General features: G+C 65.7%; 40 protein-coding genes and 1 pseudogene (1 of these 41 running past the window's edge). 27 read left to right on the top strand and 14 right to left on the bottom strand.

Annotated elements, in window-relative coordinates:
- Positions 1-233 (bottom strand): sugar phosphate nucleotidyltransferase (locus QX128_RS08515; RefSeq protein WP_316237203.1); only part of this gene is annotated, 233 nt, incomplete at its 3' end.
- Positions 230-763 (bottom strand): hypothetical protein, encoded by a 534-nt coding sequence (locus tag QX128_RS08510; protein ID WP_315804660.1) that lies wholly within the window; start codon positions 761-763, stop codon positions 230-232. The genes QX128_RS08515 and QX128_RS08510, both read right to left, overlap by 4 nt.
- 1,260 nt (positions 764-2,023) lie before the next feature.
- Between QX128_RS08510 and QX128_RS08505 the strand changes: the two genes are divergently transcribed.
- Together QX128_RS08505 and QX128_RS08500 are read left to right on the top strand one after the other, a co-directional pair.
- Positions 2,024-2,305, top strand: a complete 282-nt coding sequence (locus QX128_RS08505) for a type II toxin-antitoxin system RelE/ParE family toxin (RefSeq protein WP_316237202.1) — start codon at positions 2,024-2,026, stop codon at positions 2,303-2,305.
- Positions 2,306-2,316: 11 nt separating this feature from the next.
- Positions 2,317-2,622, top strand: coding sequence for a HigA family addiction module antitoxin (locus QX128_RS08500; RefSeq protein ID WP_316237201.1), 306 nt, complete (start codon positions 2,317-2,319; stop codon positions 2,620-2,622).
- Positions 2,623-2,805: 183 nt separating this feature from the next.
- On the opposite strand, the gene QX128_RS08495 is transcribed toward QX128_RS08500, so the two are convergent.
- Positions 2,806-5,043 (bottom strand): P-loop NTPase fold protein, encoded by a 2,238-nt coding sequence (locus tag QX128_RS08495; protein ID WP_316237200.1) that lies wholly within the window; start codon positions 5,041-5,043, stop codon positions 2,806-2,808.
- An 879-nt stretch (positions 5,044-5,922) separates the two neighbouring features.
- Here QX128_RS08495 and aqpZ point away from each other — a divergent pair.
- Both aqpZ and QX128_RS08485 read left to right on the top strand, forming a co-directional pair.
- Positions 5,923-6,675 (top strand): aquaporin Z, encoded by a 753-nt coding sequence (aqpZ, locus tag QX128_RS08490; RefSeq protein ID WP_316237199.1) that lies wholly within the window; start codon positions 5,923-5,925, stop codon positions 6,673-6,675.
- Positions 6,676-6,808: 133 nt separating this feature from the next.
- Positions 6,809-7,495, top strand: a complete 687-nt coding sequence (locus tag QX128_RS08485) for a hypothetical protein (RefSeq protein ID WP_316237198.1) — start codon at positions 6,809-6,811, stop codon at positions 7,493-7,495.
- A 45-nt stretch (positions 7,496-7,540) separates the two neighbouring features.
- On the opposite strand, the gene QX128_RS08480 is transcribed toward QX128_RS08485, so the two are convergent.
- Complete coding sequence (locus QX128_RS08480; protein WP_316237197.1) at positions 7,541-7,951, bottom strand: flagellar basal body rod protein FlgC; 411 nt, start codon at positions 7,949-7,951, stop codon at positions 7,541-7,543.
- 116 nt (positions 7,952-8,067) lie between these two features.
- Positions 8,068-8,391, bottom strand: coding sequence for a hypothetical protein (locus tag QX128_RS08475; RefSeq protein ID WP_316181055.1), 324 nt, complete (start codon positions 8,389-8,391; stop codon positions 8,068-8,070).
- A 286-nt stretch (positions 8,392-8,677) separates the two neighbouring features.
- On the opposite strand from QX128_RS08475, the gene QX128_RS08470 reads away from it, so the two are divergent.
- From QX128_RS08470 to glgA, 10 genes are all read left to right on the top strand, one after another.
- Positions 8,678-9,625 carry a sugar-binding transcriptional regulator gene (locus QX128_RS08470; protein ID WP_316181057.1) on the top strand — a complete coding sequence of 316 codons (948 nt, stop codon included), beginning with the start codon at positions 8,678-8,680 and terminating at the stop codon, positions 9,623-9,625.
- A 200-nt stretch (positions 9,626-9,825) separates the two neighbouring features.
- Entirely contained in the window at positions 9,826-11,115 is a 1,290-nt protein-coding gene (locus tag QX128_RS08465) for a sugar ABC transporter substrate-binding protein (protein ID WP_316237211.1), read from the top strand.
- A 352-nt stretch (positions 11,116-11,467) separates the two neighbouring features.
- Positions 11,468-12,340, top strand: a complete 873-nt coding sequence (locus QX128_RS08460; protein ID WP_315804652.1) for a sugar ABC transporter permease — start codon at positions 11,468-11,470, stop codon at positions 12,338-12,340.
- A gap of 4 nt (positions 12,341-12,344) precedes the next feature.
- The gene (locus tag QX128_RS08455; RefSeq protein ID WP_316218065.1) at positions 12,345-13,175 is read left to right on the top strand and encodes a carbohydrate ABC transporter permease; all 831 of its coding nucleotides are present in this window, start codon (positions 12,345-12,347) and stop codon (positions 13,173-13,175) included.
- Between the two features lie 15 nt (positions 13,176-13,190).
- Positions 13,191-14,198: an ABC transporter ATP-binding protein gene (locus QX128_RS08450; protein WP_316237196.1), complete on the top strand. Its 1,008-nt coding sequence runs from the start codon at positions 13,191-13,193 to the stop codon at positions 14,196-14,198.
- Positions 14,199-14,245: 47 nt separating this feature from the next.
- Positions 14,246-15,019: an SDR family NAD(P)-dependent oxidoreductase gene (locus QX128_RS08445; RefSeq protein WP_316181062.1), complete on the top strand. Its 774-nt coding sequence runs from the start codon at positions 14,246-14,248 to the stop codon at positions 15,017-15,019.
- Between the two features lie 28 nt (positions 15,020-15,047).
- The gene (locus QX128_RS08440; RefSeq protein ID WP_316237195.1) at positions 15,048-16,691 is read left to right on the top strand and encodes an FGGY-family carbohydrate kinase; all 1,644 of its coding nucleotides are present in this window, start codon (positions 15,048-15,050) and stop codon (positions 16,689-16,691) included.
- Positions 16,692-16,693: 2 nt separating this feature from the next.
- On the top strand, positions 16,694-17,641 hold the full coding sequence (locus tag QX128_RS08435) for a carbohydrate kinase (protein WP_316237194.1): 948 nt from the start codon (positions 16,694-16,696) through the stop codon (positions 17,639-17,641).
- A 144-nt stretch (positions 17,642-17,785) separates the two neighbouring features.
- Positions 17,786-19,051 carry a glucose-1-phosphate adenylyltransferase gene (gene glgC, locus QX128_RS08430; protein ID WP_315804646.1) on the top strand — a complete coding sequence of 422 codons (1,266 nt, stop codon included), beginning with the start codon at positions 17,786-17,788 and terminating at the stop codon, positions 19,049-19,051.
- Positions 19,048-20,514, top strand: coding sequence for a glycogen synthase GlgA (gene glgA, locus QX128_RS08425; protein ID WP_315804645.1), 1,467 nt, complete (start codon positions 19,048-19,050; stop codon positions 20,512-20,514). The genes glgC and glgA overlap by 4 nt, the downstream gene beginning before the upstream one ends.
- A 26-nt stretch (positions 20,515-20,540) precedes the next feature.
- On the opposite strand, the gene QX128_RS08420 is transcribed toward glgA, so the two are convergent.
- Positions 20,541-21,578, bottom strand: a complete 1,038-nt coding sequence (locus QX128_RS08420) for a zinc-dependent alcohol dehydrogenase family protein (RefSeq protein WP_316181071.1) — start codon at positions 21,576-21,578, stop codon at positions 20,541-20,543.
- A gap of 256 nt (positions 21,579-21,834) precedes the next feature.
- On the opposite strand from QX128_RS08420, the gene QX128_RS08415 reads away from it, so the two are divergent.
- On the top strand, positions 21,835-23,307 hold the full coding sequence (locus QX128_RS08415) for a D-aminoacylase (RefSeq protein ID WP_316181072.1): 1,473 nt from the start codon (positions 21,835-21,837) through the stop codon (positions 23,305-23,307).
- Position 23,308: 1 nt separating this feature from the next.
- Here QX128_RS08415 and QX128_RS08410 read toward each other — a convergent pair whose 3' ends face one another.
- Genes QX128_RS08410 through QX128_RS08400 form a run of 3 tightly spaced genes read right to left on the bottom strand, consistent with a single transcriptional unit; the run spans position 23,309 to position 25,986 of the window.
- On the bottom strand, positions 23,309-24,052 hold the full coding sequence (locus tag QX128_RS08410) for a CoA transferase (RefSeq protein WP_316181074.1): 744 nt from the start codon (positions 24,050-24,052) through the stop codon (positions 23,309-23,311).
- Complete coding sequence (locus tag QX128_RS08405) at positions 24,049-24,867, bottom strand: CoA transferase (protein ID WP_316237193.1); 819 nt, start codon at positions 24,865-24,867, stop codon at positions 24,049-24,051. The genes QX128_RS08410 and QX128_RS08405 overlap by 4 nt, the downstream gene beginning before the upstream one ends.
- A gap of 57 nt (positions 24,868-24,924) precedes the next feature.
- A complete protein-coding gene (locus tag QX128_RS08400) occupies positions 24,925-25,986 on the bottom strand; it encodes a LacI family DNA-binding transcriptional regulator (protein ID WP_316237192.1) in 1,062 nt (353 codons plus the stop codon).
- 122 nt (positions 25,987-26,108) lie between these two features.
- On the opposite strand from QX128_RS08400, the gene QX128_RS08395 reads away from it, so the two are divergent.
- Both QX128_RS08395 and QX128_RS08390 read left to right on the top strand, forming a co-directional pair.
- Positions 26,109-27,410, top strand: a complete 1,302-nt coding sequence (locus tag QX128_RS08395) for a Xaa-Pro peptidase family protein (RefSeq protein ID WP_315758877.1) — start codon at positions 26,109-26,111, stop codon at positions 27,408-27,410.
- A gap of 187 nt (positions 27,411-27,597) precedes the next feature.
- Positions 27,598-28,563 (top strand): NAD(P)-dependent oxidoreductase, encoded by a 966-nt coding sequence (locus QX128_RS08390; protein ID WP_316181080.1) that lies wholly within the window; start codon positions 27,598-27,600, stop codon positions 28,561-28,563.
- On the opposite strand, the gene QX128_RS08385 is transcribed toward QX128_RS08390, so the two are convergent.
- The 3 genes and pseudogenes from QX128_RS08385 to QX128_RS08375 form a co-directional block, all read right to left on the bottom strand.
- The gene (locus QX128_RS08385; protein ID WP_316237191.1) at positions 28,560-29,882 is read right to left on the bottom strand and encodes a tetratricopeptide repeat protein; all 1,323 of its coding nucleotides are present in this window, start codon (positions 29,880-29,882) and stop codon (positions 28,560-28,562) included. The two genes, QX128_RS08390 and QX128_RS08385, sit on opposite strands and share 4 nt — an antisense overlap.
- Position 29,883: 1 nt before the next feature.
- A pseudogene (locus tag QX128_RS08380) lies at positions 29,884-30,894 on the bottom strand (aldo/keto reductase).
- Between the two features lie 232 nt (positions 30,895-31,126).
- Positions 31,127-31,549 (bottom strand): PaaI family thioesterase, encoded by a 423-nt coding sequence (locus tag QX128_RS08375; protein WP_315804635.1) that lies wholly within the window; start codon positions 31,547-31,549, stop codon positions 31,127-31,129.
- Between the two features lie 81 nt (positions 31,550-31,630).
- On the opposite strand from QX128_RS08375, the gene QX128_RS08370 reads away from it, so the two are divergent.
- Together QX128_RS08370 and QX128_RS08365 are read left to right on the top strand one after the other, a co-directional pair.
- Positions 31,631-32,260 carry a CoA pyrophosphatase gene (locus QX128_RS08370; protein WP_316181086.1) on the top strand — a complete coding sequence of 210 codons (630 nt, stop codon included), beginning with the start codon at positions 31,631-31,633 and terminating at the stop codon, positions 32,258-32,260.
- A gap of 25 nt (positions 32,261-32,285) precedes the next feature.
- Complete coding sequence (locus QX128_RS08365; protein WP_316237190.1) at positions 32,286-33,467, top strand: hypothetical protein; 1,182 nt, start codon at positions 32,286-32,288, stop codon at positions 33,465-33,467.
- An 18-nt stretch (positions 33,468-33,485) separates the two neighbouring features.
- Here QX128_RS08365 and QX128_RS08360 read toward each other — a convergent pair whose 3' ends face one another.
- Positions 33,486-33,788 carry a hypothetical protein gene (locus QX128_RS08360; protein ID WP_315804632.1) on the bottom strand — a complete coding sequence of 101 codons (303 nt, stop codon included), beginning with the start codon at positions 33,786-33,788 and terminating at the stop codon, positions 33,486-33,488.
- A gap of 169 nt (positions 33,789-33,957) precedes the next feature.
- Here QX128_RS08360 and QX128_RS08355 point away from each other — a divergent pair, with 169 nt between their 5' ends.
- The 5 genes from QX128_RS08355 to QX128_RS08335 all read left to right on the top strand — a co-directional run bounded on the left by QX128_RS08355 (position 33,958) and on the right by QX128_RS08335 (position 39,051).
- Positions 33,958-34,434, top strand: a complete 477-nt coding sequence (locus QX128_RS08355) for a hypothetical protein (RefSeq protein WP_315804631.1) — start codon at positions 33,958-33,960, stop codon at positions 34,432-34,434.
- Positions 34,435-34,643: 209 nt separating this feature from the next.
- The gene (locus QX128_RS08350; RefSeq protein WP_315804630.1) at positions 34,644-35,606 is read left to right on the top strand and encodes a TAXI family TRAP transporter solute-binding subunit; all 963 of its coding nucleotides are present in this window, start codon (positions 34,644-34,646) and stop codon (positions 35,604-35,606) included.
- A 156-nt stretch (positions 35,607-35,762) separates the two neighbouring features.
- Positions 35,763-37,856 (top strand): TRAP transporter permease, encoded by a 2,094-nt coding sequence (locus QX128_RS08345; RefSeq protein ID WP_316237210.1) that lies wholly within the window; start codon positions 35,763-35,765, stop codon positions 37,854-37,856.
- Complete coding sequence (locus QX128_RS08340) at positions 37,853-38,227, top strand: DUF1850 domain-containing protein (protein ID WP_315804629.1); 375 nt, start codon at positions 37,853-37,855, stop codon at positions 38,225-38,227. The genes QX128_RS08345 and QX128_RS08340 overlap by 4 nt, the downstream gene beginning before the upstream one ends.
- Positions 38,228-38,250: 23 nt before the next feature.
- On the top strand, positions 38,251-39,051 hold the full coding sequence (locus QX128_RS08335; protein ID WP_316237189.1) for an SDR family oxidoreductase: 801 nt from the start codon (positions 38,251-38,253) through the stop codon (positions 39,049-39,051).
- A gap of 107 nt (positions 39,052-39,158) precedes the next feature.
- Here QX128_RS08335 and QX128_RS08330 read toward each other — a convergent pair whose 3' ends face one another.
- Positions 39,159-39,929 (bottom strand): hypothetical protein, encoded by a 771-nt coding sequence (locus tag QX128_RS08330; protein WP_316237188.1) that lies wholly within the window; start codon positions 39,927-39,929, stop codon positions 39,159-39,161.
- 34 nt (positions 39,930-39,963) lie between these two features.
- On the opposite strand from QX128_RS08330, the gene QX128_RS08325 reads away from it, so the two are divergent.
- The 3 genes from QX128_RS08325 to QX128_RS08315 form a co-directional block, all read left to right on the top strand.
- Entirely contained in the window at positions 39,964-40,134 is a 171-nt protein-coding gene (locus QX128_RS08325; RefSeq protein ID WP_315804626.1) for a hypothetical protein, read from the top strand.
- Between the two features lie 118 nt (positions 40,135-40,252).
- Positions 40,253-41,002 carry a tetratricopeptide repeat protein gene (locus tag QX128_RS08320; protein WP_315804685.1) on the top strand — a complete coding sequence of 250 codons (750 nt, stop codon included), beginning with the start codon at positions 40,253-40,255 and terminating at the stop codon, positions 41,000-41,002.
- A gap of 98 nt (positions 41,003-41,100) precedes the next feature.
- Positions 41,101-42,349: the 5' portion of a tetratricopeptide repeat protein gene (locus QX128_RS08315; RefSeq protein ID WP_316237187.1), read on the top strand. It continues 134 nt past the right edge of the window; only the first 1,249 of its 1,383 coding nucleotides appear in the window; its start codon is at positions 41,101-41,103; its stop codon lies off the right edge, out of view.

Genomic DNA, 42,349 nt, shown 5'->3' with positions numbered 1-42,349 from the left:
TCGATGCCGATCTCGGCCAGTTGCTCCAGCACCATGAAGCGATAGGCCAGGTTGGTGATGATGATCGGCCGCTCGAAAAGATCGGCATCGGAGACGCGCAGCAGCGTGTCCTGGAATGTGGAATGGGCGCCGAACAGCGGCAGGAACTGCTTCGGCCTGACCTCGCGCGAGGCCGGCCAGAGCCGGGTCCCGGCGCCGCCGCACATGATGAGAGGAATGATGCGTCCGGTCATGAAATCAACCCGTCAAATCCGATGGTAGTCGCGGTACCATTTTGCAAAATGTCCTTTATCGTCGGCGATCGAGGTTGCCGGCCGGAAGCCGATGTCGCGCTCGAGATCGCTGACATCAGCATAGTTGGTCTCGACGTCTCCGGCTGCATCGGCAACATCTTCATGATGCGCGGACGGCCGATCTCCTTCTCAAGCGCCTTCCCGAGGGCTCGCGTGGCCGGGAGCATCGAGCCCAGATCGGCTTGGTGGGCACTGTCGATCGGAACGGTGACGAAGACGCAAGCAGCCGCGGCCGTCTCGCTCGGATCGGCGGCCGTCTCGCTCGGATCGCTGGTGAAGTGCAAGTCCGGCCGATTCAGAGCGGCCGACGGGATCTCATAGCTGCTGTCCCTACCGTCTTCTAGCTTGGCCATTTGGACGACGTCGATGTCAAATCCGATCGCGGGCTGGCCGGCTTGCACGAACGCTGCCGCGACCGGCGAGCCGGCATAAGCACCGCCTATCGCTGCGATCATCAGTCCATGGGACATAAACTGGTGTTCCGGTTGTTTGCGAGGCCATTGACGCCACCCGCGGCTGTTTAGCCACTGGGGCGTCAGTACCGCAAGGGGGCGGTCTCCGCCGCGGCATCGCCTTAAGTCCGGCCCGCTATGAGGGGAGTTGCGCGTCGCGCACTCGACCTCGGAACCTTAAGAGCCAAAGTCGCCCTCGTGGGGGTGCATTCTGACTCCCCTCTTTGGATCGCGGCTCGCTCGCGTCTTTTTGGGCCAGTGAGCTCGAATTCGCAGGACGCATCATGGCCAGCGCGAGAACATTCTCTCGGCGCGTACTGGCGGGGGCCTTCATCGATCAGCCAGCGGAGATTCTCCACGTAGCTCAGGCCAGAGCGGGGGGTAAACTGTGGCGGAGGAGAGATGATCGTCGGGTACACTGGCAGGTACACGATGCCTTTGGCGCGCGAAAAACATCATATTAATCATGCTGATACAGAAATTTTCGATTCCGCCCCTGGGCACCACGCTTCGCCCTTCGGGCTACGCGTGGCGCAGCCGCGCTAGTGCCCGAAGAGCGAAGCGTGCCCGGCGTAGCCTTTTGGCGAAGCCGGGCGTTTGAGCCCCCAGCTCTCTCTTGAGCCACGCTCCCTGATCTCCAATCAACTCTGTCAAACAGCCCGCCGCTCGTCGCAGTCTTGCTGACGCCCATGCCGCCGCGGCCTCGCGGCCGGATCGGCCCGAGCTCTGCTGCAGTTGGCGTCCTCATCAATTGAGAGGGCGCAGGGAAGACCGAGTGCCGACTGGCACCCATGGCCCCCGTGCGAAAGAAGTGCACGGGGCAGGAACCACAGGCTCAGCCGGAATCAACCCGGCCTTCCCTGCGCAATGGTTTGAACGGCTGCTCCGTGCTCTCCCAGGGGACCGGGCTTGTTGCCCCCGTCATCGGGATGTCGCCGACCAAGACACCAGCATCGGGGTGTCGGGACCACACGGCTTGACCGTCCACACGACGACGTTCGTCCGCACCCCCAAGGAGATGCTGCGTCGCCCCGCGGCCACCGCTCCCCGCCGCAACGTCCCGTGACGATCGCGATACGCCCCTCTCAGTGCGGGCGGGATGGCCGGAAATGTGGAGGTGATTTGCCCGACGGCGCAAGGGGAATCAGCACGACGGGCTGTTTGTGCGGAGCTGAGATGCTCAGGCCGACGACATGTGCGTTGGTAGAAGCAGCGCGGACAACTCAGAGAACTCGACATCGTTTGACCTATGTATCATTAGGTGATACATAGGTCGGCATGATCAGAAGCTTCCGGGACAAGATCACCGAAGCTGTCTTCGACGGCGAGAACCCGAAGGGCTTTCCGTCCGACTTGCTGAAAGTGGCCCGCCGGAAGCTGCGCTATCTCAACGCCGCAGCAGACCTCGGCGACTTGCGATCGCCGCCCGGCAACCGGCTGGAGGCGCTGACGGGAGATCGTCAAGGGCAGCATTCGATCCGCATCAACGGCCAATTCCGGGTATGTTTCATCTGGACGGCAGACGGTCCGGCGAACGTCGAAATCGTCGACTATCACTGAAAGGCGCTGCAATGACCAAGAAGTTGAAGCCGATGCATCCCGGTGAAGTTCTACGCGAAGAGTTTCTCACTCCGCTCGGAATGTCCGCCGGCGCGCTCGCCAAGGTGTGCGGCCTGCCGCGAACGCGGATCGAGCGGATCGCCAGCGAGCAGACCGGCATCACCGCCGACACCGCGCTCCGGCTCGCCAAAGCACTCGATACGACGCCCGAGCTCTGGCTCACCCTGCAGACGGACTACGATGTCCAGATCGCGAAACGCAGCCTCGGCAAGACGCTCGACCGGATCGAGACGGTGAACAAGCCGCGGGCGGCGTGATGGGTGGGAGTCCGAATGTTCGCGGGCGGGGCTGAAGATTTCATGCCCCGTCACCGCAATCTTCCCAGCGCCCGCTCGCGGATATCGCCCGAATACGATCGCCATCCATGCTGGCCTCCGCACCCCAGCATCTCCCTTGCGAATCCGATTCCGAACAAAGAAGACCATTCTAGCTCGCAACCACTAAGACCTTGCTTTTTCCCAGGCCGCCATGAGAGCCGAGGCTTGGTCGCGGATAGCGCGATTCCGACTCCTCTCACCGCAAAGGTACGTGAGCCTTGTGAACGTCTCCTCCAAATCTAGGAAGTTTTCGATCGTCTGCGCGCGCAGAGGATAGGTCACCCCAGTTTCCGAGCTATTTTGCCAACCCCGCATCGCCTCCAGTGCACCCAGGAACACGGCGTCGTCTTGGACTGCTGTGGCTATGTGCTCCCTAGCACGATCTTTGTCTCCAAGCTGTATCCAACAAAAGAGTACCTCTGAAGGATAAATCAGCTTGAAAATTCTCTTCGCTCCCATCTTCTCGTATCGAGCGGTAATGACAGCAATCGAATCATCCAGTTCGTTTCTGTTTAGCCATTGGCGCTCGGGATAGCTGCGGTTGCCGGCTGGCAACCCGTGGGCGAAACCTTGGTCTCTGATCACATGCGACAGCCAACTCACAGCCTTCGCTTTGCCGACGACCTCTACAAACTGAGATGGTTTGCTTCTGTGCAAGAGCCTAGCTGACTTGCGCCAAATCTCGCTATCTCCGTACAGTTTGAAGGACTTGGTTTCACGTGCTAAGTCGTCCATAGTCAGCGCGAATGTCGCAAGCATGCCGTTGGCTTCCGCTTGAGGATATGAGTCTGCAGGCAAATCGAGAAGTCTGTCCAGCAACAGATCAACGAAATGCCCGCGGCGCTCGTGCTTGCGTTCCAATAGGCTCCACAGCACGGTTCTAGCTTTGCCCACGCCTGCGGAGCAAGCAGCGAGAAACTCCGTCACGTCACTGTCTCGAATCGCGTAAGATGGCGCCTCGAAGGCGAAGTATTGCCGCCAGTGGCTCGGACTTCCCAACCTTCTCTTGGCCTCAAATTCTCCCAGCTCCGCCCGCGTGAAGTCGAAAACTTTCTGCTTGCTCTCGTCGTCAAACACGAATGAAGCAATGCCGGGAAGGAAACTATTGATGCCAGAAATGTAGGGACGGCTGTCCCAGCCGTATATCTTCATCAGATTTTTTAGACGCTTCGCCATCTCTCCCGGCAAAGTGTCTCCGGCGCGGCCGCCATCGCGATAAGCGCCAACGCTCTGTAGGTACTCGCGGGTCCACACGTACAGGTCATGCGACTTGTGTTTTACAAGCTGAAGCCAAAGGAAATCCCAAAAATCTGAGCGGGGCGGGAGCAGCGGCCAGTTCAGCACAACGGAGTCAAAGAGCCGAGCAACGTCGCGAGGGGTCGCGAGGAACTGCCCTGCCCAGACATCGAACAGAATATGAAATCTATACTCGACGTCTCGATCAAACTGAACTCCCGTGAATTCTTTGGGAAAAGCTCGCTGCAATTTTGCCTTCAACGCACGACGGAGCGCAAAAGGCTCCTGTGGTGGAATATGGATCACCTCTTGCAAGATCTTTTCGGTGTAGCCGCGGCCATCTTTGACAAGGAGTCTACGCCTGACCTGTTCGGACAAGACGTTGGAGTCATAGCAAATGAGGTAAGTTATACACGGCAGGTCAGCTACCTTTTGAACCATCCTTAGTATCTCGACGGCGTCATCCGGCGGCAGCCGATCGACGTCGTCAATGATCACATCGAACCTTAGGTCTGCGCGATCTTTCTTTAGTCCGTTCAGCCCCGCAATGATTTCTGCTTTGAGTTGCTCAAGAGCCATCGGAGCCCCGAAAAACTTGGATATCGGACCTGTTGCGGCGAGCCCAACCGCGGCGGCGCCAATAAGGCCACTCGGATCAATAGAGGCAGCTTTGCCTAGCGGGCCTGCTAGCGCTGCGACGTACGTTCCATACTTGCGTATGGAAGAGGAGAGCTTCCTTCTTGCTCGCCTGAGTTGCCATCGTGTGAACGACGATCCGAACTCGGAAGACCCTTCGATTCTGTCGATCTCAAATGCCAATTGGCCGAAGAACGAGGCGATGAGCATGCTTTTGTCGCCCACCAGCCATGGCTCGAATCGTAGAACGTGCTGACCGGCGATCTTCTGTAGCTCGTCGGCAATGAAATTTACGAAGGTTGACTTCCCGCTGCCCCAAGGCCCGTCGATGCCGATCGCATAGCCGTCGCCACGGATTCTAGTAGCGAGAGCATCTGCTAGCTTTGTGACTACTTCGTTCAGGCCAAACTCATCGTCAGTTATGGCCGATAGTGCTTTGTCGCCAGTCAGTGACAGCTGCAATGGCTGAGGTTCACCGGTTACGCTCATCGAGGCTCCTGCGTTCAACAGGTGTCTAGCTCGGCCCATAACGAAGCGATGGAGCGCTTCTCAGATTTAAGGCTCGGAAGTCAAGCCATGATCGGCTCTAATGAATGCTGTCCTAGCGCCAATAGCGCAAGCAATGGTTGTGGTTCTCCACACTTTGGCGATACGTCACCGCAAATGTGGATCCGCGCATCCGGTTAGATGTCGATGTGACCTCTCTCACGGTCCGCCGCGCGATTGCGCGTCAAAGTATTCCCATGTGGTCCTGGCACGTCGAACAAGGGAGGTGACGACATGCGCTGGAGTGACTCAGCCAAGGGATTTGCGGTCGTCCTGGTGGTGACCGTCGCCGGAGTTCTGTCCACGACCTATGTCGACCATCGATTTGCCGCGCTCGAAGCATCCACGGACGCGACAGCCGCCCCGTCACCGACAGCCTCCGCTTGCGTCGGCGACGATGGGCGTTGGCACAATTGGCCGTGGGCGAACGTGCCGATGCTTTCGCCGGCGTGCCGGCAAGATCGATAGCGCGTCGGGCGGGGATGAGCGGAGCGTGATCCGCCATGCGGGATCATCGACGTCGGCTTTGGACCGCCGGCCGCAAGCTCGACGAGTAATCCCTCGGCAATCGAGCTGGTTCGCGGCAGGAACGAGCTTCCTCCAGGAAGGAGCGCCGACGACTGTTGGCAAGCATCGTAAGCCGGCGGATGACGCTGCGCTCATCCGCCCTACGAACTAAGCTGACTGTTGCGGACTCGAAGTTTCAGGCATCCCACGGCCACCGCGAATCCGGCTTTGACTCCAGGTTGCCGAAGTGATCATCTTCTCCATCGACGGGAGAGGCAGGGCTCCAGCCAATCACACGCACCCAGGGAGGCGATGATGAACGGCACCAACAACAAGCTCGTGGCGGAGGCGATCGGGACGTTCTGGCTCACCTTCGGCGGTTGCGGCAGTGCGGTGATCGCGGCCGGGGTGCCCGATGTCGGGATCGGCATGCTCGGCGTGGCGCTGGCGTTCGGGCTCACGGTGGTGACCATGGCCTATGCGATCGGGCACATCTCGGGCTGTCATCTCAATCCGGCCGTGACGGTCGGGCTGGCGTGCGGCGGGCGGTTCCCGACCGGCCTGATCGTGCCCTACATCATCGCGCAGGTGGTCGGCGCCATCGTCGGCGCGGCCGTGCTGTATGCGATCGCCAGCGGGGCGCCGGACTTCAGCACGGCGGGCGGCTTTGCCGCCAATGGCTATGCGGAGCATTCGCCCGGCAAATATGGGCTCGGGGCCTGCCTGCTCAGCGAGTTCGTGCTGACGATGATGTTCCTGTTCGTGATCATGGGCGCGACCCATGGCAAGGCGCCGGCCGGATTTGCGCCGCTGGCGATCGGGCTGGCGCTGACGCTCATTCATCTGATCAGCATCCACGTCACCAACACCTCGGTGAACCCGGCGCGCAGCACCGGGCCGGCGCTGTTCGTCGGCGGCTGGGCGCTGGCGCAGCTCTGGCTGTTCTGGGTAGCGCCGCTGCTCGGCGGCGCGGCCGGCGGCTTCATCTATCGCTGGCTCAGCCCGGAGCCGGCCGGCGAGGTGACGGGCGAGCGCGCCGGGCAGGGCGTGGTCGCGAAGAGCGCGTAAGGACGTCTCCTCGCGTGGTCGGATCGGGCCATGTCGCCGCATGGCCCGATGGGCGTCGCGCGGCGCTTGATCGCCGCCGGCTCCGTCGGATAATGCGTGCCTTGTCAGCGTTCAATTTCTGCAAGGTGCGGCGATGAGCCGAAGGAACAACGAGCCGCTGTCCGATCGGGTCGCCAGGGCGGCCGAGGCGGTGCTGGCCGAGCAGCATTATGTCAGCGTCGCCGACGTGTTCTGCGGCCTCGGCTGGCTCGATGCGTCGCTACTGCAGCAGTGGCGGCGCGGGCAGGCCGGCACGCTCGAGGAGGTCATACGCTCCAGCCTCCCCCGCATCAGCGAGGCGATGACGCATGTTCGCACCTGGGCGCTCGCCAAGGGGCTGACCCCGAGCGAGGCCGCCTATGTCGCGCAGACGCCGCGCCGGCAGCCGCTGCAGTTCAGCCGCGGCAATGATCCGGCACGCGAGGCGCTGTTTCGGACGCATTGGGTCTCGTCGGAGCTCTCCGCGAAGAAGCGCAAGCGTGTGGCGGAGAAGGCGAGCCGGGCGCCGGAGCTGGTGGCGATCGTGCCGACGCGGGACGGCTGGAGCTGTCATCGCTGCGGCGGAACGGGCGATCTGCTCATGATGGAGGATGGCGGTCCGGCGTGTCTCTCATGCGTCGGTCTCGGCGATCTCGTCTTTCTGCCGGCGGGCAACGCGCTGCTGTCGCGGCGGGCCAAGGCGAAGAGCAAGCGTCATGCGGTGGTGATGCGTTTCAGCCGGACGCGCGGGCGCTATGAGCGGCAGGGGCTGCTGGTCGAGCCGCAGGTGCTGGCCGAATGAGGTGACGCCGCTGGATGAGCGGCCGGATCCACCGGCCGGTCGGGCTCATACCTTCATGTCGATCACGGTCTTGCTCATCTCGTCGCTCGCCTTCAGCACTTTCGCGTTCGCGGCGAAGCTGTATTTGGCGACGAGCTGGCTGATCATCTCCTGCGCGAGATCGACGTTGGGCGCGGCGACCAGGCCGTCCTTGTTGGCGAACGGCGCGGAGGGATCGTAGCTCGCGGACGTGCCCGAGCTCGACCGCGTGATGGTCGTCTGCGTGCCGCCGCCGGCGACATCGCTCTGCACCAGCTCGAGCGGGTCGTAGGCCTTCGGCGCGCCGGCCGGCAGCGTGCCGTCGGCGTTGGGCAGCGCGCCCGTGCTCCGGGCATTGGCGACGTTCGAGGCGGACACCTCGAGCCGGCGCGAGGCGGCTTGCATGCCGGAGACTGCGATGGTGGCGGTGGGACTCATGGCGGCGCTTGCTGGTGACGTGATGCGCCAGCTAAGCCCGCGGCGCACCAAGCAAGTGTCAAGACCGCCGATGAGACTCGAGCGTCCGGCGTAAGGTCCTGTTCACCATCACGATCTCAACCCGGCCTGTTCGGATCATCGCGCAGCAGCGCCAAGGCGCTGGGCACGTCCTTGGCTGCGGAGACGAGTACATATTCGCCACGCGCCGCGCGGACGCCGCCGGTGACCACGACCGCCCGCTTCGGGCACAGGCCGAAGCAGCTCGTCATGACGATGCGCGCCGGCTTCTCGCCTGCGCCGTGACCAGAGCTGTCGTGGGATTTCAGCGCGTGCTTGATGGCCTTCCTGATTTCCTTGGGGTCATCGCTGCGCTTCAGGCATTTGCGGCAGACGAGCACCGGAGCGGCGCGGCGGGGGCGGACGAGAGCTGGGAGGGCCATGCCTCCGAGCTAAGCGGCCGGCCGAGGCGCCGCATCCCTCGCGGATGCGCAGCCGTCGTGCGGCGAGCGAGGTTCCGGGGCTTGGGTTGCAACCTTCCGAGCCTGGGCTATTGCCCATGATCGGGGCATATGATCTGGTCTGAATGACCCGGCCGCGTCCGGCTGGGGATGGTGGCGGGCTTCGGTTCCCGGCGCCGTGGCGGCCATGCCATAGTGCCGGCCGATCACCGTCGCGCCCCTGCTCGGCCGGGGGACGACGTGTCTGAGAAGGAGACCGCTCTGCGTCATGGCAGGCGACAGCGAAAAATCCCGGCTCGACGACGCCGCCCGCGCCGGCTGGCTGTATTTCATCGCCGGCCACACCCAGGACGAGATCGCCCGGATGCTGCAGGTGTCGCGCGCCTCGGCGCAGCGGCTGGTGTCGCTGTGCCTCGCCGAGCGGCTGATCACCTTCCGGCTCGAACACCCGATCGCGTCCTGCATGGCGCTCGCGGCGCAGCTCAGGGAGCGGTTCGCGCTGGTGCATTGCGAGGTGGTACCGACCGATCCGGCCGCCCCGGCGGGCGCCGCGGGGATCGCCGAGCGCTGCGCCAACCTGCTGGAGACGACCTTGCGCGCCGAGACGCCGGTCATCATTGCGCTCGGAACGGGGCGGGCGGTGCGCGCCGCGGTCGAGCGCGTCTCGCCGATCGATCGCCCGGAGCATCAGATCGTCTCGCTGGTCGGCAACATCCTGGCGGACGGCTCGGCGAGCTTCTTCGACACCGTCGGCCGCCTCGCCGACCGCACCGGCGCGCGGCATTATCCGATGCCGCTGCCGTTCCTGATGGGCAGCGAGGACGAGCGCGACCGCATGGTCCGGCTGGATGCCATCGCCAAGGTCAAGGCGGTCGCCGACAAGGCCGATCTCAAGCTGGTCGGCATCGGCCAGATGGACCAGAAGGCGCAGATGCATGTCGACGGCTTCGTCACGCGCGACGAACTCACCGAGATGATGCGGCTCGGCGCCATCGGCGAGATCACCGGCTGGGCCTATGACGCCGGCGGCAAGGTGATCGCTGGCGGCACCAACCGCCGGCTCACCAGCATTCCGCCCGAGGTGCCGGCCCGCGCCATGACCATCGCGGCGGCGCTGGGGCCGGCGAAGATCCCGGCGATCCGCGCCGCACTGACCGGTCGTCTCATCAATGGCCTGATCACCGACGAGGCCACGGCGCGCGCCGTCCTGGGGTGAATGCCCGCGGCGCTGCGCTTCCTTCTATCAAAGTCCGATCTCTGTCGCGCCGCACAACCTGTGGGCGCCGGCGCATGCTTGACAAAGCCCGACCAGTGTTGTGAACATCAGCTCAGCCCGTGAGCATATATTCAAAAGACACGGGAAGGGAGGAGACCGTGAAGACCATCTTCACTCGGACGAGCACGCTTGCCGCCCTGATGGGCGCCGCCACGCTGCTGACAGTTACGCCCGCACTGGCGGAGACGAGCCTGACCATCGCCACCGTCAACAACGGCGACATGATCCGGATGCAGGGCCTCACCAGCGAATTCACCAAGGCCAATCCCGACATCTCCGTGAAATGGGTGACCCTGGAAGAGAACGTGCTGCGCCAGCGCGTCACCACCGACATCGCCACCAAGGGCGGCCAGTTCGACATCCTCACCATCGGCACCTACGAGGTGCCGATCTGGGCCAAGAAGAACTGGCTGGTGCCGCTCGACGAGCTCGGCGCCGACTACGACGCGAACGACATCCTGCCCAAGATCAAGGACGCCGTGTCGGTCGACGGCAAGCTCTACGCCGCGCCGTTCTACGGCGAGAGCTCGATGGTGATGTATCGCACCGACCTGTTCGACAAGGCCGGGCTGAAGATGCCGGAGAGCCCGACCTGGGACTTCGTCATCGACGCCGCCAAGAAGCTCACCGACAAGCAGGCCGGCGTGTTCGGCGTCTGCCTGCGCGGCAAGGCCGGCTGGGGCGAGAACATGGCGTTCCTGACCGCGATGTCGAACTCGTTCGGCGCGCGCTGGTTCGACGAGAAATGGCAGCCGCAGTTCAATACGCCGGAATGGAAGAAGACGCTGTCGACCTATGTCGAGCTGATGAAGGAGGCGGGACCTCCCGGCGCCAGCTCGAACGGCTTCAACGAAAATCTCGCGCTGTTCAATTCCGGTAAATGCGCGATGTGGATCGACGCCACGGTCGCGGCCTCGTTCGTGACCAACCCGAAGGACTCCAAGGTCGCCGACAAGGTCGGCTTCGCGCTGGCGCCCAATGCCGGGCTCGGCAAGAACGCCAACTGGCTGTGGGCCTGGAGCCTCGCGGTGCCCGCCGGCTCCAAGAAGGTCGAGGCGGCGGAGAAGTTCATCGCCTGGGCGACCAGCAAGGACTATCTCAAGCTCGTCGCCTCGAAGGACGGCTGGGCCAACGTGCCGCCGGGGACGCGCACCTCGCTCTACAAGAACGAGGAGTACCTGAAGGTCGCGCCGTTCGCCAAGCTGACCTTGGCTTCGATCGACGCCGCCGATCCGAACCATCCGACGGTGAAGCCGGTGCCTTATGTCGGCGTGCAATACGCCGCCATTCCTGAATTCCAGGGCATCGGCACCGCGGTCGGGCAGCAGTTTTCGGCCGCGCTCGCCGGATCGATGACAGTGGATGCGGCGCTCGCGGCGGCACAGTCCGCCACCGAACGTGAGATGAAACGCGCCGGCTACATCAAATAGGCGCGCCAAGTCTATCAGCTCGACACGAAACTCCTCCCGAGCTGATCACTGGCGGCCATCCCTCCCCACAGGGATGGCCGCATTTTCTCTCCGATGCGGATGGGACCTGCGAGCATTCGTAGGGTGGGCAAAGCGAAGCGTGCCCACCGCGTCACGACAACGGTTAAGATGGTGGGCACGGCGCTTTCGCGCCTTTGCCCACCCTACGGGAAGCCCCGGACTCCGTCATTGCGAGGAGCGAAGCGACGAAGCAATCCAGAGTCACGCCCGCGACCCTGGATTGCTTCGCTTCGCTCGCAACGACGGCGGTTTTTACCGAGCAAGCAGTTCATCGAGCAGACGGACAGCAGCAATGGCCACCAGACAGACGCAACTGCTCGCCCGGGCGCTGATGTCGCCGGCGGTGATTCTGCTGTTCATCTGGATGATCGTGCCGCTGGCGCTGACGATCTACTTCTCGACCTTGCATTACAGCCTGCTCGATCCCGGCTCGGAAAGCTTCGTCGGCTTCGAGAACTTCACCTACTTCCTCACCGATCCGGCCTTCCTCGCCTCGCTGCAGAATACGCTGGTGCTGGTCGGCTCGGTGCTGCTGCTGACCATCGGCCTCGGCATTCCCCTTGCGATCCTGCTCGACCAGCCCGTGATCGGCCGCAACATCATCCGCCTGATGGTGATCGCGCCGTTCTTCGTGATGCCGACGGTCAGCGCGCTGGTGTGGAAGAACCTGCTGATGCACCCGGTGTCCGGCCTGTTCGCGTGGATCGCGACCTCGCTCGGAATGACACCGGTCGACTGGTTCACCGACGCGCCGCTGCTCGCGGTCATCTTCATCGTGGCCTGGCAGTGGCTGCCGTTCGCCACGCTCATCCTGCTGACCGCGCTGCAGTCGCTCGACGAGGAGCAGAAGGAGGCCGCCGAGATGGACGGCGCCAGCGCGCTGTCGCGCTTCATCTACCTGACTGTGCCGCATCTGGCGCGCCCGATCACGGTGGTGATCCTGATCGAGACCATCTTCCTGCTCACGGTGTTTGCCGAGATCTTCGTCACAACCGGCGGCGGGCCGGGGCTGCAGACCACCAACATCGCCTTCCTGGTCTATTCGCAGGCGCTGATCCAGTTCGACGTCGGCACCGCCTCGGCCGGCGGCCTCGTCGCGGTGGTCATCGCCAACATCGTCGCCTTCTTCCTGGTCCGCATCGTCGGCCGTAACCTCGAGGCGTAACACCATGGCGCGCAAGGTCACCGGACGTCATGTCGCGATCTCGACCGTGGCCGCGTGGCTGGCGGGGTTCGTGATCTTCTTCCCGATCCTGTGGATGGTGCTGGCGAGCTTCAAGACCGAGCTGGAGGCGTTCGCGACGCCGCCCTCGTTCCTGTTCTTCCACTGGACCACCGAGAACTACGTCACCGTGCAGGAGCGCAGCGACTATCTGCACCACGCGCTGAACTCGCTGATCGTCGCCGGCGGCTCGACCCTGATCGCGATGCTGATCGCCATTCCGGCGGCGTGGTCGATGGCGTTTGCGCCGACCAGGCGCACCAAGGACATCCTGCTCTGGATGCTCTCGACCAAGATGATGCCGCCGGTCGGCGTGCTCGTTCCGATCTATCTGATCTACAAGAACATGGGGCTGCTCGATACGCGGACTGGGCTGGTCTTCATCCTGTGCCTCGGCAATCTGCCGATCGTGATCTGGATGCTGTTCACCTACTTCAAGGAGATCCCCAAGGACATTCTCGAGGCAGCGCGAATGGACGGCGCCACGATCGGGCGCGAGCTGATCTACGTGCTGACGCCGATGGCGATCCCGGGCCTCGCCTCGACCCTGCTGCTCAACCTGATACTGGCCTGGAACGAGGCGTTCTGGACCTTGAACCTGTCGACCCTGGAGGCGGCGCCGCTGACGACCTTCATCGCCTCCTATTCGAGCCCCGAAGGCCTGTTCTGGGCGCGGCTGTCGGCGGCTTCGACGCTCGCGATCGCGCCGATCCTGATCATCGGCTGGTTCAGCCAGAAGCAGCTCGTGCGCGGGCTGACCTTCGGCGCAGTGAAGTAATAAAGGGGCTGAATCATGGGACGGATCACGCTTGAGGGTGTGCAGAAATCGTTCGGGCCGGTCCACATCATCAAGGGCGCCGACCTCGACATTCCCGACGGTGCCTTCGTGGTGTTCGTCGGCCCCTCCGGCTGCGGCAAGACCACGCTGCTGCGCCTGATCGCAGGGCTGGAAGATGTCTCCGGCGGCCGCATCCTGATCGACGGCAACAATGTCGTCGACGTGCCGCCGGCCAAGCGCGGCCTGTCGATGGTGTTCCAGTCCTATGCGCTGTATCCGCACATGAGCGTGCGCGGCAACATCGCCTTCGGCCTGAAGATGGCCGGGCTGCCAAAGGCCGAGATCAACAGCAAGGTCGAGGCCGCCGCGGCGACCTTGAACCTCACGCCCTATCTCGACCGCAAGCCGCGCGAGCTCTCCGGCGGCCAGCGCCAGCGCGTCGCGATCGGCCGCGCCATCGTGCGCGAGCCGAAAGCGTTCCTGTTCGACGAGCCGCTATCCAATCTCGATGCCGCGCTGCGGGTGCAGATGCGGCTCGAGGTGACGCGGCTGCAGAAGCAGCTCGGGACCACGGCGATCTACGTCACGCACGACCAGGTCGAGGCCATGACCATGGCCGACAAGATCGTGGTGCTGAACGCCGGCCGCATCGAGCAATATGGCTCGCCGATCGAGCTCTATCAGCGCCCCGCCAATCTCTTCGTCGCCGGCTTCATCGGCTCGCCGAAGATGAACTTCATCACCGGCGCGGAAGCGGACAAGCACCATGCGACCACGATCGGCGTGCGGCCCGAGCATGTCGCGGTCGTCGATGAGGGCGGCGGGGGCTGGCTCGGCAAGGTCGTGATCGCCGAGCATCTCGGCAGCGACACCTTTCTCTACGTCGACGCCGGCGCGCTGGGCACGCTGACAGTGCGCGTCGTCGGCGAGAAACGGCTCAGTGCCGGCGACGCTGTAACGCTGCGGCCCGAGCCCAGCCGCATCTACCGCTTCGACCAGAGCGGCAATTCGATCTTCGCATGAGAGGTGACGTCCCCTCCGGGCGTCAACGACAACAACGGACCACGACGATGTATCTCGAAAAATTCAAACTGAACGGCAAGACCGCGTTGGTCACCGGCGGCGGGCAGGGCATCGGCCTGGCCTGCGTCGAGGCGCTGGCGGAGGCGGGCGCGCATGTGGTGATCGCCGATCGGGATGCGAAGGCGGCCGCGGACGCACAGGCGGCGATGAAGGCCAAGGGCTTCACCACCGAGACCGCGCTGATGGACGTGACCAATTCGGCGCAGGTTACGGCGGTCGCCGACGATCTGGTGGCGCGCTACGGCAAGGTGGACATCCTCGTCAACAATGCCGGCATCGCGCGCAGCGAGACACCGGCCGAGACCGTCACCGACGAGCACTGGCTCAACGTGCTCGATGTCAACCTCAACGGCACCTTCTGGTGCTGCCGCGCCTTCGGCCAGCACATGCTGGCGGCCAAGAGCGGCAGCATCGTCAATATCGGCTCGATGTCCGGCTTCATCGTCAACAAGCCGCAGGAGCAGTGCTTCTACAATGCGTCCAAGGCCGCGGTGCACCATCTGACCAAGTCGCTGGCGGCCGAGTGGGGGGCGCGCGGCATCCGCGTCAACGCGGTGGCGCCGACCTATATCGAGACGCCGCTCAACGCCTTCGTGAAGAGCAATCCGCGCATGTACGACGCCTGGATCGGCGGAACCCCAATGGGCCGCATGGGTCAGGTCGAGGAGATCGCCTCGGTGGTGCTGTTCCTGGCCTCCGAGGCGGCAAGTTTGATGACCGGCAGCGTCGTCGTTGTCGATGGCGGCTACACTTGCTGGTAAGCTCTCGTCAAATTGACGGGAGCGGAACATGCAGGCCTTTGTCGGTGTCGATGTCGGCACGACCAGCACGCGCGCCGGAATTTTCGACAGTCACGGTCGGCTGCTTGCCGCGGCGCGGCATCCGATCCAGACCTGGCATGAGGCCGGCGATGTCGTCGAGCAATCGTCCGACGACATCTGGCGCGCGTGCTGCGCGTCGGTCAAAGCCGCGCTGGCGGAAGCGGGGATCGCGCCGGATCTGATCAGGGGCATCGGCTTCGATGCGACCTGCTCGCTGGTGGCGCTCGATCCCACGGGCGCGCCGGTCACGGTCAGCAGCTCCGGCGACGCCCGCCGCAACGTCATCGTCTGGATGGATCATCGCGCGCTGACGGAGGCACGCGACATCAATGCGACCGGGGACGACGTGCTGCGCTATGTCGGCGGCTCGATCTCGCCGGAAATGGAGATGCCCAAGCTCTTGTGGCTGAAGCGGCATCTCCGCAAGAGCTTCGACGCCGCCGGCCACTTCTTCGATCTGGCCGACTTCCTGACCTGGCGCGCGTCAGGCTCGCTGGCGCGCTCGATGTGCACGGTCACCTGCAAATGGAATTATCTCGCCCACGAGACGCGCTGGAGCGCAGCCTATTTCCGGCGCATCGGGCTGGACGATTTCGTCGCAGACGATTACGCGCGGATCGGCACCGAGATCGTCGCACCGGGCACGCCGCTCGGCCACGGGCTGTCCCGCGTCGCAGCCGAAGAGCTCGGGCTGGCCCCGGGCACGCCGGTCGGCGCCGCGCTGATTGATGCCCATGCCGGCGGCATCGGCGCCATCGGTGGCCGAGCGGCTGACGGCGGTGAGGTGAATGTCTGCGACCGCCTCGCCTACATCATGGGGACCTCGGCCTGCATCATGGCGACGACGCAGGCGCCGTCCTTCGTGCCCGGCGTATGGGGACCTTATTATCAAGGCATGGTGCCTGGGTCCTGGCTCAACGAGGGTGGCCAGTCCGCCGCGGGCGCGGCGATCGACCATCTGCTGCGCTCGCACCCGGCCTCTGTCGAGGCGACCGCTGCGGCGCGCGCGGAAGGGCTCGACCTGATCAGCCTGCTCGAAAAACGGATCATGGCGCGGGTGCCCAATGCCGGCAGTGCGGCGCTGCTGGCCCGTGATCTCCACATTCTTCCGGAATTTCTCGGCAACCGCTCGCCCTATGCCGATCCGGATTCGCGCGCCGTCATTGCTGGCCTCGATCTAGATGCCGATATCGCGGCGCTGGAGCGGCTGTTCGTGGCGGGGTTGTGCGGGCTCGCCTATGGCCTGGCCGACGTGATCGATGCCTTCGCCGCCAATGGCGTCACCAGCCGCACGCTGGTGATGGCCGGCGGCGCCTCGCGCAGCCCACTGGTGCGCCAGATCATGGCCGATACGACCGGGTTGACGGTGGCGCTGCCGGGGACCCAGGAGCCGGTGCTGCTCGGGGCGGCCATGCTGGGCGCGGTCGCCAGCGGCGCCTTCCGCTCGATCGTCGACACGATGGCCTCGATGTCCACGCTGGGGCGTCTCAGCGACCCGACCGATCCGAACATCGCGGCCTTCCATCGCCGCAAGCGGCGCATCCACGGCATGCTACGGACGCTTGATCGCGAGAGCCGTTCCGTGATGCATGGGGGCCACGGGGAGGCATGACCATGATCCTGAGCTGCGGTGATGCGCTGATCGATTTCGTCCCGGCCAGATTGCCCGACGGGCGCGATGCCTTGCGGCCCGTGGTCGGCGGCTCGTGCCTGAACGTCGCCGTCGGTGTGGCCCGGCTCGGTGCGCCCACGGGCTTCGTCGGTGGCATCTCGACCGACCTGTTCGGCAGCATGATCGCGGCGCATGCGGAAGGCTCGGACGTCGATCTCGGCTATGCCACGCGCAGCGCCGACCAGACCACGTTGGCCTTCGTGCGCCATGTCGGCAACGAGGCGCAATACGCCTTCTACGACGCCGAGACCGCGGCCCGGAAATGGACCTTCCGGCCCGGCGCGATCCCCTTTGCAGAGATCAACGCCATCCATGTCGGCTCGACCACGCTGATCCACGAGCAGGGCGCCCGAGAGACCCGTGCGCTGATCGCCGCGACGCAAGGCGGGGTGACGATCTCGTTCGACCCGAACTGCCGGCCGAATCTCGTGACCGACAAGGCCGCCTATTGCGCCGGCATGGATGGATTTGCCGCGAGCGCCGACCTGATCAAGATGTCGGATGTGGATTTCGACTATCTGCATGGCCACGACGATTACGCCGCACGGGCCGACGCGCTGCTTTCGCGCGGCACCAGCCTGGTCGTCGTCACCCGCGGCCCCAACGGGGCGCTCGGCTGGCATGCGCAGGCCGGCGCGGTCGAGGTCTCGGTCCCCCAGGTCGAGGTGGTCGATACGATCGGCGCCGGCGATACGTTCCAGGCGGGGCTCCTGTTCGCGTTGCGCAAGCTCGGCCGCATCGGCCGGGAGGCCCTGAAGGCGTTGAGCCAGACTGAAATGCGCAAGGCGCTCGCCTTTGCCGGGGCGTGTGCGGCCGTCACCTGCACCCGCGAGGGCGCCGACCCGCCGCGCTGGGACGACATGGCTGCAACCTGGGATCGCCTGGGCTGAAGCACCCCATTGCACTCGTCATTCGGAACTGGTTGGCTGTTCCCCCGTCATATGTGAGGTCCGGACAGCGGAGCGCGATCGCGAAGCGTCCTTGTCGGGGCCGCCGAAATCATGACGCGACAACGAGTTGCAGGGAGGAGAACTATGGCAGTCGCCGCCAGGACCGAGCCGCTGTCCCGTCACGCGCTGGCCTTCGTGCTGGCGGGCGGCCGCGGCAGCCGCCTGCTCGAACTCACCGACCGGCGTGCCAAGCCGGCGGTCTATTTCGGCGGCAAGTCGCGCATCATCGATTTCGCGCTGTCGAACGCCGTCAATTCCGGCATCCGGCGCATCGCCGTGGCGACACAGTACAAGGCGCACAGTCTGATCCGGCATCTGCAGATGGGCTGGAACTTCTTCCGTCCCGAGCGCAACGAGAGCTTCGACATCCTTCCGGCGAGCCAGCGCGTCTCCGAGACCATGTGGTACGTCGGCACGGCCGACGCCGTGTACCAGAACATCGACATCCTCGAGACCTACAACACGAAATACATCGTCGTGCTGGCCGGCGACCACATCTACAAGATGGACTACGAGCTGATGCTGCAGCAGCATGTCGACCAGCGCGCCGACGTCACCGTGGGCTGCCTGGAGATGCCGCGTGAGGAATCCTCAGGCTTCGGCATCATGCACATCAACGATGACGACACGATCCGCGACTTCATCGAGAAGCCGGCCGATCCGCCGCCGATGCCGGGCAAGCCCGACAAGTCGCTCGCCAGCATGGGCATCTATGTGTTCGACGCCAAGTTCCTGTTCGAGGAGCTGAAGCGCGATGCTGCCGACCCGAACTCGAACCATGATTTCGGACGTGACGTCATTCCCCACATCGTCAGGAACGGCCGCGCCGTCGCCCATCAGTTCTCGCGCTCCTGCGTTCGTGCCGATCACGATCCGCGCAGCTACTGGCGTGACGTCGGAACCGTCGACGCCTATTGGGCCGCCAATCTCGACCTGACGGACGTCGTGCCGGAGCTCGATCTCTACGACCGCTCCTGGCCGATCTGGACCTATTCGGAGATCACGCCGCCGGCTAAATTCGTTCACGACACGGATGGCCGCCGTGGCGAGGCGACCTGCTCGCTGGTCTCCGGCGGCTGCATCGTCTCCGGCGCACAGGTGCAGCGCTCGCTGCTGTTCACCGGGGCGCACCTGCATTCCTACGCCAGAGTGCAGAACGCGGTGCTGCTGCCCTACGTCAACGTCGCCCGCCACGCCCGCCTGACCAACGTCGTGGTCGACCGCGGCGTGCAGATTCCGGAAGGGCTGGTTGTCGGCGAGGATCCGGAGTTCGACGCCAAGCGGTTCAGGACCACGGAGAACGGCGTGACCTTGATTACCCAGCCGATGATCGATGGGCTCAATTCATGACGCCGCTGCGCGTTCTGTCGGTTGCCTCCGAGGTCTATCCCATCGTCAAGACAGGCGGTCTCGCCGACGTCGTCGGCGCGCTGCCCTGGGCGCTGCTGGCCGAGGACGTCGAGGTCCGCACGCTGATTCCCGGCTATCCCGCCGTGATGAAGGCGCTGGAGCAGGCCAGCGAGATCAGCTCATTGCCGAACTTCTTCGGCGGCAACGCCCGGCTGCTCGGCGGCAGCCATGGTGCGCTCGATCTGTTCGTGCTCGATGCGCCGCATCTCTACGACCGCGAGGGCAACCCCTATCTGGGGCCCGACGGCAAGGATTGGCCAGACAATGCGTTCCGCTTTGCCGCGCTGGCCCGCGCGGCGTCCTATATCGGGCTCGGCGCGGTGCCGGCCTTCGTCCCCGACATCGTCCACGGTCACGACTGGCAGGCCGGGCTGGTGCCGGCCTATCTGCTCTACAGCCACCGGCCGCATCCGGGCACGGTCATGACGGTGCACAATCTGGCGTTCCAGGGCCGCTTCCCCCGTCATTTCCTGCCGCCGCTCGGACTGCCGCCGGAATCGTTCTCGATCTACGGCCTCGAATATTACGGCGACATCAGCTTCCTCAAGGCGGGGTTGCAGTTCGCCGACAAGATCACGACGGTGTCGCCGACCTATGCGCGGGAGATCCAGAGCGACGAGCACGGCATGGGCCTCGGCGGCCTGCTGCGGCAGCGATCGTCCGACCTCGTTGGCATCCTCAACGGGATCGACACGGCGGTGTGGGATCCCGGCAGCGATCCGGCGATCGCCTCTCATTTCGGCATCGACCGGATCGAGGCGCGGGCGCCCAACAAGGCTGCGCTGCAGACGCGCATGGGCCTGCAGGTGGCGCCGGAGACGTTCCTGCTCGGCGTCGTCAGCCGGTTGACCTCGCAGAAGGGGCTCGACCTGCTGCTGTCCTGCCTGCCGACCTTGACCAGTAGCGGCATCCAGCTGGCCCTGCTCGGCGACGGCGAGGCCGAGCTGCGCGACGCGTTCCGCGCCGCGGCCGCGAACGATCCCGGAAAGATCGGCGTCGTCATCGGCTACGACGAGGGCTTGGCGCATCTCATCCAGGCCGGCTGCGACGCGCTGGTCGTGCCGTCGCGGTTCGAGCCGTGCGGGCTGACACAGCTCTGCGCGTTGCGTTATGGCGCGCTGCCGATCGTCACTGCGGTGGGCGGTCTCGCCGACACCGTCATTGACGAGACGGAGGCCGGCGTCGCCGCGACCGGGTTCAAGTGCGCGTCCGTGACAGCGGAGGCGCTCGACCAGACCCTGCGCCGCGCCGCTGCGGCCTTCTACGCCGCGCGCAGCAACGCCTCGAATTGGACCCGCATGCAGCTCAACGCGATGCTGACCGACGTCTCCTGGCGCCACCGCGCCGGTCGTTATGCCGAACTCTACCGGCAGATCGTCGCGCAGCGGCGTCCGGCAGGCTGAGCGCCGCGGCGTGCGGGTCAGGACGCCTATGTCTCGATGAGAACCTTCAACGCATGGGTCTTGGCCGCGGCGCCGAACGTCTCGTAGGCATCGAGGATCTGATCAAGCCTGAAGCGGTGGGTGATCAGCCGCTTCGGCTCGAGCTTGCGCGACTGCACGGTCTTCAGCAGCATCGGCGTCGTCACCGTATCGACCAGCCGTGTCGTGATCGCGATGTTGCGGTCCCACAGCTTCTCCAGATGCAGATCGGCCTTGACCCCGTGCACGCCGACATTGGCAATCACACCGCCGGGGGCGATGATGTCTTCGCAGGTGACGAACGTCGCGGGCACGCCGACCGCCTCGATCGCCGTGTCGACGCCGCGGCCGTTCGTCAGGGCCATGACCTTGTCGACCGCCTTGCCGTCGGTGTTGTTGATGACGCTGGTGGCGCCGAAGCGGGTGGCGACCTCGAGCCGGTTGTCGTCGAGGTCGATCATGATGATCTCGGCCGGCGAATAGAATTGTGCCGTCAGCAGCGCCGCCAATCCAATCGGACCGGTGCCGACGATCGCCACCGTCGAACCCGGCTCGACCTTGCCGTTGAGCACGCCGCATTCGAAACCGGTCGGGAGGATGTCGCTCAACATCACCAGCGCGTCCTCCTCGGTGCCCGCGGGCACGTGGTAGAGGCTGGTGTCGGCGTGAGGCGTCCGCACATACTCCGCCTGGGTGCCGTCGATCTTGTTGCCGAGGATCCAGCCGCCGTGGCGGCAGTGCGAATACATGCCGCGCCGGCAATAGTCGCACGTTCCACAGGCCGAAATGCAGGAAACGATGACGTGGTCGCCCGGCTTGAACGCGCGCACGGCGCTGCCGACCGCATCGACCACACCGACACCCTCGTGACCGAGAATGCGGCCCGGCGTACATGTCGGCACGTCACCCTTGAGAATATGAAGGTCGGTCCCGCAGATCGTCGTCTTCAGGATTTTGACCACCGCGTCGCCCGGCTCGATGACGGTCGGCTTCGGGCGCTCGTCCAGGGATTTCTTGCCGGGACCATGATAGACCAGGGCTTTCATGACTTACCTCCGCAGGTTTCTGCCCGGAGGATGGATGGCGCAAGAGAGGTCGCGCGCCGTTGAGGCGTATCAATCCTGACCAGAGTCCCTATCACTATCGTGTGTCCCGGGTGGCCAGGGCGAGATGCGGACGGCGGACGCGCGTCGCGCCTCCAATGCAGTCCAGCCCGGCTCAGATCACATGCGCATCGCTCTGGACGCATCGGCGCGGCTCGCGGATAGTCTCCCGGCTTCCTACCATTCCGCGTGAGATTTCATGACCGACAGCCAGCCTTCGTCCGTGTCCTTCGACCTGATCATCCGCGGCGGCACCGTCATCGACGGCACGCGTGCGCCACGCTTCGAGGCTGATATCGGCATCAAGGATGGCCGCATCGTCGCCATCGGCGGGTTTGACGGCCGGAAGGCCACGCGCGTGATCGACGCCACCGGCCTCATCGTTGCGCCGGGCTTCATCGACTCCCACACCCATGACGACAGCGCCGTGCTGGTCGATCCCGACATGACCTGCAAGGTCTCGCAGGGCGTGACCTCCGTCGTGACCGGCAATTGCGGCGTCAGCATCGCGCCGCTGAAGCCAGGCTCGCCGCGGCCGATGCCGCTCGGCTTGCTATCGCCAAGCGAGGGACAGGTGGTCGAGTATGCCGCGTTCGCCGACTACGTCGCCGCGTTGCGCGCGGCGCCGGCTGCGGTCAACGTCGCGCCGATGGTCGGCCACACCGCGCTGCGCGCCTCGGTCGTGAGCGATCTCGGCCGGGCCGCGACGGCAGACGAGATCGCCGAGATGCGCGCCCACGTGCAGGAGGCGCTCGATGCCGGCGCCATCGGCGTCTCGACAGGGACGTTCTATCCGCCGGCGGAGGCGGCGCCGACCGAGGAGATCATCGAGGTCTGCCGTCCGCTCACCGGCAGCGGCGGCGTGTACGCGACGCATATGCGCAACGAGGCGAACGAGGTCATCCAATCGCTGGAGGAAAGCTTCGCCATCGGCAAGGCGCTCGACGTCCAGGTCGTGATCTCGCATCACAAGGTGGTGGGCCCTGCCAATTTCGGCCGCACCAGGGAGACGCTGCCGCTGATCACCAAGGCGATGAGCTGCCAGTGCGTCGCGCTCGACTGCTATCCCTACAACGCCTCCTCGACCATGCTGCACACCGACCCGGCCAAGCTGCAGGTCAAGGTCGTCGTCGCGGCCTCCGGACCCCATCCGGAAGTGGCGGGGCGCGATCTCGCCGACATCGCCGCCGATTGGGGCGTCGACCGGCTCGAAGCCGCGAAGCGGCTGCAGCCGGCGTCGGCGATCTACTTCGCGATGGACGAGGCCGACGTGCAGACCATCCTCGCCTTCGAGCCGACCATGATCGGCTCCGACGGCCTGCCGTTCGGCGAGCGTCCGCATCCGCGGCTCTGGGGCACATTCCCGCGTGTGCTCGGCTACTACTGCCGCGAGCTCGAGCTGTTCCCGCTGGAAACCGCGGTGTGGAAGATGAGCGGGCTGACGGCGCGGAATTTCGGCATCAAGGGACGGGGCACGCTCGCGGTCGGCAACCATGCCGACATCACGGTGTTCGATGCCGCCAGCGTGCGCGACGGCGCGACCTATGATGCCCCCTGCGTGCCGGCCGCCGGCATCGAGGCCGTCATCGTCAATGGCGCGCTGACCTGGTGGCAGGGCGCGCATCAGAAGGCGCATGCGGGGCAGGTGATCACCCGCGGTACGCTGCAGTGAGCTACGCGGCCATCGCGCGCGCGAATTCCGGGTAGCATTCCGCGAGCTCGTCGCGGATCCGGCCGCGGATCAGCTCGACCGTGGCGCGATCAGGGCCGGCCGTCGGCGGTACCATTTCCGGGGAAGCGTAGTCGAACCCGGTTCGGTCGCGGACGTCCTCGGCCGTGTAGCCGGGATGCACCGAGCGCAGCCGGAAGCCGCCGCGCTCGCGGTCGAAATCGAACAGCGCCAGGTTGGTCAGCAGCGCATGCGGGCCGCCGCGCCGCTTCACCTCCGGCGTGGTCGCGGCGGCGCTGACGAAGTCCACCTTCGGCACCAGCACGCGCGGCGAATGCTCCTCGCGAAACAGGATCACCCGCGGGATCAGATGATAGAGATAGGCCGAGCCGAACGAGCCCGGCCAGCGCACGTCCATCCGCGGATAGTCGCCGGTGCCGACCAGGTTGATATTCCCGGCACCGTCGATCTGGCCGCCGCCGAGAAAGAACGCGTCGACGCGGCCCTGCGCGGCGCAGTCGAACAGCTCGACGCCGCCATTGGTGAAGAAATTGTGCCGGCTGGAGCCGAGGATCGAGATGCGGACCGGCGGCTTGCCCCTTTGCGCGTTGCGTGCGCGCAGCAGCATCGCGCCGGCCGCCGGGATCGGCGACGAGGCGCCGACGGCGACGTGGCGGACGCCGTCGAGCAGGTCGGCGATGACGGTGATCAGCAGTTCCTTGCGCGCGCGCTCGTCGTGCATGGTCATGCCACCTCCTTGCTGCGGCTCAGGAAGGCGGAAAGATAGGTGCGAAAGCCTTCGTCCGTACGCGCCATCGCGGCGTAGCGCGAAAGCTCCGCGCCATCGGTCTCGTATTCGTCCCACAGCGGCAGCGGCCAGGCGCCGTTCTCGGCGACCGCGATGGCATCGACATAGAGCGCCGGCAGTACGCCGGCGGCCGAGTCTTCGGTCGCCATCAGATCGCGATCGACGATGCGCTCGACGGTGACCAGCGTGCGCTTCGCCGCATAGGCCATGGTCGCCAGCTCACGGTAGCGGCCGATGCGGACGTTGCCGAAGCGGTCCGCCTCGGGCGCGTGGAACAGTGCCACGTCGGGCGTGATCGCCGGCACCACGACGACCTTGCCGGGCTCGCCGATTGGACTGTCGATCACCTTCCAGTCGGGGCGGACCCGCAACAGGTCGCTGCCGATGATGCCGGCGATCGGCATGAACGGCACGCCCTTCTGCCCGGCCAGCAGGCCGGCATGGATCGCAGGGCAGGTGGCATCGCGCAAGGTGATGCTGCCGTCGCGCACGGCCGCGACAAAGCGCGGTGCGCCGCCGGCCTCGCCGAGCGAGACGGCGCTGGTTTCCACCACCGTCGCCACGCCGGCGCCGATCAGCAGATCGGCCTGCAGGCCTGATATCGGTACGCAGACGAGATGCAGCCCGGTGAGGCCGGCCTCGATCATGGCCGCTGTTGCCGCCATCGAGACGCCGGCACGGTCGACCGGGATCGCGATCGATTGCCCCGGTGCGATTGATGCGACGAGCGCCTCCAGGCCGACCATCTCCGTCATCGGCTTATCCTCCCGTTGTTGCTTGGCCGCCGAGTGTAGCGATGGGCCGCGGGTCTGTCAGTGCTCGTATGCGATCGTCGAGCCGCGGATGATGAGCTCCGGCGCCAGTACGATGTGGTCGGTCGCTGCCTCGCGCCCGGCAAGGCGGTCGAGCAGCAGCCGCGCCGCGGCTTCGCCCATGTCGCGCTGGGCGATGCGCACCGTGGTCAGCGGTGGCGCGACCATGTCGACGAACGGCATGTCGTTGTGGCCGACCACGGAGACATCGCCGGGGCAGGCGAGGCCGCGCGCGGCGAGCGCGTCATAGACGCCGAGTGCCAGCAGGTCATTGGCGGCGACGATGGCGGTTGGGCGCGTCCGCCGCGCGAGCAGGCGCAGCGCAGCCTCGCGACCCGCAGCCCGCGTATAGGCCTCGACGGCTTCGACCGGCGCATGGCTGGCGGACAGTCCAGCGGCCCTGATGCTGGCCTCGAAGCCGGCGCGCCGGCGTGCGCCGGTCGAAATGTGCTGCGGGCCCGCGACGTGACCGATGCGGCGATGGCCGAGCGCGACGAGATGCTGGACGGCGAGACGCATGCCGGCGGCATCGTCGCTGGCGGCCGACGGCAGCAGTCCGGCGGCATCGACGCGATTGACCAGCACAACAGGGAGCGCCGCGTCCAGGCAGTGCTTCACGACATCGTCGCGCAGGCTCACCGTCGCCAGCACCAGACCGTCGACGCCGCGGGCAATCAGCCGGTCGACCAGATCCTGCTCCGAGCCCTTGCTGCCGACGTCGACGACGATCGTCGCATATCCCTCGGCGTTGAGATGATCGGCGATGCCGGACAGCACGGGCGGGAAGCCGGGATCGGCGATATCGGGCGCGAGCACACCGATCAGGCCGCTGCGCCCGGTGCGCAGGCCCTTGGCGGCCATGTTCAGCCGATAGCCGAGCGCGTTGGCGGCGGCCTGGATCCGCTCCACGACATCGCCCGCCACCAGATGCTTCATGGCCGGGCTGAGCGCGCGCGACACCGTGGAGGGATGCACGTCGCAGCGCGCCGCGACATCCTTGATCGTCGGACGTGAGGACGCCGCTGCGCGCGGGCTCCTTGTCGATGGCGACGTCCTTTTCATCTCCGCTCCCTGATGCCGCAGCGCAACGACGTTTTGATCGCGCGGTACCTTGACACATTTTGCGTGCATGCAATAAACCCGGCTCTGCAATCGATTGCAATAGCACAATGGGAAACGCCCACATGACAGCCAGCGCGTTGAAGCCGCATCTGGTCAGCCCGGAGCATCTCGATCCGCATTGGCGCTGGGGGCGGGCGATTCCATCGCATGGCCATGTCTCGGTGGATTTCGAGCGCCGCGTCGATTTCGACAGGTTGCGGCGCTACCGGCTGGCGCGGGCGCGCGCGGCGCTGAAGGCGTCGGGCTATGGTGCGCTGCTGCTGTTCGACGTCAACAACATTCGCTACGTGTCCGGCACCAAGATCGGCGAATGGGAGCGCGACAAGCTGTGCCGTTTCGCGCTGCTGGCCGGCGACGGCGAGCCGATCGTGTGGGATTTCGGTTCGGCAGCCGTCCATCATCGTCTGTTCTGCGACTGGCTGGCGCCGGAGAACTGCCGGGCCGGCATGCTCGGCATGCGCGGCACCGTGCCGCCGGCGGTCGGGCTGATGAAGGCGCATGCCGAGGAAGTGATGAGCCTTTTGCGCGCAGCCGGCGTTGCCGACATGCCGGTCGGCGTCGACCTCGCCGAGACCGCGATGTTCTTCGAGTTGCAGAAGGCCGGCATGAAGGTGGTCGACGGCCAGCAGGTCATGCTGGACGCGCGCGAGATCAAGAACATCGACGAGATCATGCTGTTGAATCAGGCCGCGGCCATGGTCGACGGTGTCTATCATTCGATCTACGAGCACCTGAAGCCGGGCGTGCGCGAGAACGACATCGTCGCGCTCGCCAACAAGATGCTCTACGAGATGGGCTCCGACGACGTCGAGGCGATCAATGCCATCTCCGGCGAGCGCTGCAATCCGCATCCGCACAATTTCACCGACCGCATCCTGCGTCCGGGCGACCAGGCGTTCTTCGACATCCTGCAGTCCTATCAGGGCTACCGGACCTGCTACTACCGCACCTTCAACGTCGGCCGCGCCACGCCGGCGCAGCACGATGCCTACAAGCAGTGCCGCGAATGGCTCGACAATGCGATCGCGCTGATCAAGCCGGGCGTCTCGACCGACACCGTCGCCAAGGTCTGGCCAAAGGCCGAGGAGTTCGGCTTTCCCTCGGAGATGGCGGCCTTCGGCTTGCAGTTCGGCCATGGACTTGGACTTGCGCTGCATGAGCGTCCGATCATCTCCCGGCTGGTCTCGCTGGACAATCCGATGGAGATCAAGACCGGCATGGTGTTCGCGCTCGAGACCTACTGTCCGGCGACCGACGGCTTCTCGGCTGCGCGGATCGAGGAGGAGGTCGTGGTCACCGACAAGGGCTGCCAGGTGATCACGCTGTTTCCTGCGGAAGAGCTGCCGATCGCCAACCGCTACTGAGCTGATGGGCAATGCGCCCAATAGAGCGATCTTTGTGATTTTCGTCATTGCGAGCGAAGCGACGTGTCCGCCGTAGCTCGAAGAGCGAAGGCGGAAGCAATCCAGGGCGGGAGTCGTGACTCTGGATTGCTTCGTCGCTTCGCTCCTCGCAATGACGAAGACTGTGATCAATAACGAGGAGAGGACGATGACCGCGACGCATTCGCTCGGCTGGATCGGCATGGGGCGCATGGGCTATCCGATGGCTGAGCGCCTGCTCAAGGCCGGCCACAAGGTGTCGATCTACAATCGCACCCGCGCCAAGGCCGAGCCGCTGGCGGCGAAAGGCGGCGTCATCGTCGATCATCCCCGCGATCTCGCCGCGTGCGACATCGTGTTCACGATGGTGTCGACCGGCAAGGATCTCGAGCAGGTGTATTTCGGCGACCACGGCCTGGTGGCCGCAAGTTCTGGATCGCGTCCCCAGATCCTGGTGGACTGCTCCTCGATCGGTATCGAGCAGTCGGAGGCGATCGCCGCCAAGCTGAATCAGCTCGGTTGCGAGTTCGTTCGCGCGCCGGTGTCCGGCAATGGCAAATGCGTCAAGGCCGGCAAGCTGTCGTCGGTCGTCTCCGGCCCCAAGGCCGCGTTCGATACGATCGAGCCGTATCTCGCCAAGATCGCCGTCTCCGGCGTGTCCTATGTCGGCGAGGGCGAGCTCGCGCGCATCTGCAAGATCGCGCACAACGTGTTCCTCGGCGTCGTGATCCAGAACCTCGCCGAGATCACCATCCTGGCGCAGAAGGCCGGCGTGCCGCGCCATGCCTTTCTCAACTTCATGAATGCCAGCGTGATGGGCTCGACCTTCACGAAGTACAAGAGCAACGCGCTGGTCAATCTCGATTGGACCACGACCTTCACGCCGCCGCTCTTGCGCAAGGATCTCGATCTCGGCCTGTCGGCGGCGCGCCAGCTCGACGTCGCCATGCCGGTGACGGCGGCGACGCGCGAGGCGCTGCAGGCCCATGTCGGCGCCGCCTCGCTGCAATCGGACCCGGCCGCTTATCTGGAGAAGGATTTTGCGGCGCTGCTGGAGACGGTGGCGCTCGCCGCCGGTCTCAAGCTGCAGCCGGAAAACGTGCCGATGCCGACCGGGCTGGAAACCGAGGGCTAAGCAGGCGCAGGGGTCGTGAGGGCCCGCCAGCGCGTGTCGCGCGCCGACGGCCGGCGGTGCAGGCGGGTGTCGAGCACCTCGCGGGCCTGGGTCAGCGCGCCGCTGCGGATCAGGGACAGGATGTAGGTGTCCTCGATCACCTCGCGCTGGGCGTGGCTGCCGCCGATGCGGGCGAGGTCGCCGATGACAGGGGTGAGCTCACGCGCGCAGGCGCGCCAATTCTCTTCGGCGAAGGCGCGCAGCGCCCGCAGCATGTGCGGCACGATGCGGCCCGCCGGCAGCGTGCCTTCGGTCTGCCGCCGCTCGATCGCGGCGAGACGGCCCTTGAGCGCCGCGGTATCATCGGTGGCCGCAGCGATCATCACCAGGTGCATCTCGATGAAGGCGAGCGTCGAGCCCGTGAAACGGGGGCTGGCATAGGCCGCCACCTCGGCCCAAGCGCCACCCGGCACGGTGTAGTTCTCCGCCAGCAGTCGCCACAGCAGCGAGGCGCAGTCCGACAGCGTGTTGAGCGGCGGCGCGGTGTCCATCGTCGGGACCAGCACGTCGGTGTAGACTTTGAGTGCCCCGGCGGCATCGCCGCGGTCCAGGGCGCCGAGCGCCTGGTGCCAGCAGATATGACCGTGCAGCATCCCGGTGCGATCGTAGTCGCCGATCCACCCCTCGACGAGCGCATCGGCCTCGTCCAGCGCACCAGCCTCGAACATCGCATGAAGCAGCGCATGCACGGCATAAGCGTTGTGCCGGCGCAACGCGAAGCTGCGCTCGGTGACGGCGCGTCCCTGCGCGATATCACCGGCCTCGGTGAGCGCCCAGCCGTGGTTCGATAGGAACCACCAGTCCTCGCCATAGGCGGCGGCAAACCGGTCGCACAGCTCGCGTCGGGCGGCGTCGTGATCTCTGCGACCGGAAAAGGCCAGCAGGCCGAAGGCGCCGAGCGGCAGCGCCATGATCATGGCGTCACGCGGCCAGCTTTCCAGATGGGCCAAGGTCGCGTCGAGCGCGTCGGTGCCGCGGCCCTCGATGGCGAGCACCAGGGTCGCGACATGGCTCTGCTCGCGCGGCGTGCCGCGCCTGGCGACGAGGTCGCGGGCGCGCTTGATGGTCTGCAGCGCCGCCTCGCGCTGCATATAGATGGCATGAATGCGCGCGCGGGCGGCGTGCGCCAGCGCGAAATCCGGATCGAGCATGATCGCCCGCTCGAACGCATCTGCCGCGCTGGGCCAGAAGGCGAGCAGCAGGTCGACGCCCTCGCGATAGGCCGCGGCCGCATCAGTGGAGGCGGTCGACAGGGGCAGGCCGTAGCGATCCTCCTCCATCTCAGCCCACCCGCGGCCTGCGGCCCTCGATCGGATAGGCCGGATCGTTGTAGCCGGGCGTCGAAGCGTGACCGGTCACGACCAGCCGGTCGATCAGCGCCTCGTCGTCGGCGGCGAAGGGATAGTCGAGCGCGCGGATGTAGTCGTCCCATTGCGCCTCGGTGCGCGGACCCGCGATCACCGAGCTGATGAAGGCGGAGTTGAGCACCCAGGACACGGCGAACTGCCCCGGCGTGAAGCCCTTCGTCTCGGCGTGGCGCTTGATCTCCTGCGCCAGCTTCAGCGATTCGGGCCGCCACTCGGTCTGCATCATCCTGGTGTCGTTGCGGCCGGCGCGGGTCTCCTTGTCCGGCGGCGCATCGGGGCTGTACTTGCCGGTGAGCACGCCGCGCGCCAGCGGGCTGTAAGGCACGACGCCGAGGCCGTAATAGCCGCAGGCCGGCAAGTGCTCGACCTCGGGCATCCGGTTCATCGCGTTGTAGTAGGGCTGGCTGACGACAGGACGGTCAATGCCCATGCCGTCGCAGAGATTGCAGATCTCGGCGAGCCGTCAGGCGCGGTAGTTGGAGACGCCGAAATACCGGATCTTGCCGGCGCGCATGAGGTCGCCAACGGCGCGCACGGTCTCCTCCAGCGGCGTCGCGTGGTCCTCCTTGTGCAAATAGTAGATGTCGATATGCCCGGTGCCGAGCCGCCGCAGGCTTTCGTCCGCGGCCTGCATTACCCAGCGCCGCGACAGGCCGGCGCGGTTCGGATCGTCGCCCATCGGGTTGGCGAGCTTGGTGGCGACGATCCAGCGGTCGCGCTCGCGCGCGATGGTGCGGCCGACCACCTCCTCCGACGCGCCCTTGTTGTAGGCATCCGCAGTGTCGATGAAGTTGACGCCGGCGTCACGCGCCTTGGCGATGATGCGGGCCGATGTCGGCTCGTCGGTGGGACCTCCGAACATCATCGTGCCCAGGCAGATCGGCGACACTTTCAGGCCGGAACGGCCGAGCTGGCGATATTGCATTCTTGCCTCATTTCCAAACCATCACCGCCCGCGGACGGAGTGGATACGATAGCTCTCTCTGCGCGTCATTGCGAGCCACCGGGTCCGCGCGGATGCGCGGCCCGATGACAGGCTCCGCGAAGCAATCCAGAGCCGGGGCGGGACTCTGGATTGCTTCCGCCTTCGCCCGATCGGCTTCGGCGGACGCGTCGTCGCTGCGCTCCTCGCAATGACGGCGGAGAGAGTAGGGCTCTCACTCGCTTTTCAGGATCTTGAACACGCCCGACGCCATCGCGATCACGCGATGCCCGGCCGTCACCTCGGTGGTGATGAACACCAGGCTGCGGGTGATCCGCACCACATGCGGCCGCGACACCAGGGTCTCGCCGATCTTGCCGGACTCGACGAAATGCGTGTCGAACTGGATCGTCGCCATGTGCTCCTTGCCCGCGGCATGGCGGGCCATCATGCCGCAACTGCGGTCCGCCAGCGTCATGATCACGCCGCCCTGGACCAGGCCGCGGCGGTTGTGATGCTTGTCCTCGGTGACGATGGCGTATTCATGGGCGCCGTCGACGACGCGCTGCCACAGCGGGCCGATCAGGTGCAGGAAGCCCGAGGTGTCGACGATCTCCCAGCCGTCGGACGTCATCCTGGCCGCGGCTGATTTCGTCATCGCTGAAGACCTTTCCTGTCGCGCCCGAAATCCGGCTCGCAGATCGTTTCATCCGTCGCTGGCCTGGTGTAGTCAAGCTGCATGCCCATGCCGTTCGACGATGCCACGAGGCGGAAAATCGCAGGCTGCTGTGCCGGTTTCGTGCGGCTGGAGGCGACTGCGGGGGCGGCCTCGCTGAAGCGCGCGGCGGTGGTGATCGCGCTGGCGCCCCACCACGAGACCGGCAACACGGCGCTGCTGCTCACGCTGCGTGCTGCAGGGCTGCGCAGCCATGGCGGGCAATGGGCGCTGCCGGGCGGACGCTGCGATGCCGGCGAGACGACGGTCGAGGCCGCCCTCCGCGAGCTCGCGGAAGAGCTTGGGCTGAGCCTGGCGCCGGATGCGGTGCTGGGCATGCTCGACGACTATCCGACACGGTCGGGCTATCTGATTACCCCCGTCGTCGTATGGGCGGCCAATGGCCGCACGCTGCGGCCGAATCCGGACGAGGTCGCGTCGGTGCACCGGATCGGCCTCGACGCGATCACGGCGGATGACGCGTTCGATTTCACCGCGATCCCCGAGAGCACGCGGCGCGTCATCCGGTTTCACGCCCGCGAGGGCCTCATTCACGCACCCACCGCGGCGCTGATCTATCAGTTCCGGGAGGTGCTGTCCGGCCGCGACACCCGGGTGCATGAGCTGGAACAGCCGGTGTTTGCCTGGAAGTAGCCGCCGTTTCGGCTACAAGGGCGGCATGCTTCATCAGCCGATTCGCACGCTTGTCCTGATTGTCGCCTGCGCCGGGTCCGGCGCGCCGCCTCTGCTGGCCGCGGAACCCGGCGCACCGGTCGCCCCGCGCGAAGCTTTGGCGCAGATGGCATCGCCCGCCGCGATTGCGGAGTATCGGCGCAAACTCGCCGAATATCAGCAGGCGCGCGCGGAGTTCGACCAGGAGGCGGGCGCCTATTGGAAGGCGATCGCCGACAAGCGCCGGGCGCGCAATGCCAAGCGCCGCGATCGTCAGCCGATCGGGCTCGACGACTATGTGCTGGAGCAGCCGCCGGTCTACACCGGGCCGAAGCGGCCGGTGAATCCCGAGCCGGAACCTGAGGGCGAGCCGCGCGAGCGCAAATACATCCCGGTGGTCGCCGACCTCGTGAAGGCGGCACAGGAGCATTTCCAATGGTCGCCGCAGCGCCCCGCCAGCGACATCGATTTCAAGCGCGCCTATGCGCGCTTCGCCGCGGCGTCGGGACTGACTCGCGAGCAGGCGGTGCGCGTCTATGCCTTCGAGACCGGCGGCAACGGCAAGCACGATTCGCAATCGGGCTTCAAGGGCAACCGCGCGATCTCGACGGCGATCGGCTACAATCAGCTCTTGACCACCAACAGCGTCGAGCTGCTGGCCGAGCAGGGCCCGCTGTTCATCCGCCTGCTCGGTGAACGCGTGGCGCGGACGTCCGGGCCGGCACGCGGCGCGATGGAGCACAAGCTCGCGGTCCTGAAGAAGATGGTCGCAATCGCGCGCTCCGTACCGGACGACTGGTCGGCGCATGAGAAGATCGGCAACACGCCGCAGGGCTGGGCCATGCACGCGATGGTGCTCGACATCGACGTCGGGCCGATGCTGCAGACGCACAAGCTCCTGACGTCGGTGCTGTTCGCACGCGCCAAGGGCTACACGAGGCCGCTTTCGGCCGCCGAGCTCGAAATGATGAATCTCACCGGCGACGGCACGGGCTTCGACATGGTGACGATGCCGCTCGAGATGCGCGATCAGGTTCCGACCGCCAACTTCTTCCAGCGCGGCGGCTATGAGCGCAATCCGGTCGCCGTTCGCTACAACACCGTGGCGAAGCTGCTTGCGGTGACGGATTCCAGGATGGACTCGCTCAGCAGCCTGCCCGGCGCCAAGGAGCTGGCGGCCGCGTTCTGAGGCTGCGCGCGCTCGCCTCTACTCATCCGCGCCGAACGAGAAGCTGCCGTCGCCGTCGAGATAGGGGGCGGTCCGCATGTAGAGCTGACCGTTCTGGCCGACGAAGAACAGCGTGCCCTTCGGCACCTTCTTGGCACCCTTGAGCAGCATGTCGGCGTTCTTGGTGCCCATCTTGTAGGCGAGCGTCTTGCCGTCCTTGCCATAGGCGTAACCCATGTCGGGCTTCAGCTCCCACGGCTCCGGCGGTGCGGCGCAGCTCACGCTGGTCAGTGCGCCGAGCGCCCCCAGGGCGATCAGGGCTTTCAGAAACGGGCTCTTCATGTCCTCCTCCAATCGATGTCGCCTCGAACAAATCGCGAACGCGTTGGCATCATCGTGGCCCCGTCGCAGCGCGGTGATCGTTGGCGGATTTTCCATTCGCCGATCTCGCGATTATCCTGCAGCGTGGTTTAGAAACATAGGCCAAGAAAACACTTTGGGGATGATTCGGATGAGCCTCGTCACGAAGATCGGTTGGGTTGCGGCGTTGTCGCTGGTGACGTTGGCATCCGCCCGGGCCGACGACTTCAAGCTGTCCAACAACCAGCGCATCGCCTGCAGCCGCGGTCTCTCCGCCGGCAAGCTCAATACGGCCGTTTGCAAGTCCTACGCCTACCTCTTCAACGTGAAGACCTCGGAATATTTCCGCTGCCAGGTCTCACTGTCGCTGACCCGGGACAACAAGGAGGTCATCAACGTCCAGACCGACGGCGGCTGCACCAGGAAGCCGCGCGTGTTCGATACCGATTCCAAATACGAGTTCGATGCCACCGAGACCGAGCCGGCGAACACCAACTCCTTCTTCGGCAATGGCGGCTATTCGATCTGGGTGGCGGATACGACCCAGCAGAAAGTGCGCGGCTGCATGACGATCTCGTCCGGGCTCGGCTCGGACATCTCCAAGTGCGTCGACATGACGTTCCAATGAGCGGCGGCCTTGCGAGGGAGGCAGCCCGCCGCTCTGGGCTGCACCTGCGGTTCAAGCTGGTGTTACTGTCAATGTAAGATTGAACGCGGGGGCGCATCGGTCCCGGCCTCGCGCCGTGGGAGCGGGAGAGGCTGGTGCGCCCGTCTTTCGGATGGGTTGACCCCGCGCCCGCAGCCGTCCAATTTGCGGCAAAATCAATGGGAGGATCCATGCGTTTCTCGAAAATCTCTGGCACTGCAACCGGTTTCATTCTGGCGGCCGCCTGCATGCTCGCGGCGCCGGCGGCGCAGGCACAGAGCTTCATCAACGTGCTCACCGGCGGCACGTCGGGCGTCTACTATCCGCTCGGCGTCGCCATCGGGAAGATCTACGGCGACAAGATCCCCAATGTGAAAACCCAGGTGCAGGCGACCAAGGCCTCGGTCGAGAACCTGATCCTGCTGCAGCAGGGACGCGGCGAGCTCGCCTTCGCGCTCGGCGACTCCCTGAAGGCCGCCTGGAACGGCGAGGAGGAGGCCGGTTTCAAGACCAAGCTGGACAAGCTGCGCACCATCGGCGCGATCTATCCGAACTACATCCAGATCGTCGCGACGGCCGAATCCGGCATCAAGACGCTGGCGGACCTCAAGGGCAAGAGCCTGTCGGTCGGCGCGCCGAAGTCCGGCACCGAGCTCAACTCGCGCGCGATCCTCGCCGCTGCCGGCATGAGCTACAAGGATCTCGGCAAGGTGGAGTATCTGCCCTTCGCTGAATCCGTCGACCTGATGAAGAACCGGCAGCTCGGCGCCACCTTGCAGTCGGCTGGCCTCGGCGTCGCATCGTTGAAGGATCTGTCGACCTCGTCGCCGATCACCGTGGTGTCGGTGCCGAAGGAGGTCGTCGACAAGATCGGGCCCCCGTTCGTCGCGGCGACCATCCCGGCCAACACCTATACCGGCCAGGACAAGGACGTGCCGACCGCGGCCGTGATCAACTATCTCGTCACCAGCTCGGCGGTATCAGACGATCTCGCCTATCAGATGACCAAGCTGATCTTCGAGTCGCTGCCGGAGCTCGCCAATGCGCACGCCGCCGGCAAGGAGATCAAGCTGGAGACGGCGGCGCAGGACAGCCCGGTGCCGCTGCACCCGGGCGCGATCCGCTACTACAAGGAAAAGGGCATCCTGAAATAAGGACGCTGCTCGCCCGGCGTGCCTTGCAGGCCGGGTCATTCGCAACCGGCTGCGCGGGAAACCTTCCGCGCAGTCTTGTCGTTCAGGTGATTGCGGCCATGGTCAGCAGCGCCTGATGGGCGCGTTGGGGGGATCATGACGATCGAAGCCGTGAACATGGAAACGCCGGTCAAGGTCGAGTTCGACAATTTCGAGCACGGCTTTCCGGAGGGCTTCGGTCCCGGCCGCTGGGGCTATCTGGCCTACGGCATCGGTCTCGCGTTCGCCCTGTTCCAGCTTTATGTCGCCGCCTTCAACTATCTGCCGAGCCAGGTCGTGCGCGGCGTCCATGTCGGCTTCCTGCTGCTGCTCACCTTCGGCCTGATCGGCAACTTCACCGCCAGGACCGATGCGGGACGGATCGCGGGCTGGACCGTCGGCGCCATCGGTTTCCTTTGCGGCCTCTATCAGTGGATCTTCTACGCCGACCTGATCGCGCGCGATGGCGATCCGACCCGCGTCGATCTCGTGGTCGGAACCCTGCTGGCGGTCCTGATCTTCGAGGGCACGCGCCGGCTGATGGGACTCGCGCTGCCGCTGATGTGCGGCGCCTGCCTGTTGTACTGGTTCTTCGGCCAGTATCTGCCGGCGCCGCTCAACCATCGCGGTTATGATTTCGATCAGATCGTCACGCATCTGTCGTTTGGCACCGAGGGCTTCTACGGCGTGCCGATCTACGTCTCGGCGACCTACATCTTCCTGTTCATCCTGTTCGGCTCGTTCCTCGAGCATGCCGGCATGATCCAGCTGTTCACCGACGTCTCGCTCGGCCTGTTCGGTCGCACCCGCGGCGGTCCGGCCAAGGTCGCGGTATTCGCCTCGGGCATGATGGGCACGATCTCGGGCTCGGGCGTCGCCAATGTCGTCACCGTCGGCCAGTTCACGATTCCGCTGATGATCCGGTTCGGCTACCGCCGCGCCTTTGCGGCCGGCGTCGAAGCCACCGCGTCGATGGGCGGCCAGATCATGCCGCCCGTGATGGGCGCGGTCGCCTTCATCATGGCCGAGACGCTGGGCGTCGATTACTCGGTGGTGGTCAAGGCCGCCGTGATCCCGGCGATCCTGTATTTCGCCTCGGCGTTCTGGATGGTGCACCTGGAGGCCGGCAAGCACGGCCTGACCGGCATGAAGACGTCGGAGATCCCGAGCGCCTGGAAGGCGCTGGTGGCGCGCTGGTATCTCGTGCTGCCGCTCGCCGCGCTGGTCTACATGCTGTTCGAGGGCTTCACGCCGCTGTATGCGGGCTCGATGGGACTCGCGCTGACGGTGGCGCTGATCCTGGGCACCTCGATCACCATGGGCTTCTCCAACCAGGTGCTGCGCTACGTATTCTGGATCGGGCTCGCGCTCGTCGTCGGCGCGCTGTCGCGCAATGGCCTGCAGATCATTCCCGTCGCCTCCGTCGTCGTCGCGCTCATCGTCATCACCGGCTTCGTGCGCGGCGGCATGGGCACCTTGCACGCCTGCCGCGATTCTCTGGCGGAAAGTGCGAAGTCGGCGCTGACCGTCGGCATGGCCTGCGCCATCGTCGGCGTCATCATCGGCATGATGACCCAGACCGGCGTCGGCTCGATCTTCGGCAGCTGGGTGATCGGCCTCGGCAAGACCAGCCTGTTCGCGGCGCTGATCATGACCATGCTGCTGTCGATCCTGCTCGGCACCGGCATCCCGACCATCCCGACCTACATCATCACCGCAGCGCTCGCAGCCCCCGCGCTCGCCAAGCTGGGCGTGCCGCTGATCGCGAGCCACATGTTCGCGTTCTACTACGGCATCATGGCCGATCTTTCACCACCGGTCGCGCTGGCCGCGCTGGCCGCCGCCCCGATCGCCAGGGAGAATCCCGACAAGATCGGGTGGGAGGCGATGCGGATCGCGCTCGCCGGCTATGTCATTCCGTTTCTGTTCGTCTACTCGCCCGCGCTGATGCTGCAGCCAGGCGACCCGATGGAGGCGCAACTCGGCTTCATCGGCGCGGTCGCCTATGCCTCCGTCAAGGCGCTGATCTCGATCGGCTTGTTCGGCATGGTGGCGATCGGCTTCCTGTACGTGCGCATGACCCTGGTCGAGCGCCTGCTGGCGTTTGTCGCGTCGGTCTGCCTGCTTGGCGAATTTCCCTACAGCGACATGCTGGGATTTGCACTGGCGGTGGTGATCGTGGCGTGGCAGTGGCGGCAGCGGCCGCCGGCTGCCGTGGCGGCCTCCGCTTGAGCCTCTGCCTCGCGTCATCGGGTGTGGTGAAGGCGCTGGCCCTCGCCGGCTTCACCTTGGCCTGGACCCACTCGGTCGAGAAGACCGCGTGGCAGGAGGACTGGCGCGTCACGCCTGACGGTCTCGAACTGGTGCAGGCCCGCGTCAAGGGCTCCGGCGCCGGCATGGAGCCGCCGCCGGAGGCACGGCTGGTCGATGGCTGGTTCCAATGGCAGGCCCAGCGGGGTCCGCTGTCGCGGATCGTGCTCGCCAATTCCGGCGCGGCCGGCGAGTGGCGCATCTGCGCGGACGGGCAATGCCGGACGCTGTCGGACATCTTCGGCCATGACATCGGCGCCGCGACGATCACGATGAGCGCCTGTACCGAATAACGAACAAACGACGGGAGAACGCGATGGATCGTCTCAGGGGCAAGGTGGCGCTGGTGGTCGGTGCGGGCTCGATCGGGCCGGGCTGGGGCAACGGCAAGGCCACGGCCGTGACCTTTGCGCGGCAGGGCGCCAAGGTGTTCTGCGTCGACCGCAACAAGGACGCCGCCGCGGAGACGGCCTCGATCATTTCAGGCGAAGGCGGGCAGGCCGAGGCGTTCACCGCCGATGTCTCGAAGGCCGTCGAGGTCGAGGCGATGGTGAAGGCTTGCGTTGCCGCCTATGGCCGCATCGACGTGCTCGACAACAATGTCGGCATTGCCGAGATGGGCAGCGTGGTCGATGTCGATGAAGCGGAATGGGACCGCGTGTTCGCGGTCAACCTGAAGAGCGCCTATCTCGCCATGAAGCACGTCATTCCGGTGATGATCGGGCAGGGCGGCGGCTCCATCATCAACATCTCCTCAGTGGCCTCGATCCGCCACGTCGGCATTTCCTATGTCAGCTATGGCGCCAGCAAGGCGGCGATGAACCAGATGACACGCACGACCGCGGTCGAGTTCGCGCCGAAGCACGTCCGCGTCAATGCGATCCTGCCCGGGCTGATGAAGACGCCGATGGTCGAGCACTCCGCGGGGCTGGCCGCGAGCTACGCCAAGGGCGATGTCGAGGAGATGTGGAAGAAGCGGGATGCGCAGGTGCCGATGGGACATATGGGCGACGCCTTCGACGTCGCCAATGCCGCCTTGTTCCTCGCCTCCGACGAGTCGCGCTATGTCACCGGCACCATGCTTGTGGTGGATGGCGGGTTGACCTGCAGGAGCTAACTCTCTCTGCGTCATTGCGAGCGAAGCAATCCAGGGCCGAGCAAGGACTCTGGATTGCTTCGTCGCCTGCGGCTCCTCGCAATGACGAGGAGCGATACACTGCGCGATTATTGCGCCATTGCCAGCATGCTGCCGCCGATCGCGTGCCACGCCGACGTCACGCTGATCGGCCAGTTCAGCAGCTTCACGGCGATCAGCGCGAGTCCGCCATAGATGTAGACCGGGTGGACGCGTCCGAACGTGCGGCGGTCGTGGATGATCGCGACGACGAGCAGCAGGTAGGCGACGAAGGCCGGCGGGATCGTCACGAACACCGGCGGCGGGCCGAGCGGACCGGGGGGCGCCAGGAATGTCAGGAACCAGCGCGCCACGGCGGCGTCCAGCAGCGAGATGCCGGCGAGCAGCATCAGCCGCTTGTGGGTTTCCGGCCGGCGCAGATGGATAACCGCGAGCGTAAAGACCACGGCAAAGAAGGCGATGCCGCTGAGCGGCACGATGGCGAAGGCGATGCCCTCGTTGGCCTGCCCCATCGCCGCGGAACGCTTCATCGCCTCGATAGCAACGAGGAAGCCAAAGATCGTCATCGCCGTGGCGAGCGATACGCCGAAGATGCCGAACGAGCGGTGCCACGCCGTGCGTCCGGATGCGGCAAGCCAGCTCTGCAGCGCGAAATACAAGGTCCAGGTGAAGAACAGGAAGCCGTGGAAATGAATCACGGGCGCGCCGGAGAATGAGCCGCGGGCCAGTGGCAGCCAGTAGGTCGGCGCGAAGCCGATGATCGCAATGGCCATGCAGGCCAGAGCCATGTTGAAATAGAAATAGCGCGCAGGGGACGCAACGACGCCGCGTGCGCGCGAATTGTCGGTCAGAATAGTCATGCGGTTGTGTCTGCGGGAACCGCAACAGGTTCAAATGACGATCGAGGACGTCGCCGGGGCGCGCATCCACAACATCTTGAAGGGAATGCGCGGCACGATCACGCGCATTTCAGCCGGGGGCCGCGATCAGCTCGCGAGCCCCATTCGCAAGGGTTGCCTTCTGCAGGAAAGGACTGTCGCACCGCTGCTGCCACTGTATAGTTGAAGTCGCCGCAGAGGCGGTTACGCCCCGCGCGCCGTGCCGGATCGCCCACCACCTGAGAGAGCCATCTGCCTTGACCTCATCCGCCTCCTCATGGGTTGCAGCCGGTCGCCGGGATGGGCTGCTGCGCCTTGCCGCGCTGGTCACGCTCGGATGGCTGGCTTCGACCCAGGCCCATGCGGTCGGCGCGGCCGAGCCTGGCAAGGAGCCGGCGGTGGATGCCGGTGCCTGCATGGCGGCCTCGGAGGCGCGCGATGGCGACAAGGTGCTCACCGAATGCGGCGCCGTGATCGACAATCCCAAGGCCGCGAGGGCCGATCGCATCAACGCACTGATCGCGCGCGCCTCGATCTTCATTACCAGGGGGGAGATCGATCGCGCCATCGCCGATTACGGCGTCACCTTGCAGCTCAACCCGACGCTCGCCAGCATCTTCAATGCGCGCGGCGAACTGCATCGCAAGAAGGGCGACCGTCCGAAGGCGCTGGCCGATTTCGCCGCGGCGCTGCGGCTCAATCCGGATCACGCCAGCGCCCGCAGCAACTATCACGCGCTCGCAGTGGAGCTCGAGCGCATGGGCGCGCAGATGGCCGTCGCGGGCCGGCCGAGCTTCAATTGCGCCGCGGCGCGGCGCGCCGTGGAAAAGGCGATCTGCGCCGATCCGGAGCTCGCCAATCTCGATCGCGAGATCGATGGCGCGCAGGCCCGCGTCGTTCGCGAGGCGGCCGGCCCCGCCGCGGCACGCGCCCTGCAGCGCGAACAGGACGCGTTCATCGCGCGGCGCAACGCCGGCTTTGGCAGACCCGGCTACGATCTCAAGAAGGCGATGCAGGACCGCCTGCGGCGGCTGAACGGCGTCGACGGCTATTGATCATCGGCGTGGCCGCTTGAACCGGGTTCCGGCCGGAGACGACAACGGGGGAGATCAGCGTCTCAACCCGCAACAGTCGAAATTCCGAGCCCACGCCGATGCACGCTTTCATCCATTCGATTTCATCCCGCTCATCCTACCTCGCGCTGCGTCTTGCGGCCGGCCTCGTCCTTGGCCTCGGGGCCCAGCCTGCATTCGCTGCGGACCCCGAATGCGCTTTGGGCAGCAAGGCGCCACCGTCCGAACTCATTGCCGCCTGCTCGACCGCAATCGAGCAGGCATCGAGTTCGCCCAAGGATCAATCCATCGCCCTGGTCGCCCGCGCCGACGCCCGTGCCCGCACCTCGGGCGGCATGACCCAGGCCCTGAAGGACCTCGACCGTGCCATCGCGCTCGACGGCAAGAATGCGCGCGCCTACCGGCTGCGTGGCGACCTGATGCGCGAGGCCGGTGGCGATGCCGGCAAGGCGGCGGCCGATCTGAGCATGGCGATCTCGCTCGATCCGAATGACGCCGAGGCCTATGAGCTGCGTGGCGTCGTCTATACCGAGCAGCGCCGTCTTGATCGCGCTCTGGCCGACTACGACCAGGCGATCCGCCTGAAGCGCGACTTCGCGCAGGCCTATGCCGACCGCGGCGTCGCCTTCTACCTGCGCGGCGACAATGAGAAGGCGGTGCGCGACTATGACGAGGCGATCCGGCTCGACCCCGAACGTCCCCGCACTTTCACCAACCGTGCCGCCGCCTACAAGAAGCTCGGCCAGATGGACAAGGCGCTGGCCGATGACGACGAGGCGATCCGGCGCGATCCGAAGGTGTCGGAATATTACGACAATCGCGGCCTCACCTACGCCGCCATGAAGGAGTACGACAAGGCGATCGCCGATTATGACCAGGCGATCCGGATGGAGCAGCGGGCGAATTTCCTCACCAATCGCGGCGATTCCCATCAGTTCAAGAACGAGCTCGGCGCGGCCCTCGGCGACTACGACGCTGCGCTGCGGATCGATCCGAATTTCGCGCTCGCCTACAACAACCGTGCGGTGCTGTACAAGAAGATGGGCGAACGCGCCAAGGCGCTGGCGGATTACGAGGCGGCGCTGCGGCTGGATCCCGGCAACGACAATGCCATCGCCGGCCGGCGCGTCATGCTGGCCGAGATCAAGACGTTCGGCGCCGAGCCGCCGCGCCCGTTGAATGCGCCTTCGGAGCGCAGCGGGCCGTCGTTCGAATGCACCACCGCCGTGCGCGAGGTCGAGAAGGTCATCTGTGCCGACCCGCAGCTGTCGGTGCTGGACCTCGGCATCGCCGAGAGCTACGCCCGCCGGCTCAAATCGTCCCGTGGTC

The organism is Bradyrhizobium sp. SZCCHNR1015, from assembly GCF_032489875.1.
Lineage (GTDB): Bacteria > Pseudomonadota > Alphaproteobacteria > Rhizobiales > Xanthobacteraceae > Bradyrhizobium.
The sequence above is the reverse complement of the archived record's forward strand: the minus strand, read 5'-3'. Positions and strand labels throughout refer to the sequence as shown.

Excerpts from the sequence above, each read along its gene's own strand:
- QX128_RS08510 (WP_315804660.1), bottom strand. The coding sequence starts at position 763 with ATGTCCCATGGACTGATGATCGCAGCGATAGGCGGTGCTTATGCCGGC.
- QX128_RS08505 (WP_316237202.1), top strand. The coding sequence starts at position 2,024 with ATGATCAGAAGCTTCCGGGACAAGATCACCGAAGCTGTCTTCGACGGC.
- QX128_RS08500 (WP_316237201.1), top strand. The coding sequence starts at position 2,317 with ATGACCAAGAAGTTGAAGCCGATGCATCCCGGTGAAGTTCTACGCGAA.
- QX128_RS08495 (WP_316237200.1), bottom strand. The coding sequence starts at position 5,043 with ATGAGCGTAACCGGTGAACCTCAGCCATTGCAGCTGTCACTGACTGGC.
- aqpZ (WP_316237199.1), top strand. The coding sequence starts at position 5,923 with ATGAACGGCACCAACAACAAGCTCGTGGCGGAGGCGATCGGGACGTTC.
- QX128_RS08485 (WP_316237198.1), top strand. The coding sequence starts at position 6,809 with ATGAGCCGAAGGAACAACGAGCCGCTGTCCGATCGGGTCGCCAGGGCG.
- QX128_RS08480 (WP_316237197.1), bottom strand. The coding sequence starts at position 7,951 with ATGAGTCCCACCGCCACCATCGCAGTCTCCGGCATGCAAGCCGCCTCG.
- QX128_RS08475 (WP_316181055.1), bottom strand. The coding sequence starts at position 8,391 with ATGGCCCTCCCAGCTCTCGTCCGCCCCCGCCGCGCCGCTCCGGTGCTC.
- QX128_RS08470 (WP_316181057.1), top strand. The coding sequence starts at position 8,678 with ATGGCAGGCGACAGCGAAAAATCCCGGCTCGACGACGCCGCCCGCGCC.
- QX128_RS08465 (WP_316237211.1), top strand. The coding sequence starts at position 9,826 with ATGGGCGCCGCCACGCTGCTGACAGTTACGCCCGCACTGGCGGAGACG.
- QX128_RS08460 (WP_315804652.1), top strand. The coding sequence starts at position 11,468 with ATGGCCACCAGACAGACGCAACTGCTCGCCCGGGCGCTGATGTCGCCG.
- QX128_RS08455 (WP_316218065.1), top strand. The coding sequence starts at position 12,345 with ATGGCGCGCAAGGTCACCGGACGTCATGTCGCGATCTCGACCGTGGCC.
- QX128_RS08450 (WP_316237196.1), top strand. The coding sequence starts at position 13,191 with ATGGGACGGATCACGCTTGAGGGTGTGCAGAAATCGTTCGGGCCGGTC.
- QX128_RS08445 (WP_316181062.1), top strand. The coding sequence starts at position 14,246 with ATGTATCTCGAAAAATTCAAACTGAACGGCAAGACCGCGTTGGTCACC.
- QX128_RS08440 (WP_316237195.1), top strand. The coding sequence starts at position 15,048 with ATGCAGGCCTTTGTCGGTGTCGATGTCGGCACGACCAGCACGCGCGCC.
- QX128_RS08435 (WP_316237194.1), top strand. The coding sequence starts at position 16,694 with ATGATCCTGAGCTGCGGTGATGCGCTGATCGATTTCGTCCCGGCCAGA.
- glgC (WP_315804646.1), top strand. The coding sequence starts at position 17,786 with ATGGCAGTCGCCGCCAGGACCGAGCCGCTGTCCCGTCACGCGCTGGCC.
- glgA (WP_315804645.1), top strand. The coding sequence starts at position 19,048 with ATGACGCCGCTGCGCGTTCTGTCGGTTGCCTCCGAGGTCTATCCCATC.
- QX128_RS08420 (WP_316181071.1), bottom strand. The coding sequence starts at position 21,578 with ATGAAAGCCCTGGTCTATCATGGTCCCGGCAAGAAATCCCTGGACGAG.
- QX128_RS08415 (WP_316181072.1), top strand. The coding sequence starts at position 21,835 with ATGACCGACAGCCAGCCTTCGTCCGTGTCCTTCGACCTGATCATCCGC.
- QX128_RS08410 (WP_316181074.1), bottom strand. The coding sequence starts at position 24,052 with ATGACCATGCACGACGAGCGCGCGCGCAAGGAACTGCTGATCACCGTC.
- QX128_RS08405 (WP_316237193.1), bottom strand. The coding sequence starts at position 24,867 with ATGACGGAGATGGTCGGCCTGGAGGCGCTCGTCGCATCAATCGCACCG.
- QX128_RS08400 (WP_316237192.1), bottom strand. The coding sequence starts at position 25,986 with ATGAAAAGGACGTCGCCATCGACAAGGAGCCCGCGCGCAGCGGCGTCC.
- QX128_RS08395 (WP_315758877.1), top strand. The coding sequence starts at position 26,109 with ATGACAGCCAGCGCGTTGAAGCCGCATCTGGTCAGCCCGGAGCATCTC.
- QX128_RS08390 (WP_316181080.1), top strand. The coding sequence starts at position 27,598 with ATGACCGCGACGCATTCGCTCGGCTGGATCGGCATGGGGCGCATGGGC.
- QX128_RS08385 (WP_316237191.1), bottom strand. The coding sequence starts at position 29,882 with ATGGAGGAGGATCGCTACGGCCTGCCCCTGTCGACCGCCTCCACTGAT.
- QX128_RS08375 (WP_315804635.1), bottom strand. The coding sequence starts at position 31,549 with ATGACGAAATCAGCCGCGGCCAGGATGACGTCCGACGGCTGGGAGATC.
- QX128_RS08370 (WP_316181086.1), top strand. The coding sequence starts at position 31,631 with ATGCCCATGCCGTTCGACGATGCCACGAGGCGGAAAATCGCAGGCTGC.
- QX128_RS08365 (WP_316237190.1), top strand. The coding sequence starts at position 32,286 with ATGCTTCATCAGCCGATTCGCACGCTTGTCCTGATTGTCGCCTGCGCC.
- QX128_RS08360 (WP_315804632.1), bottom strand. The coding sequence starts at position 33,788 with ATGAAGAGCCCGTTTCTGAAAGCCCTGATCGCCCTGGGGGCGCTCGGC.
- QX128_RS08355 (WP_315804631.1), top strand. The coding sequence starts at position 33,958 with ATGAGCCTCGTCACGAAGATCGGTTGGGTTGCGGCGTTGTCGCTGGTG.
- QX128_RS08350 (WP_315804630.1), top strand. The coding sequence starts at position 34,644 with ATGCGTTTCTCGAAAATCTCTGGCACTGCAACCGGTTTCATTCTGGCG.
- QX128_RS08345 (WP_316237210.1), top strand. The coding sequence starts at position 35,763 with ATGGAAACGCCGGTCAAGGTCGAGTTCGACAATTTCGAGCACGGCTTT.
- QX128_RS08335 (WP_316237189.1), top strand. The coding sequence starts at position 38,251 with ATGGATCGTCTCAGGGGCAAGGTGGCGCTGGTGGTCGGTGCGGGCTCG.
- QX128_RS08330 (WP_316237188.1), bottom strand. The coding sequence starts at position 39,929 with ATGACTATTCTGACCGACAATTCGCGCGCACGCGGCGTCGTTGCGTCC.
- QX128_RS08325 (WP_315804626.1), top strand. The coding sequence starts at position 39,964 with ATGACGATCGAGGACGTCGCCGGGGCGCGCATCCACAACATCTTGAAG.